Below are 57,671 nucleotides of genomic sequence, written 5' to 3'. Positions count from 1 at the left end.
TAGCGCCAAAATTAGATTATAATCATTATAAAACAATTAGTTATATACATTTGTTCTTTCTATGTTCTCTAAAATCTCGAATTGGGAACGGCATGGGAAAAAGGAAACGGCATGGGAACAGATGGGTGTTTATGGAGTTCGGAAGCAAGAACCGGAGTTGTCGCGCGACTGTAATTCTGTCCGCCAACGCCAAGAGACCCAAAAGTTGCGCAGATGTGCAACAAATGAGAACCATGCCTGGATGATTTCTTGGAGGTATGAAATGCCGTGGTCGCAACACAGCGCGAGTTGGGGTTTCACTATCGTTTTGGTCGCGGCCTTTCGTTCATCGTTGCCGGTTTCGATACCCGCCAGCCCTACGCAGGGCTTGAGCCTGCGATAAATATCTATGGCCTTGTCGGTACCGTGCGCCATCGCGGGGTTGAGGCCTCGCTTTCCGGCACCCTGGCACAAGGGTTGAATGTCGTTCTGGGCGGCGTGGTCATGAACGCCAGGCTTTTGGACAAAAGCGGTGTGATAGAACGCAGGCCGGTGGCCGTTCCCGCCTACCGCGCAGTGGCCTATGCAAACTAAAATTTGCTCGGCGTTGAAGGACTCAGCCTCGACGCGGGGCTTGAGGCAGTCGGCAAGACCTATGCCAGTTCCTACATCGCAGACGACGGGCAGCTTCAGGCACCGGCACGCATTACCATGGATGCCGGTTTACGCTATGCTGTGCCGGTCAGGGAAACAAAGGTGACCACGGCTTTCTAAAGCGTCAGGCGAAGGGCTGGGTGAAAGTTGCGCTCCGTCCTTCGCGCCCTTGCGCGGGTCACGCCTCGACAAAACAGCAAAACACCCACATGATGGGCCGCGTTGGATTAGGGAGGGCACTGTGGCCGGACTATTGATCGTTGCACTCATCACGCTCGCTGTAACCATGGTTGCGAAGCGCCTGTCTTCAACCATCATCACCGTGCCGATGATTTTCATCGGCCTTGGTGCCGGGCTTTCCTATACCGGGCTCTTCCCGCTTGACGGGGCCCGGGAGGGCCTGCACATCGTTGCCGAACTTGCCCTGATCATCCTGCTGTTTCTTGACGCCGCGAAGGTAAACCTGTCTGAACTGGTGCGCGAACGCACCGTGCCCATGCGTATGCTGTTGATCGGCTTGCCGCTGGCAATTCTTCTGGGGACCGTCGCCGCATGGGCCCTGCTGCCAGGCTGGTCTATATTTGCCATTGCGCTTGTTGCTGCCATCCTTGCCCCCACGGATGCGGCCCTTGGCCAGCCCGTCATCACCGACCCCACCGTGCCGGAAATGGAACGCCAGAGCATTTCCGTTGAAAGCGGCCTCAATGACGGCCTCGCGCTGCCCTCTGTGCTGTTGTTCGCCAGCCTTGCCGCCGCAACAGGCGATGGGGACAGCCAGAACTGGCCACTGTTCATCGCATCCCAGCTTACCCTTGGCCCCCTCATCGGGGTGGTGCTTGGCTATCTGGGCGGCAAAGCATTTGTATACGCTGACACCAGGGGTTTGAGCACAGGCACCCATGAAGGCGTTGGCGCGCTGGCGCTCGCGGGCGGCGCCTACATCGCAGCAACCCTTGTTGACGGAAACGGATTTATCGCCGCTTTTGTGGCCGGACTTGCCTTTGGCCACATCGTCAAGGGCCGCTGCGACTTTATCTATGAATTCACCGAAAGCGAGGGCCAACTCCTGAGCTGGGGCGCGTTTTTCCTGCTTGGCCTGATCCTGGTGCCGGAAGCGGTCAGCCAACTGGACGGCCCTACCCTCACGCTTATTCTCCTCAGCCTTTTTGTCATTCGTCCACTGGCTATCTGGCTATCGCTCGCGGGAACGGGGCTCGCACCGGTGACCAAGCTGTTCTTCGGCTGGTTTGGCCCGCGCGGCCTCGCCACCGCGCTGTTTGCCCTGATTATCGTTGAGCGCACCGACCCCGAATATGCCGACAAGGTGTTGATGATCGCCATCAACGCGGTGTGGATCAGTGCTCTGCTGCACGGCCTGAGCGCGGCACCGGGCGCGCGCTGGTATGGCCGCAAACACGAATAAAATCACCCTGCTGCCTCCACCGCTATTTCTTTTGGTGAAAGATCGGCGGAGACGGTACGACCGTCATGTCCGGCCATGCCAACGTCATGAGCGCCAAGCCTATCTGGTCAATATGCCACAGCCGTTTCCCGGCCGGGACACCGTCCCTGAAACCCGCTGCGATGTAACCCGCAAGGCTTTTGATCGCTTCTGCAGGTGGATGATGAAATACGGAGCGACCGGCATGAAAATTCTTCCACAAAATGGCTTGGTAATTTTCACCGTCATAGACGGGTCTATGCAGGGCGGTCGTGCCGGGCTTAATCGCGTGCAAAAGTTCTGGCTGAAAGCATGCCTCCCCATCGATATCAGACACTACAACAAACCCGTAGCGCTCAATCCAATGGGGCAGATGGAGGAATCTGGAAGCTGCAGAATACCAGGCCTCCGCAGGTCCGCGATACGGGATGGCTTCACTACTGGCATTTAGCTGCACTCCGGTCTCTTCAGCCAGTGATTTCAGCTCCGCCGCCCGGGCGCGGAACCCGACAAGATGAAGATGTACACGCGCCTGCGGTTCACACGCCGCACATGACGCCAAAAACCGCCGCGCATATTTATGATAATACCGAGCATTCGCATGCACGGTGATCACAGGCCCCCGCGGCGAGAAGGCAAAGCCTTTAAAATATACCTCGGGCGCGGGTACGTCCGTCTGCATTTCACGGAACGTCTGAAGCGAACATAATAACCGTGCGGGCTCAAGAAACGGGGCCAGCGGTAGTTGAAGTTCGCTGGCCGCAAGGGCAAGAGCTTCAGCAAATGCTGCTGGCTGGTGCGTCAACTGTTCGGCGTCATAAAGTTTGTGAGCAAACGCCAGAAGCGCAGGTGAAACCTGCCAGTAGATGAAAAGCGAAGGGCTTGACCTGCCTTCTACCCTGAGCATGGCATGGAAGATTAACCCCGCAAGCACGTCGCGGTATTGTACAGGGGGGAAGGCATCTGGCTCCGTCTCACGGCATAGCTCCAGAAACGCCTGACCTCGCAGCGAAAAGGCCGCTGCCACCAACAGCTCGAACTTCAGTTGCGGTGTGTCGGCCCCTGCCATCAGGTGAAATAAGTCACGCTTGCTTGGCTTTAACTTGAGACCAATGCGATAGGCCGCCACATATGCTCGGGCTGAAAGTTTGGCCGGCGTCAGCTTTTCCAGCCTCAGGCTTGCCTCGGCTTCGCGATATTTCCACGCCTGGAAATGAGTGTACGCCTGAAATGCACTCGCAGGCGAAAGTCTGGCAGCCATTTCCCCATACAGTTTTTCAAGATAGGTGATGTGATTGTTCATACCGCTGAAATCTGGGCCCGAAGCGTAGAACCGAGGCCCGAAGGCCCCGGCCATACATTAATATCAATCAAGCTCGTCGCAATGCCAGCAAGCTTCGCCCAACTCACTACCGATGGGGCTTCCCGGAGGCACAGTCGCAGCCGCCGGCGCGTTTATCGCTGGCGTGCGAGCACGCGCCAATGCATCGTCAATGCGGGCGGTCAGAGCTGATGCAAAAGCACCATATGAACGGCGCAATTTCTCAGCCCGGGCCTTCACATCCGCCAGCGCAACCCTGCTGTCCTGCCGGACAGCAACCGGCACATCCTCACCCAGAACAAGGCCAATAAGCCGTTCAGCGTAAAGATTTGCCACCAGCTCACGTAGGCCAGCACGGGTTTTGTTCTCATCTTTGCTGAACGCCATCACCTTGTCCGTCGCCACGCGCAGCACAGTCGCAAGCCCGGGGTATCCGTCATTCGCATCGCCCTGCGTGGCAACACGAGCAAGCCGGGCAGGATTGAGTAACGCATCAAAACTGAGGGAGGCTGCGCTAGCCGCTGCTGCCATGTGGTCAAACATTGGCCGGCTGGTATTATCAAACACTTCCCGCCCGAATTGCGGGTCACCATCCGAATACCCAAGCGGCGATAAGGTGGCGAGCACGTCGCCTTTTACATCCAGCGCCGCTGGTGACACGGTTTCCAGAAGCAGCGACAGTGCTTTTTCCTGCCGCTCCCACGGCACCACAGCGGGTGCCGGGCGGCCATCTCCCTCGTGCCGGTAGACAAAATCCATGCCGCCAAGGCTTTTGGCTGCGGCCGCGAGCTGGTAACGATGATAAAGATACAGCGGCACAAATTTGCTCTGCAGCGCTGTCACGTTTTCACCGTCCCGCAGGTTGTCCATGCCAAAGCGGTCAAGTGCGATACGCCGCACCTTCATCGTATTCGCCAGGCTGGCAAGCGGGTCAGCGCCTGTGTCCCACACGGCGCCGCGCGCATGGCCGCTACTGATGCTGCGGCTGTCGGGGTCGGAAACAAACAGATGGCCATAGTCATCCGCCTCTCGGATCAGGGCTGCCTGTGCCGCCGCTTCAGGCATGTCGCCGTAGTCGCCGTACAGGAATCTGGCCGTCCATTTGTCCCACGTGCCGATGCCAACGCCGTAGGCATGGGAGAAATCAAGCGTGCCATCCTCGTTTGCCCGCACGTCAGGGGCGGGGTAGTCCATCACACTTGCGCGGTCATCATAGGTGCTGGCGCCCATATTATGCGCGAAACCAAGAGCATGGCCCACCTCATGCGCCGCAAGCTGGCGGATCCGCGAAAGCGCAAGCTCCACCGGATCATCCGCAGCCCCCGTGCCGGTTTTCGAAGCTCCCGAAAGCGCCTCAAATATCTTGATATCCTGCCGCACGCGCAGGCTGCCGAGCAGCACAACGCCGCGCAGCACTTCGCCCGTACGCGGGTCTGCAACCGCGGCACCATAGGACCAGCCGCGGGTGGCGCGGTGCACCCAGTTCACCACATTATAGCGCGCATCAAGCGGATGCACGCCTTCGGGCAAAATCTCAGCCTTGTAGCCCCCGGGGTAGCCCGCTGCGGCAAAGGCATCCGCCCACCAGTTCGCGCCTTCCTGAAGCGCGCTTCTGATCGGCTCGGGCGCGCCATTGTCGATATAGAAGATGATCGGATTGATGACGTTGCCGCTCTCGTCCTTCTCCAGCCGGAACCGGCGCGCGAGGCGCACAACCGTGTCGCCCGCGAGCGGTGCGGACATATCCACATAGGTCATGCCGATAAGGGCCGCCCGGTCGTCATAAAGGCGGGTCTCATAACCTGCGTCCGGCAGCTTGATCAGCGTTGTGTGCGCAATAAGCGTCACCGCTTCGGGGATTGGTGTGGTCTGGCGCACTTCGCGGCCCGGCTTGTCGGACGCGAAGGTCACATAGGCATCAAACTCCCCGTTTTCGGGGAACATGAAAGCGGCCTTGGTGTCAACGAGGGAGTGGTCTTTCACCAGCGAAAAGCTACCTTCGCCCACCGCCTTCAGCCGGGCGCCCACGCCCACAGCGTCACGGGTAAGAAACGGGGAAAAATCAACAAGCAGGCGACCCGTGCCCTCATCTTCTTCCATGATATCGCCGGACCAGATGATCGACTGCGCGAAGCTGGTTTCCACCGCGCGCTTTTCGGCCGTATTATCGGTTGTCGCGCGGAAATTATGGTTCTCCACCATCGCAACCACCTTGCCCCCCATACGCCGGAAAGAGATGATCTCACCGCCGGCGGGCACGCTGCGGTCAAGCCCGACCGGGTTCGAACCAAGGCCGCCCGTCAGGTACGCCGCATAGATATAGCGGCCCGCGATGCCGTTCTCGTCCGGCTTGTCGAGCGCGAGCAGCACCCGCGCTTTAGCGTGATCCACATAGGTATCCACCAGGCCGCCCTTGAACTCCAGCCCCTTGGTGGCCTCGGCGAAGTCAGCTTGCGCGCCAAGGCTCAAAGCTACCGATGCCGCGCCGACCAAAAGCCCCCGCGAGAAAAATTTTTTGAAAGTCATACGCTGTCCCCTCTTGTCTGACTGGACGGAACTTTAGCGCATGAAATGAGAAAAGAAAGGGCGCTGATGTCGCGCCCTTGTCTCTGTCTGAATTATTTGGCCAGCGCCTCAGGCACAAACTGTTCCATCACCGCCTTGTGCATCAGGCTGGGCGGCAACAGGCCTTGCGAGAGGATGAAATCGTGGAAGTCCTTCTGCACAAACTTGTCGCGCAGCTTCAGTTCCACTTCCGCCCGCAGCGCCATAAGCCTGGAGTAACCATAATAATAGGCGGTCGCCTGCCCTGGCATGCGGTACGTGTAGCGTTCGATCTCGTCCTGTGCCCAACCTTCGTCGATCATCACGTCCTCGATGAGCAGGCGTTTCGCATCTGCAGGCGTGATGAGGCCAAGGTTGAGCATGGGATCAAGGAAGGCGCGCGCTGCCCGCACCAGCCGGTTCTGGAGCGAGATAAGCTGGCCGTCAAGCGGCATATAGGGCTTGGAGATCGCTTCGGCGTAAAGCGCCCAGCCTTCCACATTCACACTGTTGAAAGCATAAAGCTGACGCGCGAGCGACACACCCTGATCAAGCATAGCTGAGAACTGCATCTCATGCCCCGGCCGGGCTTCATGCGCGGCAAGTGTCCATGTGGAGGCCTTGTAGGTATCATCCGTCGTCTGCCACGTGCCGTCCCCGTTCTTTTTCACAAGCGGAAGGCGGAAGGTCGGGTAGATTTTCTCATCCCCGCCCACGAAACGTGGCGGCTGCACATTGGGCGCGGGGTTGGCGGCAGTCTCAGCCTCGTCCATGATGCGGATCTGCGCGTCACGCACGGGCACGCTGATGATTGCATGCTTGCGGGCGATATCCTCAAGGTCCGCGATGGTTTTCGCGTAATAGGCTTCAAGTTCGTCGCCCGGGATACCTTCTTCCTTGAGATACCTGATCACGCTTTTATAGTCTGTCTCTGCATAGCCTTTCTCGGCGGCGACGAGCGGTGCAAGCGCTTCCATCTCGAACTTGATCGACGCATAGCCAAGCGACGCCATCTGGATCAGGGTTTCGGGCGTCACACCCTCAAGCCCCCATTTGGCGAGGTCGTTTTCGTAGAGGGGGCGCGGCAGGCGAGCCTCCGACCGAGCGCGCGGTACAATCTCGCCCCGCACAAACTCACCATAGGCTGTGAGCTGGGCTTTCAATTTCTCAAGCGGCTCCTGCCAACCGGTAAGTCCGGCGCCTTCAAAAAGCGGTGCAAGCCCTTCGATAAACACAGGCAGGTGCTCGAGGTCCTGCTCCACCTCGTCCTTGAACGGGCCAGCCAGCCCCTCCACGGCAAAGCTTTCGCGGGAGCGCGCTGTCGCAAGCTCGGTGATCGGCTGATAGCCCTCCTCAAGCCCGGCGTATTTCCGCAGGCGCACCACCGCGCTTTCGTGTCGGCTGGCGTCGCTGCCCGAGCCCAGAAGCGCCTGGAAACCGCTGTAGATGTCCTGCGGCACGTTGTTGTAGGTGAGCAGGTTGGCTTTTGTGAGCGCATTGGTTTTGACATCCCGCTCGAGCGAGGCAATCATGATGTCGATATCCTGCACCAGCGCCGGGTCTTTTTCCTGCGTGCGCGCGGCCTTTAATTCCGAGATCAGTTTTTTCGCATCCGCGGTGTAGCGTTCCAGCACCTTTGGCTGCACGTCCATCACTTCAGTGTCAGCAGCGGCGACGCCGATCATGGAAGCATACTCAGGCGCGTATTTCGCCATGAGGCCCAGAAGTTTCGCCGAATAGGCGTTGGATTTCTCGATCCACGACTGGCTGGCATCAACCTCGGCATTCGCGGCATGGGCTCCTTGCGTGAGCGGCACAAGCGCAGTCCCGAGCGCGAGCGAAAGCGCGAGGCCTGTGGTCAAAAGGGGTTTTCTGATGTTCATCTTCACTGTCCTTGTTACTGTTCTTTTTAATTGCATGCCAGCTTGAGAAGCCAACACCGCAAATCTATTGCAACGGACACAAAGAAGATCAATAAAAATTATTGTAAAACAGAAATTTTTACCAAAGATAAAAGCGCAGATGGCCTGTAAGCCGGGTTCTGTCCCTGCAAGCAGGGGATGACCATTCCTCTAGGCCCTGTGTTGCCACAGGGCTCCAGCAACCTACCACGACGGAGGCGCAGAAACCCGCCCTGCCATCAAAGGCAACCGTCCATTTGGTTTTGCTCCCGGTGGGGTTTACCGTGCCATCGCTGTTACCAGCGACGCGGTGCGCTCTTACCGCACCCTTTCATCCTTACCATGCTCGCATGGCGGTTTGCTTTCTGTGGCACTTTCCCTGAGGTCGCCCTCGCCGGCCATTAACCGGCACCGTGTTTCCGTGGAGCCCGGACTTTCCTCCCCCGCCCGATCACCGAGGCGTCGGGCGGCGGCGGCCATCCGGCCATCTGCGGCGCCTTTATGCTCATGGTTGCCACCCTGCGTCAAGGCTGTTGAAACGCGATAGAAAATGGGGCACAGTCCGGCCATGCCGCGTATTGAGATATAGTCCCCGAGGAAGAAAAATGAAAAAACTGTTCGCGATTGCCGCCCTGATGTCCCTGTCCGCCTGTAGTATTTTCGAAAGCAAGGGCGACGAGATTATCTTTGATAAAACACTCGGCCCGGCAACCGAAACGCAGGTAGCCAACCTGCCGAACAACCTGAAGGGTGACAAGGATAACGCCCGCTATTCCGGCGAAGCACTGAAGGGCGAAGGCATGGAATCGCGAGACGGCACTGATTAGGGCGCAACACCCACCCAACAAAAAGCCGCCCCACCGGGCGGCTTTTTGCTTTTATCCAGAGTGGCTTAGGCCTTGTAAAGCTTGAGGAAACACGCAACCGCGTCCGCGGCCTGCTCCTTGACCTCGGCTTCGGTGACACTGTCCGCCATACCGATTTCGCGCATGAAATGCAGCTTGCCCTTGAGAAGCGTGATCAACTGCCCGCTGGCTTTTTCAAGATTATCGATCTTGAGTTCGCCCTTGTTTGCCCAGGTGCCAATGAACTCTTCCAGCTTCTCGTTCATCTCCTGCGGCCCGGCCTGCCAGAAGATCTGCGCCAGTTCCGGCCCCTTGCCTGCCGCCGCAACCAGCACCCGGTGCATAGCAATTGCCTGGTCGCTCAAAAGCAACCGGGCATAGGTTTCAGCCACAGCAACAAGGTCTGATTCGAGCGTATGAATTTCCACCATCTCCAGCGCGGCATCAGGGAAATATTTGGCGATGGTGATGTGGATGGCTTCCGAGAATAGCTGTTCCTTGCTGGAAAAATGGCTGTAGACCGTTTGCTTGGAAACACCGGCGCGTTTCGCCACCTCGTCCATGCTGGTGCCGTCAAATCCGTTTTCAAGGAACAGCACCGACGCCGCATCAATGATCGCTGAATTTTTCTCGCTATCCCTTGGTCGCCCACGTGTCGGGCGGTTTTCATCTGCCTGATCACTGGTCGGTAGCGCGGTGGCGGTTTCAGTCACGGTTTACCCTTTCCGTTACGCGGGGAGCGTCTTTTCTGGCGCTTTCCATACTCTTTTTATCTCAAAACTGCAAATCCACCGGACGCACAATTTCGTATTTTTTAGACTATAGGGTCTACAAATAACAAAGCCCGGGCCTTATATGCAAGTGTCTAAAAGTCTCTAAGTAAATTTTACCCTACGGAATCTTGTTTAAATAATTTATGGACTAGACAGTCCAGTTTAATATATAAGCAGGCTGACCAATGATAACGATGGCCAAGAAAAATTGATCCGGCCCAGGTTACGACAGCAGGAAACAAAATGGTTCAGAGAGCGAAATTGATAAAGCAGGTGGCCATTGTTGCCGCTGTTGGCATATTTGTCACTGTGTTGGCTGTGCGCCTGCCCGCGCAAACCGCTCCCGACAGCGGCCTGAGCCGCGCCCTTCCCGTCCGCACCACTGATGTGAAAATTGAAAATGGTTATCATGCGCGCCGCACCTTCACCGGCCGCGCGGTACCGGGACGTATGTCAAGTATGGCGTTTGAGCTTGGTGGTACAGTCGCTGGCATTAGTGTCGACCTTGGCACCCACGTTGAAGAAGGCGATGTTCTCGCGGAACTGGACACCGCGCGTCTGAACGCCCAACGCGCACAACTGCTTGCCGAGAGGGAAGAGGTCGCCGCGTCGCTTGACCTTGCCGAGCGCACATTGGCGCGCGCCAAGGAAACCTTCAACAAAGGGCATACCTCTGCACAGCGCCTTGACGAAGCGGAAGCCAATGCCATCAGCCTGCGCGCCCGGGCGAAACGCCTTGAGGCTACGGTGACCGCCCTAGATGTGGACATCGCCAAATCGAAAATAAAAGCGCCGTTTTCCGGTGTAATCACAGCGCGGCACCTGGATGAAGGCGCCGTGGTAGCCGCCGGCACCCGCCTACTGGAGCTGTCTGAGAATACCCGCATGGAAGCCCATATCGGCATGCCTCCCGAATATGCCTTTGCGGCCAGAAACGGCGCACCAATTGAACTTCGGGGTGGTCGGCGCAAACAAATTGACGGTGCCACCATCCGCTCGATCGTCCCCACAATCGAAGGCCAGACCCGCACCATGATGGTCACCTTCAACTTGCCCGAAGGCAGTGCAGATCGGGGTGAACTGATTACCGCCGTCGTCAGCGACTGGCAGGAAACCAGCGGCACCTGGCTGCCCATCCGGGCGCTATCATCCGACGTTCGCGGGTTGTGGCGCGTCTACAAAGTGGTGGAGGGCAAGGATGGCCCCCAAGTGCGCTTTGAAAACGTGCAGGTGCTTTATACCGACACCAACCGTGTGTATGTCACCGGCACCATTTCAAACGGCGACAAGGTGATCGCTGACGGGGTTGAACGCCTCGCCCCGGGTCAGCGCGTCACCGTGCTGGCCATTGACCCCGCCACGCGCAGTTAAGGAGGCCAGCCATGCAAGGTTCCCTCTATAACCACCCCCGTGTGGTGTGGCTTATCCTGCTGCTGATCGTCATAGCGGGCCTGAACAGCTTCATCAGCATGCCCAAGCTTGAAGACCCGCACATGGAAAGCCGCATTGTGCAGGTCACAACGCTTTACCCCGGCGCGGATGCGGAGCGGGTGGAAGCGGAGATCACCGAAAAGCTTGAGCGCAAGATACGCGAAGTACCTGAAGTCAAGACGGTCAGGAGTGTCTCAAACCCCGGTGTTTCGCTGATCACCATCGAGCTTGAAGACAGGGTCGACAATGCCAAACCGATCACCGCACGCCTGCGCGATAAGGTCTCCGAGGTAACGGACCTGCCCACGGGCTCCACCGCGCCTGATTTTTCCGATACCCGCATCTACGCGCACTCCGCCATTTTTTCACTGACGTGGCACGCCGACAGCCCGATCAACTATGCCATCCTCGGCCGTCACGCGCGCGAGATAGAAAGCAAAATCCGCAACTTGGGTGGCACGGATTTTGTCGATGTGATTGGCCTGCCAGAAGAAGAAATCCGCATCACCGTTGATGATGGTGAACTGGCAGCCTACGGCATGACGATGGCGGATGTCGCACAGCGTATCCGCGGCTCTGACGCGCGCGGCGCCGCCGGCGTCGTCTCTGACGGCAACAACCGCATGGTTGTCCAGGTGGCCGGCGCGCTCGACGGCCTTGCCCGTATCCGGCGCATTCCCCTTGGCCTGGATGAAAATGGCGCCAGCCTGAGGCTCGGCGATGTTGCCACCGTGGAACGCGGGTTCGAGGACCCGCCCAGTAAACTGGCTTACCTTGATGGCCATTACGGTGTCGCCATCGCCGCACGCATGTTTGAAGACAGCCGCATCGACGCCTGGTCGGAGCAACTTGGCCGCATGATGGAAGAAATGCGTGCCACCCTGCCTTCCTCTGTACATCTGGAGCGCATCTTCGACCAGCGTGATTATGCCGACGAGCGCCTGCATGGCCTGATGGGCAATCTGGCGGAAGGCGCGCTTGTCGTACTGGTCGTGCTTCTGGTTTCCCTTGGCTGGCGGGCATCGCTCGTGTCTGCGTCTATCCTGCCGCTGACGATCCTTGCCGCCCTTGCCATGACCCACATGATGGGCCTGCGTATCCAGCAGGTTCTGGTAACCGGCCTTATTGTCGCGCTCGGCATCATGGTCGACAATGCCATCGTGATCACGGATGAAATCCAGCACCTCCGGCTCCAGGGGGAACGCCGATCTGTAGCCGTAGCCAAAACGGTCAAAAAACTCTGGCTGCCGCTGATGGGGTCCACGCTGACAACTATCATCGCCTTCATGCCGCTTGTGCTGATGCCCGGCAATGCCGGTGATTTCCTGTTGGGTGTGCCCGCCGCGGTGATCGCATCCCTGATCGCGTCCTATGTCATTGCCTTTACCATTATTTCTGCCGTTGCCGGTCGGGTGGTTGAAGGCCGTAAACCTGGTGAAAATGCCGATACACCGCTTAAGCGCGTATGGTGGCGAGACGGGGCTGACGCCAAATGGCTTTCAGGCCCTTTCAAGCGCAGCCTTGAATGGTCGGTCCGTTATCCGGTGCGTTCCATGATTGCGGCAACGGCCATCCCGATCCTTGGCTTTGTGCTGGCGGGGCAATTGACCGAGCAGTTTTTCCCCACCAGTGACCGCAACCAGTTCCGGATTGAGGTTTACATGCCGGGACAGACCGCGATTGAAGAAACCCGACAGGCCGTGGAAGCAGTACAAAAGCGGCTTGAAGCCGATGAGGCCGTGCAAAGTTCGCACTGGTTTATCGGTACCCGCCCGGCAAAGTTTTATTATGCCATGGTTGCCCAGACCGATGGCCTCGTTAACGCAGGTGTCGGCGTCGTAACCGTTGATCATTTCGACCAGATCCCGCAGATGATCCCGCAGCTTCAGGAGGAGCTGACGGAAATGCTGCCGGAAGCCATCGTGCTGGTGCGCGAGTTTGGCACAGGCCCGCCGATCACTGCCCCTATTGAAGTGCGCGTGCTGGGCCCAGACCTTGCCATGCTTGAGCGCATCGGCGATGACATCCGCGCGATCCTGAGCCGCTTGCCCAATGTAACCATCACGCGCACAACACTGAAGGCGGGTCGCCCGATGGTAACGGTGGAGGCACGTGAGGATGACGTATCGGTCACCGGCTTGACGCTCAGCCAGGTTGAAAGCCAGCTTCAGGCGCTGACAACCGGTATCACTGCCACCTATCTGATTGAAGAAACGCAGCAGGTACCGGTCAAGTTGATCGCCAACAGGGCTAACTGGCAGGATCTCAATTCCATCGCCAACATGAGCCTGATAGGCACCAACACACGACTGGAGGAGGATCGCTCGTTTGCAGACGTCCCGGTCTCTGCCGTTGCGGATGTCAAACTTTCCACCAAGGTTGGAACTATCGAGCATTATAACAGCGTGCGCATGAACAAGGTGATGGCGTATCTGGAGTTTGACGTGCTGCCGGAAGTCGCCTTCCAGGCCATGCTGCGCGAACTGGATAAAGCAAACCTTGAAATCCCGCCCGGCTACAGCGTGGAATTTGGCGGCGAAAGCGAAGAACGCAATGAAGCGCTAGGCCAGCTGTTTGGCACCGTTGGCCTGCTACTGGTACTGATGCTGCTGGCAATAGTGCTGACCTTCAACAGCTTCCGCATGGCCTTCGTCACCTTTGCAGCAGCCATGCAGGCCGCAGGCCTTGGCCTCTTCTCACTGTGGTTCTTTGGCTTCCCGCTCAGCTTCGTGGTGATCTTCGGCCTGATGGGCCTTGTGGGGCTTGCCATCAACGCCGCCATCGTCATCCTGTCTGAACTCAGGGGCATGCCGGACGCTCGGGCCGGTGATCCGGACGCCGTCGTGCGCGGTGTGATGAAAACCGGGCGGCATATCCTCTCGACCACCATCACCACAGTGGGTGGCTTCACACCGCTTATCCTTGCAGGCGGTGCCTTCTGGCCCCCCTTTGCCGTAGCAATCGCGGGGGGCGCGTTCCTCTCAATGGTGGTGAGTTTCTATTATGCCCCGGCAGCCTTCCTTTGGCTGACGCGGAGAAGGCCGGTCACGGCACCCGGTGAGGGCAGTGCTAAAACCGCGCGGGACGAAGCCCTTCAAAATCAATAAAAAAGAGCCGGGGGAAACCCAGCTCTTTTTGGCGCAACACAAGGGCCGCCTAGTTCAACAGTGGTGCCATCAGGGCAAGCGCCAATGCCTGGTTGTCATCGTCTTCCATGGACTTTACGATGCGGCTGGCAAGGTCGATATTCGCGTTATCAAGTGCACCTTCAAGCAGCTTCAGGCGCACAATGTCGCGCTCGTACGCGCCTTGCAGCTGGGCTACCTCACCCAGCACTTCGCGCATTTTCGCAGCGATCTTTTCCTCGCCCTGCCCGGTACGCAACGAGGCGAGATAAGCTGCTTTTGAATCGACCTGCTTGAAATTTTCAAGGCGCTCCAGCGCAGCATCCAGATAACCAATGCCTGCCTCCACGGGGCCAACCTGAACCGCAAAATCCAGCATCTGGGCCTCGTTCCGGCCAAGGCGTCCGCCGTGCAACAGCGCCAGGTCATAACTGGCCCGGACAAGCGCCGGGTTCATGCCCGCATCATACATGGCACGAACGCGCTGTGCGACGACATCGGCACGTGTGCCAAGCCCCACAACACCGGTGAAAAGCTCATCCGCTTCGGTCAGATATCCATTGCGTTCTGCCATATCGCCCATACGGTCGGCAATGACGGCGAGGTGGATAATACCGCGATAACGCTGGTCCGTGCGGTCAAGTACCCGCACTTCCTTGTCCAGGTCCGGCAGTTTCACCGTCGTCAGCGTTTCTTTCGGCGCGCGCGCAAGAAGGCTGAGTTCCCGCCAGAAAGCCTTGGTGCGGTTCTGCATCTGACCAAGCGCCACACGCGCATCGGCAAGCTGCCCTGCTGCGATGGCTTCTTCCGCGACTTCAGTCAGCACCGTGTCCTTTATGCCTTCATTTTGCAACTCACCAACAAGTGCCAACGCGCCGGACACATCGCCGGCCCGCGCCAGCAGCGGAGCAATCTCTGTGATCTTTTCCTGCGTGACAAAGGTGATCTTGACCGTGCGTGCTTCATCAAGCGCCAGCATAAGGGTCTGGATGGCCTGGTCTGTCTGACCGGTCTCGATCATTGACCTGGCGACGCCTATAAGCACCTTGGCGCGTTCAATTCCCAGTTCTTCGCTGATCACCGTCTGCAGGGCAGAGGTAAAGGCGCAGTCCCGCGTGGGTGCCTCCAGGCACGCCAGGGTCTGTTCATTGGGCTTATGCTCGTTCGTGACGGTGGGGCTTTGTGCAAAGGCAGGGCTCGCCATCATGCCCAGCATGGAAGAAAGAAGCAGTGTTTTCATATACCTTCCCCTATTGGCCTAGCTGGCCCGCGATATCTTCCAGAATGGAAGCGGTCCCAATATCGATCACGCCAGAGACGGTTTCGGGTCGCCAATGTGCCTGGAAGGCACGAACTGCACACTCGGTTGTGGCGTCGAAACTTTGAATGTCATCTATAGAGTATCCAATGATACCTAATTGTTTGTTAAACTTGACGACATTGACATTTTTTTGGCCACGTTTTGCGATAACCGTGACATCCGCCCCGCCAACCTGGGGCCATAAACCGAAGCCGTGTCTGGCAAGGCGTTGCCACGGGAACAAATCACCGGGGTCCTGTTTGCGATCCGGCGCGATATCGCTGTGGCCAACATAACCATGTCTGTTGATATGGTGACGCGTGTTGATGCCTTCAAGAAGCGACAACAGGCTTGTGACCTGGGCTTCGGGGAACGCCCGATAGCCAAAGTCATGCCCCGGGTTCACAAGCTCGATGCCGATAGAGGTATGATTGAGGTTGTCCACCCCGCGCCACCGCGAAACGCCGGCATGCCACGCGCGTTTTTCTTCCGGCACCAGCGCAAACACACGGCCATCCTCTTCTATGAGATAATGGGCGGAAACCTGGGCTACCTTGTCGCACAATCGCTCAAGCGCCACCTGACCCGTCGCCATGCCCGTATAATGCAGCACAACGGTGTCAATAACCGCACCCGCAGGGCGTTCATTCCAGTTGGGGGACGGATGCAAAATAATATCAGGCATTATCTAAACCGCCGCCCTGTCCTCTGCGACCTCAGCGAGACGGGCAGAACGCGCATTGTTCCTTAGCGTCACCACCAGCACACCCGCAAGCGTCAGGGCGCCACCAAGCGCCATCCGCCAGGTGAAGGCCTCATTCAGCATGATAACCCCAGCGAGAACCCCCACCACCGGGGTCAAGAGGAAATAGGGCGAAACAACAGATACCTCATATTTTCTGAGCAGATAGTTTGCCCCACCATGGCCAATGACGGAAGAGCCGATGCCACTATAGAGCACAGCCAGCCAGGCGCTTGTTGGCGCGGCCTCAACCATCTCCAGTTGCCCGCTTTCAAACGCGAAAGACAGCAGCAACGACCCGATAACCCCGGCCACACCCACCCAGGCCTGTGTAGTCACCGCCCGCACGTCCTTCAGCCGCCGCATCAGGATCGCGGACACCGAATACATCAGCGCCGCGAACGTCATGACAAGCAGACCTTCCCAATAGGTAAAAACGGTTGGGTCAAGGCCAAGCGCCAAGACGCCGACAAAACTGAGCGCTATGCCAGCCGCCCGTTTCCACCCCACCGTTTCGCCCAGCAGGAAAATGGCCAGAAGTGTCGAGAACGGGACATTAAGCTGAGAGGCAATCGCCACTGAGCCAACACCATCCGACAATTTCACTGCCCAGAAGACAGCGCCAAAATGGATGACACCCAACGCAACGGCGGCGATTGCGAGGTCGGCCATGCGCCCCGGGATGATGCGCAGGAAAGGCCACAGCATTATCACCACCGCCGCAAACCGAAGGCCATTGGCAAAAATCGGTGAAAAACCTTCCAGTGCCCATTTTGCCGCAACAAAGTTCACGCCCCAGGCGATTGTCACCAGAATTACCAGCAGAATATCAAGAAACTTCATCGCGTTACTTCTTCCTGCGGTCGGTTATGATCTGGTCATAGGCCGCATTGATTTCTGCTGCGCGGCGGGTTGCCACGGCGATAAAGTCGTTGGGGACACCTTCGGCGATCAGGCGATCGGGGTGGGTTTCCCGTACCAGCTTGCGGTAGTGTGCCTTCAGGTCTGCATCGCTGATGGAAGGCTTCACGCCCAGCACGCCATAAGGGCAGCTTGGGTCCGCGCCCACATGACGATGCACCAGGTCCGCAATCTCGTCTTTGCTGTAGCCAAAAATCTGCGCGACCGCGCGGATATAATCCAGCTCGTTGGGGTGCACTTCGCCGTCAGCTTTCGCGATGAAAAACAGCGCTTCAAGAAGGTCATTCAATACCGCGCGATTGCTGCCGATCAGGTCGGCTATCTGACGTGCATAGGCGTCAAAGCCCGCCGTATGCTGGCGGGCCATGTCGAACACGCGGCCAACATTGTGCATTTCCTCGGGCGGCACGCGGAACACCTGTTTGAAAGCATCCACCTCCTCGCGCGTTACCCGGCCATCGGCCTTCGCCATCTTGGCGGCAAGGGCAATCACTCCGATGGTAAAGGTCACGTGACGGGTGGCATCATTTGGTCGCATGCCCGCGTCAACGCCGGCGTCAACTGCGGCACCGGCCAGGATTCCGATTAATGCGCCAATAGGCCCGCCAATGGCGAGCCCGGCCGTTCCACCAATAATTTTTCCCCAGATCGACATGATATGACAGGTAGCACAGCGAATTGTGCCATCCTACAGAAAACTAAGCCATTTTTTGCATGGCAGATATTCCACGAATGTTTGGTTGGCGTATGGCAAAAAAGGCAGTATATCTGGGCGTCCTTGTAACAGCCCTGTCACAAAAGGGCTGACTGTCAGTTAAGGAATTAAGGAAAAGTTTGGCATGGTTGATGTAGTTATTTCGGGTACGGGTCTTTATGTGCCACCTCACCGGATCACCAACGAGGAACTCGTAAAAACCTTCAACGAATATGTTGACCAGTATAATGCCCACCACAAGGCAGACATTGATGCGGGCCTTGTCGCGCCCAAACAGCATTCCAGCGCCGAATTCATCGAAAAGGCATCCGGCATCAAGGCCCGCCACATGGTGGACGTTGAAGGCGTGATGGACCTTAACCGCATGATGTCCAAAATGCCTGAGGGGGGCCACGGCGACCAGGAACATGCCTGCTTCCAGGCCCATATGGCGATCGAAGCCGCAAAAGAAGCACTCGCGCAAGCGGACCTGAAGGCCGAGGAGATCGACCAGATCATCTGCTCCGCCGCCGCGCTGCAGCGTTACTTCCCGGCTATCGGCATCGAGGTCCAGCATCATCTGGGCACCAGCGGTTCCGCCCTTGATATGGTCATGGGCTGTTCAAGCGCCACCTATGGCCTGATCGCAGGCGTGAACGCCATCAAAGCCGGCACCGCTGACCGCATCCTGATGGTCAACCCGGAGATTTTCTCCACCATGGTCAACTTCCGTGACCGCGACAGCCACTTCATCTTTGGCGATATTGCCACAGCTGTGGTGCTGGAACGCGCAGACATCGCCCGCGGCAAGGACCAGTGGAAGGTAACAGGCACCAAAGCCAGCACCCAGTTCTCCAGCAATATCCGCTCACACTACGGCCCGATGACCCGCCTTGACGATGACAGCATGCTACGCCGCGACATGTTCTTCATGCAGGAAGGCCGCAAGGTGTTCAAGGAACTGCTGCCGCTGGTGACCGAATTTATCTCAAGCCAGATCGAGGCCGACGGCCTGAAGGTTGAAGACCTCAGCCGCATGTGGTTGCACCAGGCCAACATCAACATGAACATGTATGCCGCAAAGAAGCTTCTGGGCCGCGAGCCCGAGGCGACCGAAGCGCCAACCGTGCTGGACGAATACGGCAACACCGCGGGCGCGGGTTCCGTTGTTGCCTTCCACAAACACCGCGACGACCTGAAGGCTGGTGCCAAGGGCATCATCTGCTCCTTCGGCGCGGGCTATTCAATCGGCAGCCTGATGGTGGAAAAGCTTTAGGCATACGGCCCTGTCCAGTTGAAAAGGCGCATCATGTAAATGCGCCTTTTTCTTTATCCATAGCCCTTCCCCACTACCCCATACCTATTCGTATCTCAGGGCGTCAATCGGGTTCAGTTGTGACGCCCGCCGCGCCGGGTAAAAGCCGAAGAACAGCCCCACGGTCGCTGAGCCCGCCAGCGCAAGGATCACATACAGCGGGTCCATGAGCACCGGCCAACCGGCATAATGTGCCACAAGGCCCGAACATCCGGCCCCGACGGCAAGGCCGATCATGCCCCCCACGAGGCAAAGTGTGATGGCTTCCACGAGGAACTGCACAAGGATATCGCGACCGCGCGCACCCACCGCCATGCGCAAGCCAATCTCGCGCGTGCGTTCGGTTACCGACACCAACATGATATTCATGATGCCGATGCCGCCCACCACCAGCGAAATAGCGGCTGACGTGGCCAAAAGCATGCCCATGGTATTCTGGGTTGCCGTGCGGGCCTCGATAAACTCGGACATGTTGCGCACATCAAAATTAGCCTGCGCACCGGGTTTGATATTGCGGCGTTCCATCAGGAGGGTTTCGATATCATCCTGTACGCGGCTCATGTCGGCGCCGTCGCGCACAGAGATGAACATCATCTGCACCGGTTCGGCGACCGAGCCCTCCCGCCCGACAAGGCGGGTGCGTGCGGTTGAAATGGGCACAAGAATGGTGTCATCCTGGTCCCGCCCCATGCCTGACTGGCCCTTCTCGGCCAGCACCCCGACCACTTCAAACGGAATGTTCTTGATGCGGATACGTTCACCAAGCGGTGACTGGCTGCCGAACAGCTCTTCTGCCACTGTCTGGCCAATCACGGCGACCTTGGATTTGCGGCGGATGTCCTCATCTGTCAGCGGTGAACCACTGGCCACGCCCCACGCGCGGGCGATGTGGAAATCGGCGTGCACACCCTGCACCCCTGTTTGCCAGTTGGTGTTGCCATATACCACCGCCCCGGACGCGTTGACCACGCCGGATATGGCCGCAATGTCGTAAACACCGGTTTTGATGGCGGCCACGTCCTTTTCGCTGAAGCTTTCGCTTGTGCCCGCGCCACCCCGCCGGCCACCCATCCGGTTTGAGCCCGGACGCGCGATCAGCAAATTGGTGCCCAGACTGGAGATATGCTCTTCAACGCGCTTTGCCGCCCCGGTGGAGATGGATGCCATGGTAATGACAGCGGCCACACCGATGATGATGCCCAACATGGCCAGCGCTGTGCGCAGGGCATTCAACCTCAGTGCCTCAAGCGCCACAAGGAAGGCTGCAAACAAGGTCATGACGCTGCCCTCCGCTCTGTCGCGGTGTCGCGAACAATGTGGCCATCCATGAAGTGCAACGTGCGTCCGGCATAAGCCGCCACGTCGGCGTCATGGGTCACCATCACAATGGTCATGCCGTCCGCATTCAGCTTTTGAAACAATTTCAGCACCTCAACCGACGTGGCGCTGTCGAGCGCGCCGGTTGGCTCATCGGCAAAAATAAGCTGGGGGCCTGTTACCAGCGCACGCGCAATTGCCACCCGTTGCTGTTGCCCGCCCGACAGCTCATTGGGATGGTGATCCATGCGCGAAGCGAGGTCCACCTGGGCCAACGCGCGTGTACAGCGACTGATCGCCTCAGCCCCACCAATGCCGGCATACCGTAGCGGCAGCATGGCGTTTTGCAGCGCACTGGTTCGCGGCAACAAGTTAAACTGCTGAAATACAAAGCCGATAACCTCATTCCTCAGGTCCGCAAGAGCGTCACGCGACAGGGTAGAAAGGTCTCGCCCGGCCACCTTCACCGTACCGCCTGTCGGCTGGTCAAGTGCACCGCAAATATTCATGAAGGTGGACTTGCCAGACCCCGAAGGCCCCATGACAGCCACAAACTCGCCTGGCATGATGGTCACATCAACGCCGTCCAGCGCTTTCACCGCCTGGCTACCCTGCTGGTAGTGGCGGCATAGTCCCCAGGCTTCGATCACCGGTATGGCGCGGCTCATCCTTTTGGCCTTTCTTCCCGCACAACAATCTGTGCACCACCTTCAAGCCCCCGGATAACTTCGGTGTTGTCGTCATCCGAAAGGCCGAGAAACACGTTGGCCCGTTCAAGTTTCCCATTTGTCCCCAGCACCCATAGCTGGGCACGGCGTACGCTTGCGCGCGCACTTTTACCGACCTCGTAGCTGGCCCATTGTTCATTCGTCAGGATATCTTTCATCACTTTATCCAGCATGGCTTCCATGCGCTGGCGCGCCTGCAAGCGGTCATTGGTGCCATTGTTGGGAGGGGGGCCCAAGGTCAGGCCACCAGTGCGACCGCCCCCCGCTTGCGGGCGCAACTTGGCAAATTCAGTGCGCAGTGCCTCCGTCTGCTCATCACTCAATGCAAGTTCAGACCGGAAGCGTTCGATAAACTGGCCACCGCCACGGCGCGGTTCTGTTTCCGCCACTGTTTCGGGTGGGTTCGTCGGTCGATATCTGAGCGCCTCATTGGCAACACGCACCACATCATGTTTCTCGCCAGTGAAAATTTCCACATTCGCAGTCATGCCCGGCAACAGCATACGATCCGCATTGCTGGCAGAGATCACCACGGTGTAGGTCACCACGTTCGATTCCTCCAGCGGCGCCAGACGCACCTGTTTGACAACACCGTCAAAGCTGCGTTCCGGGAAGGCGTCCACGCCGAAGGATACCCGGTTGCCCGATTGCACGGTGCCGATGTCCGCTTCGTCCACATTGGCCTCAACCTGAATTTCAGACAGATCCTGCGCCAGTTGGAACAGCGTAGGCGCCTGCAGGCTTGCTGCCACGGTTTGTCCCACGTCCACGCTGCGGGATATGACAGTGCCCTTGATGGGGGAGCGGATTTCCGTACGCGCAAGGTCAATGCGAGCCTGGTCAAGCGCCGCTTCCCGCTGCGCGACAGTGGCCCTGGCGTTTTCAAGCTGGGCTTCGGCGCTGATGAGGTCCGCCTGCGCCGTGGCGTACGATGTCTCCGCCCCGTCAAGCGCGCTGACCGACACGTTACCCCGTTTCTCCAGGTCTTTCTGCCGCGCAAGGGTGCGCTCAGCTTCCCTGAGCTGCGCCTTGGCGCGGGTGATTGATGCCTGCTGCACAGTAACTGTCGCCCGAGCGACAGCCAGTTCCGCCTCTGTCTGCTTAACGCGGGTTGCGAATGTTTGCGGATCGATCCGGGCAAGAAGCTGCCCCTCTTCCACCTCATCGTTATAATCCGCCAGCATTTCGGCCACCTGGCCTGAAAGCTGCGAGCCTATGTCAACAGTGATAAGCGGACGCACCGAACCACTGGCGGACACGCTGCGCTGGATGGTGCCAATATCGGCAGGTTTGGTGATGTATTGGCCGGTCGCCGCCATGCTGGCGTCTTCATCGCCGGCAACATACCAGATGCCTGCCCCAACGATGGTGGCCACAAGGGCAAATTTAAAAATTCGTGGTCTGGTATGACGTTTCATTTCAGTCTCGCTCACAAAGTTATTGCTTTGAGACTATTACGCACGCCAGCGGTGCCACCCTCCGCATGACGCGCGATAAAACAGGATATTGGGAAAACTAATCGGCGGGCGGTACAGGCGGCATCGAACCGGCGGATGCGATATGGCCAGGCCCCATTTTCTGGGCTTCTTTCATAGCCTTATAGGCCGCGTCCAGCATGCCGTCCGACAGCAGATCATCGCCGCGGGCCGTCATCACACCGGTACTGAGGGTAAGGGACACTTCCTTTTCCTGCACGGTGAACGGCACGTCACAGACAGCCGCGCGAACGCGATTTGCAACAAGGGCCGCCCCTTCTTCATCCGTGCCCGGCAGCAACAGCACAAATTCCTCACCGCCAAAACGGCAGAAAACATCTTGTGCCCGGCGACCTTCCATTACACGCTCGCCAAAATGGCTCAGCACCGTGTCCCCCACCAGATGCCCAAAGCGCAGATTGATGCGCTTGAAGCGGTCGATGTCGATCATGATCAGCGACACCGGCTCAGACAACCGTTTGGAGCGCGCAACAACGGTCTTGATCACGGTGATGAACGCCCGCCGGCTCAGCGCCTGCGTCAGCGGGTCCATCATCGCCTGGATTTTCAGCTCGTTCTGCAACCGCTCGGTGGTCATGATGATCACCGTCAGTGCCAGCATCAGCACAAAAATCATCGATTCCACCTGCGTCCAGACGGCAAGGTTCAGTTCATCGAAGTGCATGACATCCACCGGCAGTTGACGCCATTCATAGGACCGATAAACGTGGAAAAGCGTGTGGCCTAGGAACAGCATGGCGGCAATGGCTGCGCCGACAGATGTACGCTTGACAATACCCCGATAAAACGCCCGCCGGCCGCCAAGTGCCCGCACAAGCGTCAACACCGTTGCAAAGGAGAACATGGCCACAAAAGCCGACAGCAACGCCCCACGCAAGGCACCGTTATAGCCGCCGACAACATGGGTCGAAAGAGAGACAGCGGCAGCCGCCATAAGGACAAAGGCCAAATAGCTGAGCGCGCGTGACCCCACCCCCCAGAATGTCGCAATAGAAAGCCAGACAACCATGTGACTGAAAAGGATCAGCAGGTCGCCTGACAGCATGGCAAACATGCCTGGACCGTCGGCTGTCGGAATGAGCAGATAGCTGCCGACCGTCGCCGCGATCACACCGAACGCGGCACCACGCAGCCCCATGGTGCCCAGATTGGCAAGCCAGTGCGCCGTCAGCGCAAGTGAAGATAAAACCAGCAGCAATGTTGTTGCCGCGATTAAGGTTGGCACATCCAACGTCACAGAGCTCCCCCGCCCGTGTTGATAAAGTCCATCCGCCCCAGTCGCGGAACACTGTATGGATTCTGCTGCAGAATGCAAATCTAACTTGATGTGGCCTGATCCACGGACAGGAGACGTTTCTCCCTCCCGGCAAAATGCCGCCCGATGATGACTTCGATCGGCCAAATCAGCCAGTACACAAAGCCGGCGGCAGGCAACTGCCAGGCGGGCGGGCACACAATGACCAGAAAGGTGCTGATCAACGCGACAGCGACCACGACACCATAAGCCCATATGTGCCCCGTGACCGCAAGACGCTCTGACGCATCCAGATCCAGCGCATCCGCATTATGTCGCGCCAGCACATAAAACAACGTCAGACAGAAAAAGATTGCTCCAAACCCAAGGGAATAAATGATGTGAAGCGCGGGCGCATCCGCCAAGGAAATCGAAATATAAAACTCGATCGGAATCCCCAGCGCTTTATGCATGACAAGAAAGCTGATCAACACCGTGGACAGGTATTTTAGCGGATAAACAAACAGAAGGATGAGGAACAGCATAACCCCGTTCAACCACATGGTGCCATTTGTCTCCAGCCCGAACTGCCTGAAAAAGCGATAATGGCAATGCCAGATAAAGCCAAAAGCCAACAGTGAACATGCAAATGCAGGCGCGTGCATCATGGCGTTCTGGAGGTCCGCAAAACTTTGAGGTATCTCAAGTGAGACCACAAGCAGGGTCAAAGCAAAACCAAACACCGCATCTGAGAGGAATTCTACCCTGTTCATCTCCCTGCCGCGCACACGGATGCCGTTAAGATAATCCGCTTTCATCATTCCCTCCCCATTTTTTCCCCACAGGCTGACAGGCCTGTTTTCCCCTGCCAAGAAAAAAAGAGTTTGACGCCCTACTACAGCTGTAGTAACTAACTTCTACACATGTAGTAGAAAAGGTTTTGACGATGGCAGGCAATATCAAACTCAGCGACCAGCAGTATCAGATCGTTCAGGTTCTGTGGCAGCTTGGCGAAGGCTCCGCAAAGGACGTGCAGCAGGCGCTTGATGACCTGTCGCTTGCCCATACAACCGTTGGCACGGTCTTGTCCCGGCTTGAGAAAAAAGGCGTGCTGTCATCCGAGCCCCGTGGACGGGAGCGCATCTACCGTGCCGAGATTGACGAGCGCGACGTAAAACGTTCCATGGTCACGTCGCTGGTGTCCACCCTGTTCAAAGGGGACAGCAAGGCGCTTCTGGCCCATCTGGTACGCGAGGGCGACTTTGACGAAGGTGACCTCAGCGACGTACAGGCGCTGCTTGAAAAGGATAAAAGCTGATGTTTGATTTTATCGCTGACATGCCACTCGTGGAGCTTTTCATCAAATTCATCATTGCCAGCACCGTGCTGATGGGGGCTGTGTGGTTGGCCGAGAAGATCAGGCTGATCAACACGCCTGACCTTGCGGAACTTGCCTGGAAGCTCGCCATCGCGGGCTCCTTTGTCGCGCTTTTGCCTGTTGGAAACTGGCTCTCGGGCCCGATTACCATTGAGCACACCGGCGCCGCACAGATTGTGCAGCAGCTTGAAGAAGGACGCCCGCTCTCCACCATGGGAGCGCACCGCAATATCAGGCAACACACGATTCCCGATAACGACATCCCGGTGCACGAGTTTGAAAACACGGCCGGTATAGGCGTCGGTACACCGCCCTCTGTCACCATCACCGCCCCGACAGAGATACGGACTGGAGAAGTAGAGATACTAACATCCGCAACGCCGCGTGAGACAAGCACGCGAGATAACACCACGACCAAAAAGGTCACCGGCACCGAGCCATTCATGCCCGAGGCCGACAGCGAGGAAACAACAAGCACAAGCTTGCTCGCCGGTGTTGCGGACCTGAGCACCAAACAGATCACAGCGCTTTTGTGGGGGCTTGTCGCCCTCATGGCCACCGGCGCGCTTGCCTTTGCCTACCGTCTTGCGGTCAAGGATCTCGGCAGCCGCACCCGTGTGGATGCTGAACACAAAGCCAACCAGACCTTAAGGGAAATCTGCACCCAGGTGGATATCCGCCATGTGCCCTACCTCAGCCGTTCAAGCGATATCAAAAGCCCGATCTGCCTGCCACGGCGCGAGATCTGCCTGCCAGACTGGGCCTTCGATGACCTGCCGCATGAGGAGCTTAAAAGCCTTCTGGCACATGAGATCGGCCATATGGTTCGCCGCGATCCGCTTATGCTGATGGCGCTGCAGATGTTATCCCGACTGTTCTTCTTTCAGCCGATGTTCATACTGGCGCGCAAGCGGCTGACAGATATCGCGGAACTTGCCGCGGACGAGTGGGCAGCAAAGCAACTGGCGGACGCAAGAGCCGTCGCTACTGCTCTTTTTACCTGTGCGACCAGAATACAAGAAAATCGACAGATACAATGGGGATTAGCAATGGCTGGAAATAAATCCATGCTGAAAACACGCGTGGAGCGCCTTATCGGTGCCGAACGCCTACCGTTTAAAAATGCGGGCATTGCCGCCAAGGGTGGCCTGACGGCTGGCATGGTGGTGTTGGCCCTTGGCCTGCCCTCGATCCAGTTTGCCGAAGCCATGACCGCTGAACGCGCCCTGGGTGGTGACTGGACCGTGGAATCCGTGGACGCCGATTCCAACTGGGCGCTGGATAGCGATCACAGTGAAGAACCCAAGAAACTGCAACGAGAAATGCGCATTGCAGAACGCGAGAGAAAAAACGCGGAGAGGCGTGCCCGTAAAGCAGAAATCAAGGCCGCCTTGGCGGGCGAGGCCGAGCAGGACCTCGACCGCATCGAGGAACAGCTCCGCCACCACGAAGGCGGTGTGAACGGTAAAACACTGCGCGCCATGGGCATCAGCAACGTTCGCGGCACGCTTAAGGTAACCGACAACAGCTTCAGCTTTACCAGCGAAGACGGTAAAGAGCGCGCGCACAGCGACGGTGACCGCCGCAGTATCAGCATCACACATGATGACGACGGTGACGTCTCCGGCAACATGGTCTGGGTGAACAATGATCGTGTCATCAAGGCTGAATGGGACGGTGAATTTGAGCTGACAGACGACGAACGCAGCATCAAACGCGTTGACGACGGCGGCGAGCTTGAACTTCAAACCAAGGGCGACGGCCCGCGCCGCCGTATCAGGTTTGAAAGTGAGGATGGCCGTATTGAGACCACCTACTGGCTTGACGGCGACAAAACGGCGCTTGACCGCGACGGTGAGGAATGGGTTGCCAACACCCTGCTGACCCTGATCCGCGAAACGGGCCTGAATGCCGACAAACGTGTCGCCCGCATACTTAAGGACGACGGTGTCAAAGGCGTGCTGCGCGAGATGGACCGCATCAATAGCGACTATGTCACCCGCATCTACAGCTCCAACCTTGTTGAACAGGCAAACCTGAGCGAACGCGAGGCCATGCAGCTCGTTGACCGCCTCACCAAGCTTGAGAGCGACTACGAGATGCGTCTCGCACTCACCACGCTGATGGTGGAGGAAAAACTGAGCGACAAGGTAATGCCAAAAATCCTCGAGGCGGCGGAGAATATCGAAAGCGACTATGAACTGCGCCTGCTGCTGTCGCCGTATCTCGACAAGTTCGGTGTCAACAAGAAGACCATGAAGACGCTGATCGCCCTGGCAAAGCGTATGGACAGCGATTATGAAATCCGGCTGCTACTGTCGCCCTACTTCGGCAAAACAGATCTCGACAATGACATGATGAATGAGCTTCTTGACGTGGCTTATCAGATCGACAGCGACTATGAGATGCGCCTTCTCCTCAGCGAGGCCGTGACCGGCAAGACGCTGAGCACCAAGAACATCGAGAAGCTGGCCCGCATTGCAAGCGAACAGCTGGACAGCGACTATGAGACACGGCTTTTCGTGGGTGCCTTTGTCGAGCAGATAACGCAGTCCGAGGACGCAACTGAAACCCTGATCGATAAGGTGGCGCACAAGATCGACAGCGATTATGAACGCCGCCTGACGATCTCAATGCTCATTTCACATGGCAAGATGACGGAAAAGGCGTGGCTCAGTGCCATCGATGCTGCCAAGGATATTGATAGCGACTACGAAAAAGCGCTGACCCTTAGCGAAGTGGGCCACATGATGCCAAAGGGCAGTGAGAAGATCACCAACGCCTACAACGATGCCGTTCAAAGCATTGATAGCGACTATGAGCGGGAGCGTGTGGCATCGGTCAAGCGTGCCCGGCCTGTACCCGAGCCACGCCCGGCACCAACACCGCGTCCGCAAAAAGCCGTGGAGCCAACAGGAATTTAATCAGACTGCGTTTCACAACTGTCCTTGAGGGGTGCTTTCCGGCACCCCTTTTTTTTTTAAATCTGGCTTTTACTGGACAATACCGATTTCACGCCCACTATCACTATCAGGGATGGGGAAGAGATGGGGAGACGATCATGAAAAGCCGGTTGATCAAAATATTGGGCGGCATTGCCCTTCTTGCTGTTATTCTGCTTATCGTGGCCTTCACCGCCGGACCCGGCATGCTGGAACGCAGCCTGAACCGCGTCATCGACCACCGCCCCCACCAGATCAGCGCGGAAGCACAGGAATTTCATGACAGCCTGCTCGTCGCCGACTGGCATGCTGATACCATGCTGTGGAAACGCAACCTTCTCGAACGCGCCAAGCGCGGTCATGTTGACCTGCCCCGCTTGCGCGACGGCGGTATCGGCCTGCAGATGTTCACGACCGTGACCAAAACGCCGCGTGACATGAACGTGCATGAAAATGACAGCGCCAGCGACAACATCACCGCCGTGAGCTACCTGCAACTCTGGCCCGGCGCGACCCACAACAGTCTACTCGCCCGTGCGCTCTATCAGGCGGAAAAGCTGGACGGCTTCATCAAAAAATCAGCCGGTGGATTGATGTGGGTGCGCTCCAAAACAGAACTCGCGGCGTTTCTGGCCGCCCGTGAGGGCAGCGCTGCAACCGCCCCCATTGGGGCTATGCTTGGCTCGGAAGGTGGCCACCCGCTTGAAGGCCGGATCGAGAACCTTGACAAGATGTATGCCGCGGGCTTCCGCATGATTGGCCTGACGCATTTTTTTGACAATGAACTTGGCGGCTCCCTGCATGGCACCTCCAAAGCAGGCCTTACGGAGTTTGGCCGCAGTGTGGTCACCCGCATGGACGACCTTGGCATGATCATCGACCTGGCTCATTCGTCTGTGCAAACCGCGCGCGACACCCTTGCGCTGACAAAGCGGCCTGTTGTGGTGTCCCATACCGGATTTCGCGGCGCCTGCGACAGCGAGCGCAATTTCCCGGACCGCCTGATGAAAGCCATCGCGGCAAAAGGCGGCGTGATTGCCGTCGGCCTCTGGCATCAGGCGATTTGCGGCACCACGCCCGAGGCCGTGGCCAACTCGCTGGCCTATGGGATTGCACTGGTTGGCGCGGACCATGTTGCCTTGGGATCTGACTGGGACGGCGCTGTCGCCGCCATGCCGTCGGACCATACACCTGCGATCACCGCCGCCCTCCTCAAACGCGGCATCAGCGAAGACGACATCCGAAAAGTCATGGGCGGCAGCAGTATCGCCTTCCTGCAAAAATGGTTGCCTGACTGAGATAAACCCTCCCCCGCGCCGTGACCGCGAGAGCTTGCCGCTTACTTCACCAGCGCGTCAATAAGCAGTGCCCAGTCTTCTCCCCCACCAGACGTGGGCGGAGTAAAGGTCTGCGTCTTCCCTGTCCAGCCGGTGGAAAAGCGCCCATGTGGTGTCGCCCGTACCGAGAAATGGCTGCCCATCTTCATATTGCAGGTAGTGTCCCTTCGCTGACACGGCATGGCAACAATGCCGGAATGACACCGTATCATTGGCAATTTTCAGCGACAATGGCAATCCCCGCACGCAGGATGCTAGGGGGAAACAGGCAGCCGTAGCCGGGGGCGCGCTACTATCGAAGCCGCAAAGGGGCAGCTTAATTTCCCTACAATTTTAACCGTCTCTTCCCCTTTGCCCATAGGTCTGGCATGTAAACGGCAACATATAAAACCTTCACCGGCGAACAGGTCAGAAAACCATGATCGAGAGCATTTCCTCCCCGTCCCCGCTGCACATCGCACCGTCACGCATTTCGACAAAAGCGCCAGAATCAAAGATCAAGATTGATCTTGATGATGTCCCGCGCAGCAAGGTGAAAATTGAAGCCCTCCACACCGACCGTGGCAAGGGCTTGAAGATCGATATCAAGGCTTGAGGGAGCCTTCAGCGCTTGAAGGACTGCTGCACAGCAGCTTCAAGCGCTGATAAAAACCGCGACCGGTCTTTCGCGGCAAATGACGCGTTGAAGCCCCGGTCCTCGCCCATGTCCCGAAGCTGTGATTTCAGCTCCCGCATTGCCAGCGCCATGCCGATATTTTCCGTGGTGAACGGCTTGCCGCTGTGCCCAAGGACGGTGGCGCCTGCCTCGATACAGCGCGCGGCCAGGGGAATGTCCCCCGTGACACATATGTCGCCCTCGCGTACATGCTCGGCGATCCAGTCGTCCGCCGCGTCGAAACCATCACTGACGACAACCTTGTTGATACGCTCCCCGACCTCAAGCCGCAGCCACTGGTTGCTGACCAGGTGCAATACGAGGTCATGCCGGTAGGCCACCTTCAGCGCCTCGTCTTTTACCGGGCAGGCATCTGCATCAATATATATCTCGGGTGTCATGGCGGGTATCTCCGTTGCGACTGGTATGCAAATGGCCCATTAGCATAGTGCATCCGGTGTAAACAATGCTATGTAACGCTAGTGAAATATAAAAACGGTCAGAAAAAAATGTTTCGATTCAAGTCAGTTATCGCCAGCGTTGCGCTTTTGCTCTCCGCCGGCATGAGTGCCACTGCGCGGGACGCAGAACAAGAAAACGCCCCCGACGCCCGCACGCAGCAAGAACAAAAGCTCGAAGGTTTGCGCTTCATGCTGCGCCGCGCCGAATTTGTCCGCCTGCTGGCGGCAGAGCATTTGCAGTATCTGAACGCCAACCGGGACAAGGCTGCTTTCCATATGCTTGAAGAGGCGTCGCAGGTGATGTCCTATAACCTGATCTGCGACGACGAAGCCATGGACGGCCGCACCCTCAATAATATCGCCGCGCAAACCACATTGCAGATATCGACACTGATCGACGAATCACCCGCCGGCGAGACGATGGCAGAAGCCATGAAAACCCTGGGAGTTGGCGACCGGCTGGTGCTGCTTGCCGATGTCTCGACCGCTGTTTTCATGTTCAAGATTGGCAGGCGGCGCGGCTTGTTTGACGCATTGCTGACTGACTTTGGCCCCAAGCGGTTCTGCTCCGGCATGGGCAGCGATATGCGGCGGCGGTACAATGGCCTTGTCGCCGGCCTGCCGGGTGATGAATAGTTGGTGGACAATTAAACAAATTTGGGGAGCCTGATGTTTGAATTCTGGATCGACCGGGGCGGCACTTTCACGGACATCGTGGCCCGCCACCCGGACGGGTCGCTGACAAGCCACAAATACCTGTCGGAAGCGCCGGGCCAGTATGACGACGCGGCGGTGCACGCCATGCGTGACATCATGAATGTACCATTAGACGCCCCCTTCCCGGCTGACAAGGTGGCCGCCATCAAGATGGGCACAACAGTCGCCACCAACGCGCTGCTGGAGCGCGACGGCGAAGCAACCCTGCTGATGATCACCAAAGGATTCCGGGACGCGCTGCTGATTGGTCAGCAACACCGGGCTGATCTGTTTGCGCTGAAACCCACCCGCCCCGAACCGCTGTATTCAGACATCGTAGAAGCGACCGAGCGCCTTCAGGCGGACGGAACGGTGCTTACCCCGCTTGATGAAGATGCCTGCCGCACGGCCCTTGAGGCTGCCTATCGAAAAGGCCTGCGGTCTGTCGCCATTACTTTTGTGCACGGCTATCGCCACACGGCCCACGAAGCCCGCGCAGGTGAGATCGCGGCAGATATCGGCTTCACGCAGATTTCCATGAGTCACAAGGTCAGCCCGCTGATGAAACTGGTGCCGCGTGGTGATACCACGGTGGCGGATGCCTATCTGTCGCCCATCCTGCGCCGCTATGTAAATCAGGTACAAAGTGCTGTGGGCGACACACCCCTTTATTTCATGCAGTCAAACGGTGGCTTGGCGGCGGCAAACGCTTTCGAGGGCAAGGATGCTGTGCTCTCCGGCCCCGCAGGCGGCATTGTCGGCGCGGCCAAAAGCGGCGCGCGCGCTGACGTCACCCACCTTATTGGCTTTGACATGGGCGGCACATCCACCGATGTCAGCCACTATGCCGGGGAATATGAGCGTGTCTTCGACACGGTTGTCGCCGGTGTACGCATGACTGTCCCGATGATGGATATCCACACCGTCGCCGCCGGTGGAGGCTCCATCTGCTCAGTCCGTGATGGCCGCTTTCAAGTGGGCCCGGCATCCGCCGGCGCCTATCCCGGTCCCGCTGCCTATGGACGCGGCGGGCCGGTCACGGTCACGGACTGCAACGTGCTGTTGGGTAAGCTTCAGCCTGACCTTTTCCCGGCTGTGTTTGGCGAAAAGGGCGATGCCGCGCTTGATTTTGACGCCGCCACAGCGGGGTTCAAGAAATTGCAATCCCAGCTTGAAGCCGACAGCGGCATCACCATGAGCATCTATGAGATGGCGGAGGGTTTCCTGCGGGTCGCGGTTGAGCATATGGCGCGCGCCATCAAGAAGGTTTCGGTCATGCGCGGGCATGACATCAAAAAATATGGCCTGCTGACCTTTGGCGGGGCGGGCGGGCAGCACGCCTGCCTTGTCGCCGATGCGCTTGGCATTACAAAAGTTGTCGTACCACCTTTCTCCGGCGTTTTGTCCGCGCTTGGCATGGGGCTGGCCGACCAGCGGGTGATTGAGGAGCAGGCACTGGAATGCCCGCTTGAAGATGCCGGCACGATAAACCGGGCGGCGGGCCATGTGGCAACGCGGGCGGCGGATGCCCTCACCGCACAGGGAGTGGAAAAACGGAGGCAGCATATGCACACCTCCGTCCGGCTCAAGTATCAGGGCACAGACACAACCCTCAGCGTGCCACTGGCCCAAGCATCAGAAATGCGCGCCGCTTTTGAAGCCGCCCACCAGCAAAGCTTTGGCTTTACCGAAAAAGACCAGACCATCATCGCGGAAGCCGTTGAAGCCGAGGCCGTTGGCGGTGCCGCAACCACCGCACTCAATATCACCGCCCCCGGCAAGGACAGAAAGGCTGCGCACACCCGCCGCTTTTTTGCAAATGGCGCGATGCAGGATGCCGGTGTTTATGACCGCGCGGCCCTGCAGCCCGGGCACAGTATCACCGGCCCCGCCATCGTGCTTGAAAATGGCGGCACCACGCTTGTGGAACCGGGCTGGAGCGCGGAACTGTCCCCCGATGACACCTTGATGCTGTCGCGGACACAGGAAAAGACCCAAGCCGCCATTGATACCGACAGCGTCGACCCCATCATGCTGGAAATTTTCAATAATCTCTTCATGTCGGTCGCCGAAGAAATGGGTGGTGTGCTGGCTAAAACCGCACATAGTGTGAATGTGAAGGAACGGCTGGATTTCTCCTGCGCGGTATTCGATACAGATGGCCAGCTCATTGCCAACGCACCCCACATGCCAGTGCACCTTGGCAGCATGGGCGAAAGTGTAAGCGCGATCATGGATGCCCGCAAAGGCACCATGAAACCGGGCGATGTTTTCATGCTCAATGATCCGATGGCAGGCGGCACACATCTGCCGGACATCACCGTCGTCACGCCTGTATTCTTAAAGCAGGACAAAGCCCCCGGCTTTTATGTTGCCTCGCGCGGGCACCATGCCGATGTCGGGGGACTGAGCCCGGGCTCCATGCCTCCACACTCCAGAACACTTCAAGAAGAAGGCATCCGCTTCGCCAATTTCCATCTGGTGAAGGAAGGCCACTTCATGGAAAGGGACGTGAAAGCCGCACTGGCGTCAGGCCCCTATCCTGCCCGCAACATCAGCCAGAATTTAGCGGATCTCAAGGCACAGATCGCGGCCAATGAACGCGGTGCGGCACAGGTGGCACGCCTTGTGGGCGAATTTGGCGCCGATGTGGTCACCGCCTACATGGGGCATGTGCAGGACAACGCCGAAGAAGCCGTCCGCCGGGTGATCGCCAAGCTTGAGGACGGCGAAGCGCGTTACAAAATGGATTGCGGTGCTGAGGTCTCTGTGCGGCTGACTGTGCACCAGCACACCCGTGAAGTCAGCGTTGATTTCACCGGCACCAGCACTACCCAGGCAAATAATTTCAATGCCCCGCTGGCTGTGACCAAGGCGGCGGTGCTTTATGTGTTCCGCACATTGACGGGCGAGGATATCCCCTTGAATGCGGGCTGCCTGAAACCGATCCGCCTTACCGTACCGGACGGCTGTATGTTGAACCCGAAGGCTGGGGCCGCCGTGGTGGCTGGCAACGTGGAAACCAGCCAGATTGTCACAAACGCCCTGTTCCTTGCCACCCGCACCATGGCTGGCGCGCAGGGCACCATGAACAACCTGACCTTCGGCAACGACAGATACCAATATTATGAAACCATCGCGGGCGGCACCGGCGCTGGCAACGGTTTTGACGGCACCGACGCGATCCAGAGCCACATGACCAACAGCCGGCTGACCGACGCTGAGGTCATGGAGTGGCGCTACCCGGTACTGATCGAGGAATTTGGTGTGCGTGAGGGCAGCGGCGGCGAAGGCCGCTGGCATGGCGGCAATGGTGCCCGCCGCACAATCCGCTTCCTTGAAGACATGGAACTTGCCATCCTCTCCGGCCACCGCGCCGAAGGGCCGCCAGGTCTTGGGGGCGGTGCGCGCGGCATGCCGGGCGTCACCACCGTCTGGCACAAGGACGGCACAAAACACGTGCTCGCGGCGGCGGATCAGGTCACTCTGGAGGCGGGCGGCAAGGTCATGGTCGAGACCCCCGGCGGCGGCGGCTTTGGTGAAAGCTGAAAGCGCCCCGGTTGCGTTTGTTCCACATTGGGACTATGCTGCGCAACGCACGGTCGCACAGGGCCGTCGCCAACTTTGGGGCAAACAAGGCTGAGTGGGAGCAGCCGACACATTTGGGGAACTTACGTCACGACAGTGGAGCATGAACACATTTCTCTCAAGAGGAAGGGATCACCATGCAATCCACAGTATCGAAGCTCAAGCGTACCGTGGCTGGTGGCTGCATTGTCGGCCATGTGGCAGCCACACTGTTAACATTTGGCGCAGTGGTGGGGGTATCCGCTGCATTACCAGCAGCATCCGCAAGCGCGGAAGATGAGCCGGCAAACGGCTATTGGCTGGCGTCACGATGTAAGGGCGCACGCCTCGCCTATGAAGCCAGGCGGGACAATATCTCGGGGCGTGTATCCGTCCTTTATGATGTGCTGCCCAATGGCCGGGTGGACAATATTCGTATAACGGAAAGTGTACCCGAAGGCGTGATGGACAGAAATGTCAAAAGCGCGATGCGCGGCTGGCGCTACTTCGCCTATATGAAGGACGGCGTCGAGATGGGGCGCAAGGACGTCGCCCTGACCTTCACCTTTGGTCCGAATGAGGCCGAAAAGGGTAAGGAGTGCACGCATACACCGCTGCCAGAAAGCACCACGGCAGCGCTGAATAACTAGCGTCACCTCCTAAACAACATCGGCGGTGCCTGAGCGCCGCCGATGTTGATAATCCTATCGCCTGCTGCATCAGCGCAGTTCGCAACGCTCACCCTGCTTGACATAGGGACGGGTGCATTCCCAGGCCTGCCCGGAATAATCCAGATGGGCATTCTCCGGCATCGTCACAGCGTTGCAAGCATCCCCTTTCCGGCGGTAGCCACGGTCGCACTTCCAACCGTCGCCATCAGCATTCAGGTAGCCGTCAGCCGGCACTTTGACCTGCACACAGCTAGCGCCGGAAACCGCATACCCGCGGTCACACTTCCAGCCCGGCCCATAGGCCGTGTCTGAAAGGTATCCATGCGCCGGTATATTGACAGCAACACACGTATCATTTTGTTTGTTGAACCCACGCTCGCACTGCCAGCCTGCGCCGAAGGCGGTATCGGTCAAAAATGCATGTGCGGGTATTTTCACCGCGATGCATTCTTCTGCCACCTGGCGATAGCCGCGGTCACAGCGCCAGTGATCACCAGACGCACTCAGATAGCCGTTCGCGGGAACTGGAATGGCAATACAGCTTTCATCCTTCGCGACAAAACCGCGGTGACAATCCCAGATGCGGCCATAGTCGCTGTCGGTTGCGTAACCATTGTCGGGCACAACAACCCTGTTACAGACGTTGCCGTCCTGCCGGAAACCCCGGTCGCATTGCCAGCCGCTGCCATAGCTTCTCGCCACTGCATTGGCCGGGATGTCATCCGACGTCTGCTGCGCGGAAACGGGGGCAGTCAAGGACAGGGAGAAAAAAGACAGGGCAAAAAGGGAAAGGGCCAGTAGCGCGCGGGCGCCACTGGCAAAAGGTGTGATATTTTTCATTGCATGGCCTTTCAGGCTGCAGGAACTGGGTGCCCGCGCCGGAGTCCGGCACAGGTTTATTCTTTAATGGTTCCGCAGCCCCGAAGGGGCCTTGTGTCAGGCGTTTTCCTGACCGCGGACCTTGCTTTGCGAGCGTTCGATATTACCCAGCATGCGAGCCAGGCCCGCGCTGGAGGTATCGCCTTCACCCTTGCGTGGTGGTCGGTTTTCACCGTTGCCACGAGCATTTTCGCCTGTCCGCTTCGCCCGGCGTGGCCGATTGGATTTGGCCTCCTGGCGGTCGGGACGGGCATCTGGCCGGTTTTGGCGCTCCTGGCGTTCAGGACGGGCCTGACGCTCAGGGCGTTTCTGGCCGTCCTGACGTTCCTGGCGTTCACCACCTGCGGTGTTTTCTGTCCGCGCGCCCTTTGCTTCAGACCGGCGACCATTGTCCCGGCCTGTGCCGCGTCCGCCAGCCCGTTCGCCGCCCCCGCGTGCCTGGCGCGCCTCGCCACCACCATTGCGGTTGCGGCTACGACCTGACCTTTGTGCCTGCCCGCCACGACCGGCGTTACCGCCGCGTGCACCCCGGGGTTCCGGTGCCTGATCCGGGCCTTGTGGGCCATCACCATCAACCGGTACGGTTAGGCCGATCAGCCTTTCAATGTCCCGCAGGTAAGCGCGCTCTGTCTCGTCACACAGAGAGATCGCGATCCCGCTGTTGCCTGCGCGTGCCGTGCGGCCAATACGGTGTACATACACCTCAGGCACGTTCGGCAGTTCAAAGTTCACCACGTGGGAGACCCCGTCCACATCAATGCCGCGAGCGGCAATATCGGTGGCAACGAGGATCGGCACGCTGCCCTTGCGGAAATCCGCCAGAGTGCGTTCACGCTGGTTCTGGCTTTTGTTGCCATGGATCGCGCCCGCAGGGATGCCGAACTTTTCAAGATGCTGGGCAACCTTGTTGGCGCCGTGTTTGGTACGGGTAAACACAATGGCGCGTTCCACCGTATCGCCCTTGAGGATCTTCACCAGCGCGTCGCGTTTGTCCCCTTTGGACATATGACGCACGCTTTGTTCGATCCGTTCAATCGGCTTTGAGACCGGCGTCACGGAGATTTCACGCGGGTTATTGAGGAAATCCTGCGCCAGCGCACGGATCTGCTTTGGCATGGTGGCCGACAAAAGCGCCGTCTGGCGCGCCTTTGGCAAGGCCGCCATGATACGGCGGATCGCGGGCATGAAGCCAAGGTCAAGCATCTGGTCGGCTTCGTCGAGGATCACCGTTGTTGTCTCGTCAAGGCGAATGGCGCCAGAGCGCATATGGTCTTCCAGACGGCCCGGTGTCGCCACGAGAATATCCAGGCCACGGGCCATCGCTTTCACCTGCGGGCCGGGGCGGGCGCCGCCAACCACAACAGTTGCGTGATGTTTGACGTGTTTGCCATAGCGGGAAATACCGTCCGCGATCTGCGCCGACAGCTCACGCGTCGGGGTCAGGATCAGCGCACCACAGCTTTTCGGCCGAGGGATACGTTTGTTGGCCGCTACTTTATTGAGGAGAGGCAGCACAAATGACGCGGTTTTACCGGTCCCTGTCTGTGCGATACCAATGATATCTTTCCCCTCCAGCATGGCGGGAATAACCTCAGCCTGAATTGGGGTGGGGGTGGAGTAACCTTCCGCCGATACGGCGCGAAGGATTGGCTCGGCGAGGCCAAGCTCATTAAATTGCTTCAAAATCAAGCTTTCATCTGTCGTTGCAAGCGGCGTACCCGGCCAATGCCAGGCAACGATATTATTTTTTTATGGGAAGCTCGCGGAGATCAGCTGCCGGGTCCATGGTGCAAAAGGCACCGAATTCTTATGGCAACGGTCTCACTATATACGGACGATTGCTCTTGCAAGTCACCGCCAACGGCTTATTGATGCCGTCATCTTCGCGCAGTGCTTGGGCCAGCTTAAAACACGAATCACGTGGAATAGCAAGGAAATAGCGGCCACCGGGAAAATGGCGACTTTTACGCACTCCATATCCAAACCGGGAGAGACTGCGTTCTTGAAATGGTGCACCGTGTTTCTATACTGCGCCTGTTATAAAGACACACCGTGGGGAATAAAATGAAACTCAGGCATCTTGGGCACGCGGCCCTTGTCCTCGTCATCGGGAGTGGGGTCGCCAGTGCGCAGGCACGGGATGATACCGCCCCCCGGAACGCCCTATGGCAAATGTCGTCATGCACCAACCCTGGTATGTCTTACGCCGTGAAACGCCAGCGCCTGAAAGGCAGCGTTGATGCGGTCTTCGACATCACCGCTGACGGCGAGGTGGAAAACATTCGCATCCTGCCCGGTGATCATGAAAGCACGATGGATGACTATGTTGTGCGGGCGCTCAGGCGCTGGCGCTATTTCGGCTATGTCAAAGACGGGGAGCTGGCGCCCCGCATGGACGTGACTGTCACCTTCACCTACGGCCCGGCACCCAGCCGGAAATGCACACATACCAGCCTGCCGGAACTGCCCTCGACGCTCGGAGACCCGGCAGATCCATACCAAAGCCTCAAGCAGTGCATGGAATTGATCATGCCGAAAAAGGCGGCGCGCTGGAAAACCGAAGGGCATGTCCGCATGGGTTATGACATTACGCCCGACGGCACCGTAGAAAATATCCAGGTGCTGGCGGCTGAACCCGAAGGCCGCTTCGACGCTGACGCCACCGACATGCTGGATGACTGGAAGTATTCGGCGTTCATCGTTGCGGGTGAAGCCATTGCCCGACCGGCTATGACGATTGATTTTTACTATGGCGACCTGCCCGAAGGCGCGAGCAATGAACGCTGCTCGTATGCCCCTTGGGATGCCACGCACAAACTGATGAAGGTTAATCACTGACCCCTGGTGCCAGCTATCATGGCGTGCGGCGGGGGAATTTGACAGTACTGCTCATCAGTTTGTCAATCATGACACCGCTGATATCATCAGGGACTTTGAAGCGTTCATGCATATCGTCCTTGGTGTTAACCCGTCTTTGAAATTTGTGCTCACGGTCTCACCCGTGCCGCTGGTGGCAACCGCAACGCCCGAGCACATTATCAACGCGGCATAGACCGTGCCATGGAGGTGTTTTTTGGTGAGCTCCTGCCCGGTGGCGCCATAGAACGCGCCCCGTCCACTGACATAGAGCCCGATGCGGAAAAAGCGCAGCGATGGCTTTGAGTGCCAGTCAGGAAAAGATTTGCGACGAGATGAAGAAGTTGCAAAGGCCAGCTTTGAGCTTCCTGGCCTGACTTGGAAACTAAACCGGCCTCAGGCAATCGGTCTCACAGCTTCAGCTTGCATCGATTGCCCGTTTGACTCGCGCCCGGTCTGCCTTATAGTTATTTCTGGACTAGCTAGTTCCGTTTTTACACATCAACTGTTGGGGGACATATATGTCAGCGGTTGCTGAAGGTGGCACGAACGGGAAGCGTGCCAAACTCAAAGACATCCCAGGTGAAATGGGCTGGCCGATCCTTGGCCAAACCCTGAGAGTTATCAACGACCCGGTTGGTTTCGGGCGCTACATGCGCGAAACCTACGGTGACATATACCGTTCAAACAGTTTCTTCCGTGACACCGTGAACCTGATGGGTCCAGACGCAAACGAATTTGTCCTGATGGACAAGGGGCGCAATTTCTCAAGCGAAAAAGGCTGGAATGCCTTTCTCGGCCGCTTGTTTCCGCGCGGCCTGATGCTGATGGACTTTGACGAGCATAAGGCGCACCGGCATATCATGGCCGCAGCCTTTAAAAGCGGTCCGATGAAAGGTTATCTGGAGCGGCTGAACGACGATATGCCTGCCCGCATCAAGGTGTGGGGCGAGGCAAAGAGTTTCGAATTTTATCCCGCGATCAAACAACTGTCGCTGGATATGGCCACCACCGTTTTCCTTGGCCTTGAACCGGGGGAAGACAGCGAACGGGTTAATGCTGCGCTAACCCACATGGTCGCCGCTTCCGTTGGTGTGGTTCGCATTCCCCTGCCCGGCAGCCTGATGGCCAAGGGGGTAAAGTGCCGCGCCTTCATGGTGGAATTTCTGCGCAAAATGATTCCCGAGCGCCGCACCAGCAGCGCGACTGATATCTTCACCCAACTTTGCCAGGCAAAAGATGACGACGGCAATACCTTTACCGACCAGGAAATCATCGACCACATGATCTTCCTGTGGATGGCGGCCCATGACACCATCACCAGTTCGGTTACCACCCTGGTCTATGAACTGGGTCGCCACCGCGAATGGCAGGAAAAGCTGCGGGCGGAGGTGAAGGCGCTCGGGCTGAACGACGACCGCCTACCATACGACAAAATGAACCAGCTTACGCTGACGGAATATGCCTTTAAGGAAGCCCTCAGACTGAACCCGCCCGTGCCCGCGGTTGCGCGCGAAACGGTGCGAGACGTTGAGTTTGGTGGCCATGTGATCCCGAAGGGCACCATGATCGGTATCAGCATGGTGGCTACCCACCGTGACGCCACGGTATGGGACGATCCCATGGCCTTTGACCCCATGCGCTTTTCGCCCGAAGGCGGCGCGCGGGACCGCCACCGGTTTGCATGGGTGCCGTTTGGCGGCGGGGCGCATATGTGCCTGGGGCTGCATTTTGCCTATATGCAGGCCAAGGTTATCATGACGCACCTGTTGCCGCACTACGACATTCGTGTGCCTGAGGGCTATAAAACGAAATTCCAGATCATGCCGCTGATCAAGCCGGTGGACGGCCTGCCCGTCACACTTGAACCGCTGGACGCCTGAAGGACCGTGAATGAGCGAAAAAACCTTTGACTATATCGTCGTCGGTGCCGGTTCCGCGGGATGCACGATGGCTGCGCGACTGAGCGAAGACAGCCGGCTTTCCGTGCTATTGATCGAGGCGGGCAAAAAAGACGGCCAGATGGCTGTCGACGCGCCCGGTATGATCATCAAGGTGGTGCCGCCCAACAAACTGAACTGGAACTATTGGACGGAACCGCAGAAAAACCTGAACGGTCGCAAGCTATTCTGGCCACGCGGCAAGGTACTGGGTGGGTCGTCGTCCATCAACGGGCTTTTGTATGTGCGCGGGCACGCGCGCGACTATGATGAATGGGCGCAGATGGGCTGCACCGGCTGGAGCTTTGACCATGTGTTGCCCTACTTCAAAAAAGCGGAAGGCAGCGACCGGGCAGAAGACGCATTCCACAGCACGGACGGGCCGCTCAAGACCACACAGCATACCTCCACCAACCCGATCAATATCGCCTTCCTCAACGCAGCAAACGAAATGGGCCTGCCCTTCACCGATGATTTTAACGGCCCTGCTCAGGAAGGCGTGGGCTGGTACGACCAGACCATCAGGAACGGCCGCCGCCAAAGTGCGTCGCGCGCATACCTTGGTGACGCCAGGAAACGCCCCAACCTGACTATTCTGACAGAGGCACAAGTGCGCCGGGTTATCCTGAAGGGACGGCGCGCTACCGGCATTGAACTCAGCCGCAGGGGAAAGCTCGAGACATGGAACGCCGGACGGGAGGTCATCCTGTGCGGCGGCGCCATCAACAGCCCACAGCTTCTGCAACTGTCCGGCATCGGCGATCCAGATGATATTCAGCGTGTTGGCCTACCGGTCATGCACGAGCTGAAGGGCGTGGGCAAAAACATGCAGGACCATCTGGACCTGACGGTTTATGCGCACCTGATTGACCCAATTTCGGTATACCGCTATCAGGCGCCGCACCGCGGCGTGCCGGAGCTTGTGAAATGGCTGATGAAAAAGCCCGGTGTGCTGTCGGACTGCGTGACACCTGTCGGGGCTTTTCTCAAGACCGACGAGGCGCTTGAACGGCCAGACATCCAGTTTCATATCATGCTGGCGATGGCCGACAAGCCGCACGGCTTTGAAGACGCGCATGAGCACGGCTACGGCATTCATGTCTGCCAGCTCAGACCGCAAAGCCGGGGAACCATCAGCCTTTCATCCAGCGACCCACTGACCGCGGCAAAAATTGACCCCAATTATCTCTCTGCGCCTGAGGATATGCGTGTGATGCGCGAAGGTGTCAAAATGGTGCGCCGCCTGATGCATCAACCTGCGCTTCTGGACCTCACCGAAAGGGAGAAAGACCCGTGGTATGGCGTGGATATCGACGACGACACGGCGACGGAAGCCATCATCCGCGACAAGGCAGAGTCGATTTATCACCCCGTTGGCACCTGCGCCATGGGCCCAAGCGACAATGCGTCAAGCGTTGTAGACCCGGCGCTGAAGGTGATCGGCATCGAATGTCTGCGGGTTGTGGACGCCTCCGTGATGCCGCGCCTGATTGGCGGCAACACCAACGCGCCCACCATTATGATCGCAGAAAAATGCGCCGACATGATCAAGGCGTCGCTCAGGCTTGAGGTTACTTAACCCCACCGCCGCGTTTGATGCAAATCAAAGACTGTCCACTTCCCCTTCGGTATAAAGGCCCTGTAATGGCCAACCGAAGGAGTTTTTCATGACAAAGAGAAAAGAGCTGTATCTCGTTGCTGTCGATGGCAGCGAATGGGGAAACCGCGCCGCGGATCATGCTGTGTCACTTGCAGCAAAAACCGGGGCGAAGGTATGTCTGGTCACCGTCATTCCCTGGTCGGGTTATCAACCCATGAGCGTTGAGCAAATCGCCGTGCGTCCGCTTGAAAAACAGGAGGAGGAACGGACTGCGCACGACGAGATTCTCCAGCCATTGCTTGAACGCCATAAAGACAAGGGTGTCACCTTGACGTCCGAATTTCACTGGGGCCACCCGGTCAAGGTGATCCGTGACCGGGTGAAGGCCGATCATGCCTCCCATGTTTTTATTGGTCGCCGGGGTCGGTCCCGCGTTGCAGACCTGATTCTGGGGAGCGTGGCCAATTCACTTGCACATTCTCTTGGGGTTCCGATCGTCCTGGCACCTTGAAAGCCTCACCCTTGCTGGCCTTGTCGCGGGCCTGAATGGTGCGCGCCATGGTCTCAAACAGCTTGCGCGCGTCCACGGGTTTACTGTGGTAACCGTCCATGCCTGCTTCCAGGAAAATTTCTCGGTCCCCCTCCAGCGCGTGTGCCGTCAGGGCGATGATGGGCGTCATGCCCCGACCACCCACCAGCGAGCGGATCAGCGCCGTGGCTTCGAGCCCGTCCATCACCGGCATGGAAATATCCATAAGGATAATATCAAACTTGCCGCTCACCTGCATGGCCCGCACGGCTTCCTGTCCGTTAGGCACAATCACCGCCTCATGGCCGTGGGCTTCAAGCAATTTTTCGATCAGAGTCTGGTTTACCGGATTGTCTTCGGCCACCAGCACCCGCCATGGCCCGGCGTCTTCAAGACGACGGTCCGGCGCGGTTTTTTCCGCGGCAAGCCCCGTACGTTCATCGGCAACTTCGACCGGGAGTGAAACCGTGAAAGTTGTTCCCTTGCCAACGGCACTTTCCACCCGGATACTGCCGTCAAACAGGTCCACAAGTTCCTGACAAATGAAAAGACCAAGGCCGGTTTTATTGAAAAGCCGGGTCACGCCCGTATTATCGACGCGCAGTTTTTCAAACAAACCGGTCAAGCGCCCGGCCGGGATGCCGACGCCCGTGTCCGTCACGTCAATCTCGATATCACCGCTTTCTTCATTGCCTTCATATTTGACTGTCAGCGACACGGTGCCCCGGTCCGTAAATTTGAAGGCGTTTGATAGCAGGTTCACAAGAACCTGACGCAGTTTCTGCATATCGGTGCGCACAAAAGTAGGCAGGTTGGGCGACAGGTCGACCACCGCCTTCACCCCCTTGAACGACCCGGATGAGGCGAACAAATCCATCACATCCTGCATCAGTCGCGGCAGGTTGAACGATTCCTTATCAAGGCTGACATGCCCGGCTTCCAGCAGCGAAAGCTCTGTCATCTCGTTGACAAAATCGAGGAGCGACTGGCCTGAGCGCACCAGCAGGTCGACATATTTACGCTGCTCATGGTTCAGCTTCGTGCCACCCAGCAGTTCAGCAACCCCCAGCACGCCATTCACCGGCGTCCTGATCTGGTGGCCAATGGTGGCGAGGAACTCAAGCCGAGCCCCCTCCGTCGCAGATGTCTGTTCCGCGGTGTTGTGGGCCGGCTGCTGTGACGGTGCCAGCGAGCGTTCGCCCGGCACGCTGAACTGTATCAGGCACAACGGGTCTGCGCGGTCCTCGTTCACGGGTTTCAGCGAATGCATATACCGACGGGTTTTGAGCGGTTGAATAAGGATATTCATCGACCCAAGCTCTGACAGCTTGCCTCGCTCGGACGGCGGCAACCGTACGGAAACACCGTCGTTCAGCGCGGCTTCGATCTTTTCAAGGAGAGCAGAATGGCGGATGGAAGGCAAAACATCCAGCAAGGTCCGGCAGCACGCCACCTCGCTTTCCACCCCTGTCACCTGCACCATCCATCGGTTCCAGAGGCGAATGTCAAACTGCGGGCCGACAACAACAAAACCCATGTTGGCGGTATTGATAATCTCCTGAAGCACTGCGGTCTCCTTTACTCATGACCCAGATGCCAGCTGGCAACCGGGAGCACGACGCTGTCGCGCCGATTAAATACACGCTCCCCAACCACTGCTCATTTACCGCATGTTCCTAACAACATTTAATTGCCACCGGTATCATTGCCGCTGGCTATGCTGTTATCAACTCGACCCCAATCGCGCGATATCAGTTCAGCTCTCTCAAGGCATTTTTTGATCAACGTCTCAAAATACCCGCACACCGTGCCAAATACAATTATTACTGTAATAACAGTAGCACAAAATCCTGCGTTGCCAAGCCCTGCTTTCATCGAACGATGAAGTCAGGAAACTGTTCTGCAGCAACAGGAAAGTGCGCAATCCTATTCCGCAACCATGCCACTTCATGGCCGCTTGATATCCTGGCCGCACCCGGTATGCTCTGCTACCGATACGGTATATTTCTCTCTAAAATATTAACAGAAAGGGGCATTTTCATGGAGATGCGGTTTATTGTGCTGCTTGCAGCGATCCACGGCCTGATTGCAACGGGCGCATCGGCGCTTGGGTCCCACTTCCTTGCACCCTATCTTGCCGCTGGCGGTGCCGGGCTTTTTTCCCAGGCCGCCACCTATCAGTTTTTTCACGCCCTCGCAATGCTGGGCACCGCCTTTGTCGCCTTCCGTACAGAGGGTGAAATGCCCGGTCGCGCAGCGTTCGCCTTTTTCATCGGTACCGTGCTGTTCTCTGGCACGCTCTATATGCGGGCGTTGATGGGGCCAGGCAGCCTTGGACCATTTCACTGGCTTACGCCCATTGGCGGGCTGTGCCTGATGGCGGGCTGGGTGATGCTGGCCATGGCGGCCCTTGAAATGCGGGAAAAATAGCGGCTATTTGGCGGGCAGGCGCATGACGACGGCCAGGCCGCCAAGCTTGGCTTCATCCAGATAGGCCGTGCCGCCATAAAGTTCAACAATATCACGCACAATGGCTAGGCCAAGCCCTGTGCCCGGCACATGTTCGTCAAGGCGCTTGCCGCGCTCAAAGAGGGTTTCCCGTTCCTCCGCTGGCACGCCGGGGCCGTCATCCTCAACCCGAATATCCATATAGGGGCGGCGCAGGTTTTCCTCTGTGCGCTGAGCGGTCATCGTCACCACCGATGACGCCCACTTGCCTGCGTTGTCGACGATATTGCCAAGGATCTCGTCAAAATCTTCTTTTTCGCCGTCAAACTTCAGGTCCTCCGGGCAACTGACCGTGACCTCAAGGTCCTTGTCACGGTTGAGCCGGGCAATGGCCCGTGCCACCTTTTCCATGCGTTCCCTGATTGGCAGGCCGGGGCCGGAGCCGCCCCCCGCGATACGGGCGCGCTTGAGGTGATGGTCAACATGCTCGCGGATATTCTTGGCCTGCAGGGCAATCGCCTGACCTTTTTTCGAGGTGTCATTCTCAACCTCGTTCATGATCACGCTCAGCGGGGTCTTGAGCGCATGCGCCAGGTTGCCCACATGCGTGCGTGCCCGGTCCACCAGCTTTTCGTTCTGGTCGATCAGGGCGTTTATTTCCTGGGCGAGCGGACGCAAATCCTCGGGCCAGTCGCCATCGATCCGTTCCTTATGGCCGCTCCTGACCGCAGTCAGGCTACGCCGCAGGTTACGAAGCGGCCGCAAACCATAGGCCACCTGAATGACAAGCGCGAGCGACACGGTAAACATGATGAAAGCAAGCGCCCCCATCAACAACCAGTTAAAACGGGCGATCGCGTCGCGCACTTCGCCTGTATCGGTTGCCACCTGATAGCGAAAAATGCGGTCGGCTTCCGGCAGGATAATATCCCGTTCCGCCACACGCAGGTCCTGCCCGTCCGGCCCGGGCACCTCTGACAGCTTCAATGAAAAGGCACGATGATCAAGGTCGGGTGCGAGTTCAAAGTCCCACAAGCTGCGGGAACGGAAGGGCTGGCTGTCCAGTTCGGAAATTTGCCAGTACCAGCCAGAGTATGGCGCAGCGAAGCGCTGGTCGAGAAGCGGCTGGTTAAACCGCAGCACGCCCTCGGGTGAAATCTCGCTGATGCCGACCATGGTGTCGATCATCATCTCAAGCTTGCGGTCAATGTCGGTCAGCACATAGGTGCGGAAGGCGAAAGACAACAACATGCCCCCCACGGCCAGCGCGGCGGCAGACCACAGGATCGCAGAGAGTAAAAGCCGCCCTGTCAGCGAGCGGAAGAAACGGCCAGTGGCCTCGATCACGCCTTGTCCTCTTGCCATTCAAGCCGGTAGCCGAGCCCCCGCACCGTGGCGATAATCGGCACATCCAGCTTTTTCCGAATCCGGTTCACAAACACCTCGATGGTGTTGCTGTCGCGGTCAAAATCCTGATCGTAAATATGCTCTGTCAGTTCGGTGCGCGACACCACCTTGCCCTCATGATGCATCAGGTAGGACAGAAGCTTGAATTCCTGCGCTGTCAGTTTGATGGCGCGGCCATGCACACTGACCCGGCCGTTGCGGGTATCCAGCATCACCGGACCGCATGAAAACTGCGGGCTTGATTGCCCGACCGAACGCCGGATAAGCGCCCTCAGGCGCGCCAGCAGCTCTTCCATCACAAAAGGCTTGGTAAGATAATCGTCCGCACCAGCATCCAGACCTTCCACCTTGTCGGTCCAGCCATCGCGCGCGGTCAGAATCAGGACCGGCATTTCCTTGCCGTCGGTGCGCCAGCGCTTGAGGATGCTGGCGCCATCCATCACCGGCAGGCCAAGATCAAGGATCACGGCATCATAAGGCTCGGTATCGCCGAGAAAGTGGCCGTCCTCACCGTCGGTGGCATGGTCTACCGAATAGCCCGTGTCAATGAGGCTTTGCTTCATCTGGCCTGCCAGCGCTGCATCATCTTCAACAATAAGAACCCGCATTATCTTCTCCTCGCATCACGCGGCCGTAACCTTGGCAGCCCCTGGGTATCCATGGGGCTTCAGGTCACAGCCTTATCTGGTCCTGACAATCTCACCCGTTTGGGCATTCACGGTCGCCATCAAAACCCGGCCATCTTTTCGCCGCACGCGCAGATCATACTGCCAGCCGCGGTTGGTCCGCCTAAGCTGCTGGCCTACAACGACGCCATCCAGTTTCGATTCCACGATGCGTTTTATTTTTGAGTATGGCATCACGTCGCCGCGCTTGATGGCTTCCAGCACGTCATCCTGTTCATCCATGGCGTGAACTGGCGGCGAGAATAAGGCAGGGCTCGCGGCAGGTTGCAGCGAGACCAAGGATAACAAAAGCAAAATACAAATACGTCGTGTCATAGGGTATACTCATAGTGCCGCAGCAGTGAACGCATGATGAACCGTTTTTGACCCTGATCAAGGACCAAAGGTGGCCACCCGTTACTATACATTTCATACCGCCTATCAATAGGGCCGAAACCAGACGGAGGCAAATTTGATGAAATCCATTCTGCTCCCCCTCACCAATTCCATCGACGCGGGCAATATCACCCGTATCGCAGCGGAGCTTGCAACGCGCCACCAGGGTTCGCTGACCGGCATGTTCATCCGCCTCGACCCGCGCATGGCGATCCCCTTCATGGGCGAGGGCCTGACTGCGGACATGATACAGCAGCTTTGCGACACTGCGGAAAAGGAAGGCAAAGCCAATGCCGCCAAGGCGGAAAGCGCCTTCCGTGAGACCGTGGGCAAGATGGGCCTTAAGCTGTTGAGCGAAGGCCAGAAGGCGGAGGGGGCCCGCGCGCGCTGGCGCGAGGTTATCGGGCAAGTTAACGACCATGCGGGCCGCGCAGCGCGCACGTCTGACCTCACGGTTTGTGTAAAGCCGGACGCTGAAATGCCGGACAGCGACGATATCTTTCACGACCTGATCTTCCGCTCCGGTCGCTCGGTGCTGATGGTACCGGCGGCCTATTCGGGCGCCGTGGGGCGGCACGTCATGATCGCATGGAATGGCCGGGCGGAAGGCGCGCGCGCCGTTGGCGGGGCGATCCCGCTTCTTCTCGTCGCCGAAAAGGTAACCATTGTGCAGATCGGAGATATCGACCCCGTACGTCCCGACTTTGAAGACGTTGAAGATTACCTCGAGGAATACGGCATCAAGGCCACCACCCGCAACGACAAGGAAAAGGGCGACAGCATCGGTAACCAGTTGCTAGGCACAGCGGGCCAGATCGGCGCCGACTGTATTGTGCTCGGGGCCTATTCGCACTCGCGCTGGCGTGAGATGGTTCTGGGTGGTGCCACCCGCCATATCGTGTCGAAAAGCACCCTGCCCATTTTCATGAGCCATTAGGCGTGGACGGACAAAAACCTGCAAGGTAACCGCGGGACAACCGGCACGGGTACCGGTTTCCTGCTTGATTAGCGTCTCCCCCTCAAGGTAAGAGTGAGGAAACCTCACCTTATGGGGAGCACGCTTTGCCATCACGACCGTTAATTCTGCATGTTTTCCCAAGCTTTGAGGTCGGCGGGGCCCAACGCAGACTGGTAAGCCTGATCAACCGGCGCCAGGGCCTGTATACCCATTCGGTCTACGCCATGAATGGTTGTTATGACGCACTTGGTCTCGTGCGGGACATCACCGTGCCAAAGGATGACCTGCCCAGTTTTCCCAGGAAAAGTGGTTTTGCCGCCATGCGCGAGTGTGCGTCGCTGCTGGATGCATACAAGCCCGATATTCTGATCACCTATAACTGGGGCAGCGTGGAATGGGACCTCTCGAGCCTTGTAGGCAAGCGCTGCCCGATTATCCACATTCAGGACGGCTTCGGCCCGGACGAACAGGCGGGGGAAAAACTGCACCGCCGTATTACCCGCGGCATCGCTTACTGCCGCGCGGACGCTGTTGTGGTTCCGTCACGCACGCTTGAAACAATCGCCCGCGGGAGCTGGCGGATACGACAGGACCGGCTGCATTATATCCCGAACGGCATCGATGTTGAGCGCTTCATCTGCCCACCTGACAAGGACCTCATGGCCAAGCTGGGGCTGATGAGAGAACACCGTGTCATCGGCACGGTGGCCGCGCTGAGGCCGGAAAAAAATGTCGGGCGTCTGATCGAAGCCTTTGCCCAGATCGCCGAACTGCACAAAAACGCACGGCTGGTTATCGTGGGGGACGGTGTGGGCATGCGCCCGCTCAAAATGCTGGCCGAGCGTATCGGACTTTTTGACAAGGTCATTTTCACCGGCACTCTGGAAAAACCCGAAAACCTGCTGCCCGCCGTCGAGATTTTTGCCCTGTCATCCGATACCGAACAAATGCCGCTGTCGGTGATCGAAGCCATGTCCTGTGGCCTGCCCGTGGTGTCCACCGATGTCGGGGATGTCGCGCAAATGGTCAGTCGCCAGAACACACCCTATGTGAAGGGCATCAGCGCGGGCGCACTTGCCAACAGCCTTTCCGCTCTGCTTGACCGGCCGGAGACCGCCAAACGCATCGGGGCCGCCAATCAGGAAAAGGCGAAACGGGAATTCACGCTTGAGGGCATGATTGACCGTTACGATGCTCTGTTCAGCAAGATACTGGGACGTTAGCGCCTAAAACGTCACATCCGGAAAGCCCGGCAGCATGGCGTGCACACTTGCCCGCACGCGCGCAAGTTGTGGCGCCTGCAGGCAGCCATCGATATAAGCCGCCACCCGCGGGATGTGCTTCAGGTACACATGTTTGTGGTCGCGGCGGCTGAGACGCACAAAAATGCCCGCAATCTTGGCGCTGCGCTGCGCACCCAGAAGTTTCATGTCCGCGATGAAGGCCTCGCGGTCCACCTCTGGCCGGGCCTTGAAATAGCGCGCAAGCACCGCATCGCGCACCGCCTGCGGCACATCACAGCGGGCATCTTCAATCAATGAAATCAGATCATACGCCGGGGAACCAATGAGCGCGTCCTGATAATCCAGAAGTGCACAATTGGCCATGTCATGCTGGCCGCCTACAATCATCAGATTATCGACATGATAGTCCCTGAGCACCAGCGCGCGCCTGTCATTGGCCACATGCGAGAGCGCTTCCTCAAACGCCCCCATGAAGGTGTCACGCTCGTCAGGGCTTACCGCCGCGCCGCGTACGGCGGGCACATACCAGTCCACAAACAGCGCGGCCTCCCGCGAGAGGTTCGGCAGGTCATAGGCTGGCAGGTCAATATCCGTCGCGCCCTCGGCACCGTGCAGGTGCACAAGAATATCGGTCGCGATCAGGTATAATGTCGCCGCGTCCACGCCTGCCGCCAGCATGCGGGTGAAGGTATCGTCGCCAAGGTCTTCAATCAGTGCAAAGCCGCGCGGGCGGTCTTCGGCGTACACCTTGGGGACGCGCAGGCCAAGGCCACACAGGTGAGCGGTGATATCGAGATAGGCGTCAAGGTTTTCATGGGCGGGCGGTGCGTCCATCAGCATGCAGTTGTCGCCATGCATCGCGAGGCGTTTGTAACTGCGGAAGGAGGCATCCGGGATAAGCGGTGTCACCTCGGCCTGTTCCCAGCCATGCTGCATGATAAAATCAAGCTGATCGTCGGTACGCGACGAAACTACTGCTTCAGCCATATAGAACCAATCCCCCAAAACCTGCGGATTCCCTTGAGCGTGGCGTAAGACCACCGGAAATTCCAACTATCATGAATTCTTCATATAACAGGCGAGGCAAAAAGCGCAAATCATCATGCGTCTTCGCGGGTGCTGCGAAATGTACCCAGTATGAGGATGGACAACACCACATCGGCCCAGAAGACCTTGGCCAGTAAGGCATTTTCGCTCCCGGCCATGAGATAAAGCACGACAAAACCCAGCATGCTTGCCAGCGCGACAAGCCGTGCCACAGGCCTGAGCCACACGCGCCAGATGGCAATGATGCTCAGCAGCCCGACGATGCCGAAAAAAAGCGCCCGGTGCTGCATCAGGAGCGACAGGTCGGCGTCGCCTCCGAAGCTGATGCCATACAGTTCCTCGATCCTCGCCGCCCTGAACAGACCCGAGAAGGGCAAGAGGTGCACAAGCCCCGTCAGCATGAAAACCAGTTTTATGTAAATTTCGCGCATAACCTATTCTCCCGCAGGCAGTTTGCCACAGAAATATCCCGGTGCAATGGCCTATAAGGTAATAGGCGTGGCCTATTCCGCGGGCACCGGGCTTGAGCGGTGCCCCACCACCACCTCATTGCCCGGCATCGGCGTGCGCGGCACATTGAGCGACAACACAAGCGACACCCCGGCCATGATGGCCCCGGCAATGAACACATAGGCAGGTGAGACCGGCCACAGGAAGGCGCCAAACACAAAGGGGATCACCACCGCCGCGATATGGTTGATGGAAAAGCTGACGCTTGACGTGGCCGCGATATCCCGCGCGTCGGCGATTTTCTGGATGTAACTTTTCTGCGCAATCGCGAAAGAGAAAAACAGATGGTCGACCACATAAAGCACCGCAGCCACCACCGGCGCTTCCACAAAGGCATAACCGGTAAAGACGGCGATCAGGCCGATATATTCAAACACCAGCGCGTTGCGTTCGCCAAAGCGGGTGATAAGACCACCCAGCAGCGGCGCAATAAAAGACGTGATCACATGGTTGATAAGATATAGCGCCGCCACCTCAGACGCCGAATAGCCAAACCTCGACACCAGCAGAAAGCCCGCGAACACGACAAAAATCTGCCGCCTGGCACCGCCCATGAAGGTGAGCGCATAATACAGCCAATAGCGTTTGCGCAGGATGATCTTTTTATGCTGCACCTCATGGCCGTCGATACGCGGAAAGACCGTCCATATATAAAGTGCGAGCGCGATGGTCACCCCGCCGCCGATTAAATATATCCAGGTAAAGCCAAGGCCCAGAAGTTCAAGACCCAGCCAGACAAAACCAAACGCCGCGATGGAGGCAACCGACTTGGCCGACATCTGCCAGCCCAACGCCTTGGGGGCAATGTCCTTGGGCAACCACTGCAACGACAGCGACATCTGTATGGTTTCAAAATAGTGGAAGCCCACCGACATCAGCACTGTGGTGAAATAGAGGCCATATTCGCTGGGGAAATAGCCGGTCAGCGCCACGCCCAGACCAAGGGCGCCCAGCGACAGCACGGCAAATATCTGCTCGCGCAGGATTAACAGCACAAAAACCGCGGTGAAGGCGAGGAAGCCGGGCACCTCGCGCAAGCTCTGTAAAATGCCGATCTCGGTACCGCCAAAACCCGCCTGATCGTGGGCGAAATTATTGAGCAGCGCCATCCAGACCGAAAAGCTGAAAGGGGCCGCCGCCGCCATCAATACAAGGCACATCTCCGGCGTGCGCCAGCCTCTCTTGGTTACGTCTGTAATATCGCTGCTCACGCCTCTGATCTCATGCGTATGGCCTCTCGCTGTTATTCGGCGAGAGCCTACCTCCACCCGCACAAAAACGCCAACCGCAATCCTGCTTACGGGCGGATCGCACATGCACCATGTCGGAAATTTTCGATATAATGTCGAAAATACCTTACATTTGGTAAAACAGTTCTTACATTAGGTCTTGACGGGATCAACAATGACAAGAGCGAGGCTAACGCAATGAGCAAATATGAAAAAGTGGCATGGGTCATGGCTTTCACCGGTGCGGTGATTGTCTATTACATCAGCAACCGGCTGTTTGGCATGATCACGATAGAGGACGGCATCCTCACCACCACCCCGGGTCTGCTGGCGCTTGCGATCAAGGTCATCCTGATGGCCGGTGCCGCCGAGTTCGCCTGCGAGATGATCCGCTACCCATGGCGCAAGGACCTGCGGGGCGAGGAGGAGATTGTCATGGATGAGCGTGACCGCGCGATCCGCCACAAAGCGGCCTATTTCAGCCTGATGGTGCTGACCCCGCTGATCTTTGGCCTTACCGGCTCGTTGCTGTTCAGCAAGATCGCCACTATCGACGCCATCGATACCGGCCTCTTGTGGGTGGGCGCGATTTATGTGGTCAATATCGCCTGGGCGGTGCGCCACGTCACCGAGGTATTCCTCTACCGCCGCGGATACTGAGCATGGTGGCGACCCGCATCACAAACCGCATTCGCTCGCTCAGGTTCATGGCGGATGAGATGACCCAGCAGGAACTGGCAAAACGCGTGGGCGTCACCCGCCAAACCATCCTTGCCATTGAAGCCGGTCGCTATTCCCCCTCGCTTGAGGTGGCGTTTAAAATCGCCCGCGTGTTTGGCAAGGGCGTGGATGAAGTCTTCCAGTACCCGAAATAAACAAGGCCGGGCCAGCGGGCCCGGCCTTTGTGGCTTGTCTTAAGGGGCTTAACCGAAGTTCGGTTCACGTTTTTGCATGAAGGCCATGATGGCTTCCAGCACCTCAGGTGAGGTGAGCTGCTCGCCGAACAGTTTGCCTTCCTGTGCCATGCGCGCTGCCACCACCGCTGTATCACCGCGCATCAGTTGTTTGGTCAGCATCAACGAACGTGGCGCCTTTTTTGCCAGTGCCGCCGCCGCCTTGACAGCCGCGGGCATCAATTCATCCGCCTTCAGCACGCGGGACACCATGCCCATATCATAGGCCTCGGCAGCGCCAACCTTTTTGCCCAGCATGAAAATCTCCGCCGCACGCGCATGGCCCACACGCTGTGGCAGCAACAGCGAAGACCCGGCTTCCGGCACCAGCGCGAGGTCCACAAACGGGGCCTGCAGCACAGCAGCCTCTGCCGCGTAAACAATATCGGCGTGCAACAGCATGGTCAGTCCCACCCCCACCGCGATCCCGTTTACTGCCATAACCAGCGGCTTTCTGGCGCTGATCAGACACTGCAGGAACTGGGTCACCGGTGCATCGTCGCCCAGCGGCGGCGTGTCACGAAAATCGGCTAGGTCATTACCGCTTGTGAACGCGTCACCGGCCCCGGTGAACAGGATGGCACGCACGCCCTCGTCATCCTCCGCTGCGCGCATTGCCTCAACAATCCTGGCGTACATGGCGTGGGTCAGGGCGTTTTTCTTGTCCGGCCTGTTGAAGGTGATGTGCAAAACGCGATCCCGCGTTTCCAGTTGGATTTGCTCAGTCATCTGTTTTGTCCTCTTCCCGAAAGTCGTCATCTGTGTCGTCAAAATTGAACGTGGAAAATTGGTCCGCGCGCTCGATAATCGTTTCAAAAAAGCGGGACATCAGCGCCCGCTCCTCCTCGGTGAAACCCTCCAGCAACCGTTCGTTGCTCATACGGATCACACTTTTGGATTTTTCAACCGTGTCGCGGCCATAGGGGCGCAGATAAAGCTCATAGGCGCGGCCGTCACTCGCGCTGGGGCGGCGCTCCACAAGGTCGTTTCTCTCCATGCGGTCGACAAGGCCGGAGACAGCTGCATTCTTCAGGCCCAGCGCAACCGCGACCTGCCCCATTGTCGCCCCCTCATGCCTGAGCAGGTAAAGCAGCATCGCATTCTGCGCCGCAGAGATGCCGTAGCGCGTCATCAACACCTTGTCAGCCGCCCGAAAGACCGCCTTGTAACTGAGGTGCAACAGCTGAAAGACCCTTGGCTCTATCGACATGGCTGTCCTGCTGATTTATTTCGCATACAAACTAATTACTTCGTATACGAAATATAACGCTGGCGCAAGAGGAATCAAAGGCACAACCTTGCAAGATATTAGCATCTGTTTTATTTAGGGCACTGATGCCGCCACGAGGAGTAACCGGCAATGAACGAAGCCCCCTGATCCCCCGGACCCCGACATGATCGGCGAATGGGTTTCGCGTTTTCCCTGTTCGACCCAAAGGCTTTGTTATGCAGAAGAATCAACCATCCGGCGCGCCCGACCCTGATACACGTTTCCCGCTCGCCCACACCGACCGTGTTGTTTTCCTTAAATCCGTTGTGACCGGACCGAACGTCAGTATCGGTGATTATAGCTATTATGACGACCCGGCGCAGGCGACCGGGTTTCAAACCAACAATATCCTCTATCATTATGACCATGTGGGTGACCGGCTTGAGATCGGCCGCTTCTGTGCACTGGCGACCGGCACCACGTTCATCATGAACGGGGCCAACCACCGCATGGACGGTCCAACCACCTTCCCCTTCCCCATCTTTGGCGGCGACTGGAGCAACCATATGGACCTGCTGTCGGGCTTGCCGTCGCGCGGGGATACCATCGTGGGGCACGATGTCTGGTTCGGGTTTCGCACCCTGATCATGCCGGGAGTAAAAATCGGCCACGGCGCTATCATCGCCTCCGGCAGCGTGGTCACGGAAGACGTACCGCCCTACGCCGTTGTCGGCGGCAACCCGGCGCAGCCTATCAAAATGCGGTTTGACGAAGCGACAGTTGCCAGACTTCTTGACATCGCCTGGTGGTACTGGCCAACGGAGCGTATTACCCGCAATATACGCGGGTTGATGAGCGGTGACCTGGCTGCCCTTGTACCATAAAAAGGCGGCGGGCGGGCTTCACAAAACCGCCCGCATCCCCATGCTATAAAGCAACAACACTTACCGGAGGCCCGACCCGCACATGGAAGTCCTGTTATTTGCCCTGACCGGCATTGCCGTTCTCAGCATCCTTCTGGTGCCCCTGTCGTCCAAGGTGCAGGCACCGATCCTGCTGTTGTTCCTTGGCTTGGGCATGGTGCTGGGCGAAGACGGCCCCGGACGAATTGACTTCAGCGATTTCAGCTTTGCCTACTCTATCGGCTCCCTGTGCCTTGCCATCATCCTGCTTTCCGGCGGCTTTGACACCAGATTGCGCGACATGAAAGTGGCGGGCACGCCCGCAGGCATACTTGCCACCCTGGGCGTTGTGTTTACCGCCCTTATTGTGGGGGTGGCCTATCACCTCATTCTTGATGCCCCCTTGGCTGAAGGCCTGCTACTGGGTGCGGTTGTCGGCTCCACCGATGCCGCCGCCACCTTTATGCTGCTCACCCACAGCGGGGTGCGCCTGAGGCCACGGCTGAAGGAAACATTGTTTATCGAATCCGGCCTCAATGACCCGATCGCCATTTTCCTGACCCTTACCTTTGTTGCCATTGTCGACAGCGGCGCGGCACTTGAGGTAGGCACCCTGTTCAAAGCGATGCCAAACTTCGTTCAGCAAATGGGCATCGGCAGCGCGGCCGGGGTCGCCGTGGGTTATCTCGCCACATGGACCAACCGCAAGATCACCCTGCCCACCGGCCTCAATTCCCCCTTCTTCCTGATGTGCGGCCTGTTCACCTATTCGGCCACCGCGCTGGCGGGTGGTTCGGGGTTTCTGGCGGCGTATCTTTTTGGGGTCACGGTCGCCAACGCGGGCGGCATCGGCGCGCGGGCGCAGGCCAGCAAGGACCGCACCGCGCATTTCCATGAAGGTTTTGCCTGGCTGGCGCAGATCGCCATGTTTGTGATGCTGGGGCTTCTGGTGACACCGAGCGAATTGCACGTCATGCTGCTACCCGGGATATTGCTGGCCATTGTGCTGATTTTCTTCGCCCGTCCCGCCGCCGTGTTCCTGTGCCTTGCCCCACTCGGCTTTACCGCGCGGGAGAAGCTTTACATCGGCTGGGTTGGCTTGCGCGGCGCGGTGCCCATTTTCCTGTCGATCATCCCGGTGATCAGCGACGGGCCGCTGACCCCGCATTTTTTCAACCTTGTGTTCATCATGGTTGTTGCCTCCCTGCTGGTGCAGGGCTGGTCTATCGGCACGGCAGGCCGCGTCTTTGGGGTTACGCTCGGGCAGGATGAACCGGCGAAAGAAACAGCGGACGCCTAAAGCCGGGCCAGATTACTGGCGACCGTGCGCCCCCGTGGGCCTTCTTCTGTTTCAAAGGAGATAGCTTCATCTTCATGAAGCACGTCAAGGCCCGCCGCCGCCACCGCCGTGACGTGTACAAACACATCAT

General features: G+C 58.1%; 53 protein-coding genes and 1 other RNA gene (1 of these 54 cut by a window edge). 26 read left to right on the top strand and 28 right to left on the bottom strand.

Going from position 1 to position 57,671, the window contains the following annotated elements; all coding sequences use genetic code 11:
- Positions 1–267 precede the first annotated feature (267 nt).
- The 3 genes from OEU85_RS08205 to OEU85_RS08195 all read left to right on the top strand — a co-directional run bounded on the left by OEU85_RS08205 (position 268) and on the right by OEU85_RS08195 (position 2,056).
- Positions 268–573: a hypothetical protein gene (locus OEU85_RS08205; protein ID WP_262690990.1), complete on the top strand. Its 306-nt coding sequence runs from the start codon at positions 268–270 to the stop codon at positions 571–573.
- Between the two features lie 3 nt (positions 574–576).
- A complete protein-coding gene (locus OEU85_RS08200; RefSeq protein WP_262690989.1) occupies positions 577–753 on the top strand; it encodes a hypothetical protein in 177 nt (58 codons plus the stop codon).
- A gap of 121 nt (positions 754–874) precedes the next feature.
- On the top strand, positions 875–2,056 hold the full coding sequence (locus OEU85_RS08195; RefSeq protein ID WP_262690988.1) for a cation:proton antiporter: 1,182 nt from the start codon (positions 875–877) through the stop codon (positions 2,054–2,056).
- A gap of 22 nt (positions 2,057–2,078) precedes the next feature.
- Here the strand turns inward: OEU85_RS08195 and OEU85_RS08190 are convergent, their stop codons facing one another.
- From OEU85_RS08190 to rnpB, 4 genes are all read right to left on the bottom strand, one after another.
- Positions 2,079–3,377, bottom strand: coding sequence for a hypothetical protein (locus tag OEU85_RS08190; RefSeq protein ID WP_262690987.1), 1,299 nt, complete (start codon positions 3,375–3,377; stop codon positions 2,079–2,081).
- Between the two features lie 63 nt (positions 3,378–3,440).
- Positions 3,441–5,921 (bottom strand): zinc-dependent metalloprotease, encoded by a 2,481-nt coding sequence (locus OEU85_RS08185; protein ID WP_262690986.1) that lies wholly within the window; start codon positions 5,919–5,921, stop codon positions 3,441–3,443.
- Positions 5,922–6,013: 92 nt separating this feature from the next.
- Positions 6,014–7,822, bottom strand: coding sequence for a DUF885 domain-containing protein (locus OEU85_RS08180; protein WP_262690985.1), 1,809 nt, complete (start codon positions 7,820–7,822; stop codon positions 6,014–6,016).
- A 131-nt stretch (positions 7,823–7,953) separates the two neighbouring features.
- An RNA gene (gene rnpB, locus OEU85_RS08175) (RNase P RNA component class A) lies at positions 7,954–8,332 on the bottom strand.
- Positions 8,333–8,445: 113 nt separating this feature from the next.
- Here rnpB and OEU85_RS08170 point away from each other — a divergent pair.
- The gene (locus OEU85_RS08170; RefSeq protein WP_262690984.1) at positions 8,446–8,667 is read left to right on the top strand and encodes a hypothetical protein; all 222 of its coding nucleotides are present in this window, start codon (positions 8,446–8,448) and stop codon (positions 8,665–8,667) included.
- 65 nt (positions 8,668–8,732) lie between these two features.
- Here OEU85_RS08170 and OEU85_RS08165 read toward each other — a convergent pair whose 3' ends face one another.
- The gene (locus OEU85_RS08165; protein ID WP_262690983.1) at positions 8,733–9,398 is read right to left on the bottom strand and encodes a TetR/AcrR family transcriptional regulator; all 666 of its coding nucleotides are present in this window, start codon (positions 9,396–9,398) and stop codon (positions 8,733–8,735) included.
- A gap of 303 nt (positions 9,399–9,701) precedes the next feature.
- Here OEU85_RS08165 and OEU85_RS08160 point away from each other — a divergent pair, with 303 nt between their 5' ends.
- Entirely contained in the window at positions 9,702–10,829 is a 1,128-nt protein-coding gene (locus OEU85_RS08160) for an efflux RND transporter periplasmic adaptor subunit (protein ID WP_262690982.1), read from the top strand.
- An 11-nt stretch (positions 10,830–10,840) separates the two neighbouring features.
- The gene (locus tag OEU85_RS08155; protein WP_262690981.1) at positions 10,841–13,996 is read left to right on the top strand and encodes an efflux RND transporter permease subunit; all 3,156 of its coding nucleotides are present in this window, start codon (positions 10,841–10,843) and stop codon (positions 13,994–13,996) included.
- 49 nt (positions 13,997–14,045) lie between these two features.
- Here the strand turns inward: OEU85_RS08155 and OEU85_RS08150 are convergent, their stop codons facing one another.
- Genes OEU85_RS08150 through OEU85_RS08135 form a run of 4 tightly spaced genes read right to left on the bottom strand, consistent with a single transcriptional unit; the run spans position 14,046 to position 17,632 of the window.
- Complete coding sequence (locus tag OEU85_RS08150) at positions 14,046–15,254, bottom strand: hypothetical protein (protein ID WP_262690980.1); 1,209 nt, start codon at positions 15,252–15,254, stop codon at positions 14,046–14,048.
- A 10-nt stretch (positions 15,255–15,264) separates the two neighbouring features.
- Positions 15,265–15,999, bottom strand: a complete 735-nt coding sequence (locus tag OEU85_RS08145; RefSeq protein WP_262690979.1) for an N-acetylmuramoyl-L-alanine amidase — start codon at positions 15,997–15,999, stop codon at positions 15,265–15,267.
- A gap of 3 nt (positions 16,000–16,002) precedes the next feature.
- Positions 16,003–16,899, bottom strand: coding sequence for a DMT family transporter (locus OEU85_RS08140; RefSeq protein WP_262690978.1), 897 nt, complete (start codon positions 16,897–16,899; stop codon positions 16,003–16,005).
- 4 nt (positions 16,900–16,903) lie between these two features.
- A complete protein-coding gene (locus OEU85_RS08135) occupies positions 16,904–17,632 on the bottom strand; it encodes a TerB family tellurite resistance protein (RefSeq protein ID WP_262690977.1) in 729 nt (242 codons plus the stop codon).
- Positions 17,633–17,816: 184 nt separating this feature from the next.
- Here OEU85_RS08135 and OEU85_RS08130 point away from each other — a divergent pair, with 184 nt between their 5' ends.
- Positions 17,817–18,947 (top strand): beta-ketoacyl-ACP synthase III, encoded by a 1,131-nt coding sequence (locus tag OEU85_RS08130; protein ID WP_262690976.1) that lies wholly within the window; start codon positions 17,817–17,819, stop codon positions 18,945–18,947.
- 84 nt (positions 18,948–19,031) lie between these two features.
- On the opposite strand, the gene OEU85_RS08125 is transcribed toward OEU85_RS08130, so the two are convergent.
- The 5 genes from OEU85_RS08125 to OEU85_RS08105 all read right to left on the bottom strand — a co-directional run bounded on the left by OEU85_RS08125 (position 19,032) and on the right by OEU85_RS08105 (position 24,582).
- On the bottom strand, positions 19,032–20,264 hold the full coding sequence (locus tag OEU85_RS08125; RefSeq protein ID WP_262690975.1) for an ABC transporter permease: 1,233 nt from the start codon (positions 20,262–20,264) through the stop codon (positions 19,032–19,034).
- Complete coding sequence (locus OEU85_RS08120) at positions 20,261–20,971, bottom strand: ABC transporter ATP-binding protein (RefSeq protein WP_262690974.1); 711 nt, start codon at positions 20,969–20,971, stop codon at positions 20,261–20,263. The genes OEU85_RS08125 and OEU85_RS08120 overlap by 4 nt, the downstream gene beginning before the upstream one ends.
- Entirely contained in the window at positions 20,968–22,449 is a 1,482-nt protein-coding gene (locus OEU85_RS08115; RefSeq protein ID WP_262690973.1) for an efflux RND transporter periplasmic adaptor subunit, read from the bottom strand. Before OEU85_RS08115 ends, OEU85_RS08120 begins: the two co-directional genes overlap by 4 nt.
- Positions 22,450–22,546: 97 nt before the next feature.
- Positions 22,547–23,764: a GGDEF domain-containing protein gene (locus OEU85_RS08110; RefSeq protein WP_262690972.1), complete on the bottom strand. Its 1,218-nt coding sequence runs from the start codon at positions 23,762–23,764 to the stop codon at positions 22,547–22,549.
- A gap of 80 nt (positions 23,765–23,844) precedes the next feature.
- Complete coding sequence (locus OEU85_RS08105; RefSeq protein WP_262690971.1) at positions 23,845–24,582, bottom strand: TMEM175 family protein; 738 nt, start codon at positions 24,580–24,582, stop codon at positions 23,845–23,847.
- Between the two features lie 125 nt (positions 24,583–24,707).
- Here OEU85_RS08105 and OEU85_RS08100 point away from each other — a divergent pair, with 125 nt between their 5' ends.
- From OEU85_RS08100 to OEU85_RS08090, 3 genes are all read left to right on the top strand, one after another.
- Complete coding sequence (locus OEU85_RS08100; protein WP_262690970.1) at positions 24,708–25,079, top strand: BlaI/MecI/CopY family transcriptional regulator; 372 nt, start codon at positions 24,708–24,710, stop codon at positions 25,077–25,079.
- The gene (locus OEU85_RS08095; RefSeq protein WP_262690969.1) at positions 25,079–28,063 is read left to right on the top strand and encodes a M56 family metallopeptidase; all 2,985 of its coding nucleotides are present in this window, start codon (positions 25,079–25,081) and stop codon (positions 28,061–28,063) included. The genes OEU85_RS08100 and OEU85_RS08095 overlap by 1 nt, the downstream gene beginning before the upstream one ends.
- 137 nt (positions 28,064–28,200) lie before the next feature.
- Positions 28,201–29,379 (top strand): dipeptidase, encoded by a 1,179-nt coding sequence (locus OEU85_RS08090; protein WP_262690968.1) that lies wholly within the window; start codon positions 28,201–28,203, stop codon positions 29,377–29,379.
- 57 nt (positions 29,380–29,436) lie between these two features.
- Here OEU85_RS08090 and OEU85_RS08085 read toward each other — a convergent pair whose 3' ends face one another.
- Positions 29,437–29,649: an apiosidase-like domain-containing protein gene (locus OEU85_RS08085; protein WP_262690967.1), complete on the bottom strand. Its 213-nt coding sequence runs from the start codon at positions 29,647–29,649 to the stop codon at positions 29,437–29,439.
- A 187-nt stretch (positions 29,650–29,836) separates the two neighbouring features.
- Here OEU85_RS08085 and OEU85_RS08080 point away from each other — a divergent pair, with 187 nt between their 5' ends.
- Entirely contained in the window at positions 29,837–30,013 is a 177-nt protein-coding gene (locus tag OEU85_RS08080; RefSeq protein WP_262690966.1) for a hypothetical protein, read from the top strand.
- 8 nt (positions 30,014–30,021) lie between these two features.
- On the opposite strand, the gene OEU85_RS08075 is transcribed toward OEU85_RS08080, so the two are convergent.
- Complete coding sequence (locus OEU85_RS08075; protein ID WP_262690965.1) at positions 30,022–30,474, bottom strand: YaiI/YqxD family protein; 453 nt, start codon at positions 30,472–30,474, stop codon at positions 30,022–30,024.
- 108 nt (positions 30,475–30,582) lie between these two features.
- Between OEU85_RS08075 and OEU85_RS08070 the strand changes: the two genes are divergently transcribed.
- The 3 genes from OEU85_RS08070 (at position 30,583) to OEU85_RS08060 (ending at position 35,447) form a co-directional block, all read left to right on the top strand.
- Positions 30,583–31,170, top strand: a complete 588-nt coding sequence (locus tag OEU85_RS08070; RefSeq protein ID WP_262690964.1) for a hypothetical protein — start codon at positions 30,583–30,585, stop codon at positions 31,168–31,170.
- A 33-nt stretch (positions 31,171–31,203) separates the two neighbouring features.
- The gene (locus tag OEU85_RS08065; protein ID WP_262690963.1) at positions 31,204–34,779 is read left to right on the top strand and encodes a hydantoinase B/oxoprolinase family protein; all 3,576 of its coding nucleotides are present in this window, start codon (positions 31,204–31,206) and stop codon (positions 34,777–34,779) included.
- 176 nt (positions 34,780–34,955) lie between these two features.
- Positions 34,956–35,447, top strand: a complete 492-nt coding sequence (locus OEU85_RS08060) for an energy transducer TonB (RefSeq protein WP_262690962.1) — start codon at positions 34,956–34,958, stop codon at positions 35,445–35,447.
- 69 nt (positions 35,448–35,516) lie between these two features.
- Here OEU85_RS08060 and OEU85_RS08055 read toward each other — a convergent pair whose 3' ends face one another.
- Both OEU85_RS08055 and OEU85_RS08050 read right to left on the bottom strand, forming a co-directional pair.
- Complete coding sequence (locus tag OEU85_RS08055) at positions 35,517–36,308, bottom strand: hypothetical protein (protein WP_262690961.1); 792 nt, start codon at positions 36,306–36,308, stop codon at positions 35,517–35,519.
- A gap of 96 nt (positions 36,309–36,404) precedes the next feature.
- Entirely contained in the window at positions 36,405–38,030 is a 1,626-nt protein-coding gene (locus OEU85_RS08050) for a DEAD/DEAH box helicase (protein WP_262690960.1), read from the bottom strand.
- Positions 38,031–38,411: 381 nt separating this feature from the next.
- Here OEU85_RS08050 and OEU85_RS08045 point away from each other — a divergent pair, with 381 nt between their 5' ends.
- The 5 genes from OEU85_RS08045 (at position 38,412) to OEU85_RS08030 (ending at position 43,254) form a co-directional block, all read left to right on the top strand.
- On the top strand, positions 38,412–39,185 hold the full coding sequence (locus OEU85_RS08045; RefSeq protein WP_262690959.1) for an energy transducer TonB: 774 nt from the start codon (positions 38,412–38,414) through the stop codon (positions 39,183–39,185).
- Positions 39,178–39,399, top strand: a complete 222-nt coding sequence (locus OEU85_RS18615; RefSeq protein WP_394805401.1) for a GSCFA domain-containing protein — start codon at positions 39,178–39,180, stop codon at positions 39,397–39,399. The genes OEU85_RS08045 and OEU85_RS18615 overlap by 8 nt, the downstream gene beginning before the upstream one ends.
- Positions 39,400–39,724: 325 nt before the next feature.
- Positions 39,725–41,086, top strand: coding sequence for a cytochrome P450 (locus tag OEU85_RS08040; RefSeq protein WP_262690958.1), 1,362 nt, complete (start codon positions 39,725–39,727; stop codon positions 41,084–41,086).
- Positions 41,087–41,096: 10 nt separating this feature from the next.
- Positions 41,097–42,722, top strand: coding sequence for a GMC family oxidoreductase (locus OEU85_RS08035; protein WP_262690957.1), 1,626 nt, complete (start codon positions 41,097–41,099; stop codon positions 42,720–42,722).
- Between the two features lie 88 nt (positions 42,723–42,810).
- A complete protein-coding gene (locus OEU85_RS08030; protein WP_262690956.1) occupies positions 42,811–43,254 on the top strand; it encodes a universal stress protein in 444 nt (147 codons plus the stop codon).
- Here OEU85_RS08030 and OEU85_RS08025 read toward each other — a convergent pair.
- On the bottom strand, positions 43,151–44,839 hold the full coding sequence (locus OEU85_RS08025) for an ATP-binding protein (protein ID WP_262690955.1): 1,689 nt from the start codon (positions 44,837–44,839) through the stop codon (positions 43,151–43,153). The two genes, OEU85_RS08030 and OEU85_RS08025, sit on opposite strands and share 104 nt — an antisense overlap.
- 473 nt (positions 44,840–45,312) lie before the next feature.
- On the opposite strand from OEU85_RS08025, the gene OEU85_RS08020 reads away from it, so the two are divergent.
- Complete coding sequence (locus OEU85_RS08020; RefSeq protein WP_262690954.1) at positions 45,313–45,702, top strand: DUF423 domain-containing protein; 390 nt, start codon at positions 45,313–45,315, stop codon at positions 45,700–45,702.
- Between the two features lie 3 nt (positions 45,703–45,705).
- Here OEU85_RS08020 and OEU85_RS08015 read toward each other — a convergent pair whose 3' ends face one another.
- The 3 genes from OEU85_RS08015 to OEU85_RS08005 form a co-directional block, all read right to left on the bottom strand.
- Positions 45,706–47,067 carry an ATP-binding protein gene (locus tag OEU85_RS08015; protein WP_262690953.1) on the bottom strand — a complete coding sequence of 454 codons (1,362 nt, stop codon included), beginning with the start codon at positions 47,065–47,067 and terminating at the stop codon, positions 45,706–45,708.
- Positions 47,064–47,735 carry a response regulator transcription factor gene (locus OEU85_RS08010; protein ID WP_262690952.1) on the bottom strand — a complete coding sequence of 224 codons (672 nt, stop codon included), beginning with the start codon at positions 47,733–47,735 and terminating at the stop codon, positions 47,064–47,066. Before OEU85_RS08010 ends, OEU85_RS08015 begins: the two co-directional genes overlap by 4 nt.
- A 72-nt stretch (positions 47,736–47,807) precedes the next feature.
- Positions 47,808–48,035, bottom strand: coding sequence for a PepSY domain-containing protein (locus OEU85_RS08005; protein WP_262690951.1), 228 nt, complete (start codon positions 48,033–48,035; stop codon positions 47,808–47,810).
- 232 nt (positions 48,036–48,267) lie between these two features.
- On the opposite strand from OEU85_RS08005, the gene OEU85_RS08000 reads away from it, so the two are divergent.
- Positions 48,268–49,125 carry a universal stress protein gene (locus OEU85_RS08000; protein ID WP_262690950.1) on the top strand — a complete coding sequence of 286 codons (858 nt, stop codon included), beginning with the start codon at positions 48,268–48,270 and terminating at the stop codon, positions 49,123–49,125.
- 125 nt (positions 49,126–49,250) lie between these two features.
- On the top strand, positions 49,251–50,369 hold the full coding sequence (locus OEU85_RS07995; protein WP_262690949.1) for a glycosyltransferase family 4 protein: 1,119 nt from the start codon (positions 49,251–49,253) through the stop codon (positions 50,367–50,369).
- Positions 50,370–50,372: 3 nt separating this feature from the next.
- On the opposite strand, the gene OEU85_RS07990 is transcribed toward OEU85_RS07995, so the two are convergent.
- From OEU85_RS07990 to OEU85_RS07980, 3 genes are all read right to left on the bottom strand, one after another.
- Positions 50,373–51,377: an aminoglycoside phosphotransferase family protein gene (locus OEU85_RS07990; protein ID WP_262690948.1), complete on the bottom strand. Its 1,005-nt coding sequence runs from the start codon at positions 51,375–51,377 to the stop codon at positions 50,373–50,375.
- 113 nt (positions 51,378–51,490) lie between these two features.
- Entirely contained in the window at positions 51,491–51,868 is a 378-nt protein-coding gene (locus tag OEU85_RS07985; protein ID WP_262690947.1) for a hypothetical protein, read from the bottom strand.
- Between the two features lie 72 nt (positions 51,869–51,940).
- Positions 51,941–53,107 carry an MFS transporter gene (locus OEU85_RS07980; protein ID WP_394805400.1) on the bottom strand — a complete coding sequence of 389 codons (1,167 nt, stop codon included), beginning with the start codon at positions 53,105–53,107 and terminating at the stop codon, positions 51,941–51,943.
- A gap of 267 nt (positions 53,108–53,374) precedes the next feature.
- Between OEU85_RS07980 and OEU85_RS07975 the strand changes: the two genes are divergently transcribed.
- Both OEU85_RS07975 and OEU85_RS07970 read left to right on the top strand, forming a co-directional pair.
- A complete protein-coding gene (locus OEU85_RS07975) occupies positions 53,375–53,836 on the top strand; it encodes a DUF2178 domain-containing protein (protein WP_262690945.1) in 462 nt (153 codons plus the stop codon).
- 2 nt (positions 53,837–53,838) lie between these two features.
- Positions 53,839–54,051 carry a helix-turn-helix transcriptional regulator gene (locus tag OEU85_RS07970; RefSeq protein WP_262690944.1) on the top strand — a complete coding sequence of 71 codons (213 nt, stop codon included), beginning with the start codon at positions 53,839–53,841 and terminating at the stop codon, positions 54,049–54,051.
- A 48-nt stretch (positions 54,052–54,099) separates the two neighbouring features.
- Here the strand turns inward: OEU85_RS07970 and OEU85_RS07965 are convergent, their stop codons facing one another.
- Together OEU85_RS07965 and OEU85_RS07960 are read right to left on the bottom strand one after the other, a co-directional pair.
- A complete protein-coding gene (locus OEU85_RS07965) occupies positions 54,100–54,858 on the bottom strand; it encodes an enoyl-CoA hydratase (RefSeq protein WP_262690943.1) in 759 nt (252 codons plus the stop codon).
- Positions 54,851–55,339 carry a MarR family winged helix-turn-helix transcriptional regulator gene (locus OEU85_RS07960; protein WP_262690942.1) on the bottom strand — a complete coding sequence of 163 codons (489 nt, stop codon included), beginning with the start codon at positions 55,337–55,339 and terminating at the stop codon, positions 54,851–54,853. Before OEU85_RS07960 ends, OEU85_RS07965 begins: the two co-directional genes overlap by 8 nt.
- A gap of 236 nt (positions 55,340–55,575) precedes the next feature.
- On the opposite strand from OEU85_RS07960, the gene OEU85_RS18575 reads away from it, so the two are divergent.
- Complete coding sequence (locus OEU85_RS18575) at positions 55,576–56,223, top strand: CatB-related O-acetyltransferase (protein WP_317277417.1); 648 nt, start codon at positions 55,576–55,578, stop codon at positions 56,221–56,223.
- Between the two features lie 82 nt (positions 56,224–56,305).
- On the top strand, positions 56,306–57,541 hold the full coding sequence (locus tag OEU85_RS07950) for a potassium/proton antiporter (RefSeq protein ID WP_262690941.1): 1,236 nt from the start codon (positions 56,306–56,308) through the stop codon (positions 57,539–57,541).
- Here OEU85_RS07950 and OEU85_RS07945 read toward each other — a convergent pair.
- A protein-coding gene (locus OEU85_RS07945; RefSeq protein WP_262690940.1) for a cold-shock protein crosses the window boundary here: on the bottom strand, positions 57,538–57,671 show its 3' portion. The gene runs 73 nt beyond the window's last position; the window shows 134 of its 207 coding nt (coding positions 74–207); its start codon lies beyond the right edge, outside the window; it ends in the stop codon at positions 57,538–57,540. The genes OEU85_RS07950 and OEU85_RS07945 overlap by 4 nt on opposite strands.

It is taken from the genome of Kordiimonas aestuarii (genome assembly GCF_025574465.1).
GTDB classification, from domain to species: Bacteria; Pseudomonadota; Alphaproteobacteria; order Sphingomonadales; family Kordiimonadaceae; genus Kordiimonas; species Kordiimonas aestuarii.
Note: the sequence above shows the minus strand (reverse complement) of the source record. Positions and strands in the feature narration are given on the sequence as shown.

Excerpts from the sequence above, each read along its gene's own strand:
- OEU85_RS08190 (WP_262690987.1), bottom strand. The coding sequence starts at position 3,377 with ATGAACAATCACATCACCTATCTTGAAAAACTGTATGGGGAAATGGCT.
- OEU85_RS08185 (WP_262690986.1), bottom strand. The coding sequence starts at position 5,921 with ATGACTTTCAAAAAATTTTTCTCGCGGGGGCTTTTGGTCGGCGCGGCA.
- OEU85_RS08180 (WP_262690985.1), bottom strand. The coding sequence starts at position 7,822 with ATGAACATCAGAAAACCCCTTTTGACCACAGGCCTCGCGCTTTCGCTC.
- OEU85_RS08170 (WP_262690984.1), top strand. The coding sequence starts at position 8,446 with ATGAAAAAACTGTTCGCGATTGCCGCCCTGATGTCCCTGTCCGCCTGT.
- OEU85_RS08160 (WP_262690982.1), top strand. The coding sequence starts at position 9,702 with ATGGTTCAGAGAGCGAAATTGATAAAGCAGGTGGCCATTGTTGCCGCT.
- OEU85_RS08155 (WP_262690981.1), top strand. The coding sequence starts at position 10,841 with ATGCAAGGTTCCCTCTATAACCACCCCCGTGTGGTGTGGCTTATCCTG.
- OEU85_RS08150 (WP_262690980.1), bottom strand. The coding sequence starts at position 15,254 with ATGAAAACACTGCTTCTTTCTTCCATGCTGGGCATGATGGCGAGCCCT.
- OEU85_RS08145 (WP_262690979.1), bottom strand. The coding sequence starts at position 15,999 with ATGCCTGATATTATTTTGCATCCGTCCCCCAACTGGAATGAACGCCCT.
- OEU85_RS08140 (WP_262690978.1), bottom strand. The coding sequence starts at position 16,899 with ATGAAGTTTCTTGATATTCTGCTGGTAATTCTGGTGACAATCGCCTGG.
- OEU85_RS08135 (WP_262690977.1), bottom strand. The coding sequence starts at position 17,632 with ATGTCGATCTGGGGAAAAATTATTGGTGGAACGGCCGGGCTCGCCATT.
- OEU85_RS08130 (WP_262690976.1), top strand. The coding sequence starts at position 17,817 with ATGGTTGATGTAGTTATTTCGGGTACGGGTCTTTATGTGCCACCTCAC.
- OEU85_RS08125 (WP_262690975.1), bottom strand. The coding sequence starts at position 20,264 with ATGACCTTGTTTGCAGCCTTCCTTGTGGCGCTTGAGGCACTGAGGTTG.
- OEU85_RS08120 (WP_262690974.1), bottom strand. The coding sequence starts at position 20,971 with ATGAGCCGCGCCATACCGGTGATCGAAGCCTGGGGACTATGCCGCCAC.
- OEU85_RS08115 (WP_262690973.1), bottom strand. The coding sequence starts at position 22,449 with ATGAAACGTCATACCAGACCACGAATTTTTAAATTTGCCCTTGTGGCC.
- OEU85_RS08105 (WP_262690971.1), bottom strand. The coding sequence starts at position 24,582 with ATGATGAAAGCGGATTATCTTAACGGCATCCGTGTGCGCGGCAGGGAG.
- OEU85_RS08100 (WP_262690970.1), top strand. The coding sequence starts at position 24,708 with ATGGCAGGCAATATCAAACTCAGCGACCAGCAGTATCAGATCGTTCAG.
- OEU85_RS08095 (WP_262690969.1), top strand. The coding sequence starts at position 25,079 with ATGTTTGATTTTATCGCTGACATGCCACTCGTGGAGCTTTTCATCAAA.
- OEU85_RS08090 (WP_262690968.1), top strand. The coding sequence starts at position 28,201 with ATGAAAAGCCGGTTGATCAAAATATTGGGCGGCATTGCCCTTCTTGCT.
- OEU85_RS08080 (WP_262690966.1), top strand. The coding sequence starts at position 29,837 with ATGATCGAGAGCATTTCCTCCCCGTCCCCGCTGCACATCGCACCGTCA.
- OEU85_RS08075 (WP_262690965.1), bottom strand. The coding sequence starts at position 30,474 with ATGACACCCGAGATATATATTGATGCAGATGCCTGCCCGGTAAAAGAC.
- OEU85_RS08070 (WP_262690964.1), top strand. The coding sequence starts at position 30,583 with ATGTTTCGATTCAAGTCAGTTATCGCCAGCGTTGCGCTTTTGCTCTCC.
- OEU85_RS08065 (WP_262690963.1), top strand. The coding sequence starts at position 31,204 with ATGTTTGAATTCTGGATCGACCGGGGCGGCACTTTCACGGACATCGTG.
- OEU85_RS08060 (WP_262690962.1), top strand. The coding sequence starts at position 34,956 with ATGCAATCCACAGTATCGAAGCTCAAGCGTACCGTGGCTGGTGGCTGC.
- OEU85_RS08055 (WP_262690961.1), bottom strand. The coding sequence starts at position 36,308 with ATGAAAAATATCACACCTTTTGCCAGTGGCGCCCGCGCGCTACTGGCC.
- OEU85_RS08045 (WP_262690959.1), top strand. The coding sequence starts at position 38,412 with ATGAAACTCAGGCATCTTGGGCACGCGGCCCTTGTCCTCGTCATCGGG.
- OEU85_RS08040 (WP_262690958.1), top strand. The coding sequence starts at position 39,725 with ATGTCAGCGGTTGCTGAAGGTGGCACGAACGGGAAGCGTGCCAAACTC.
- OEU85_RS08035 (WP_262690957.1), top strand. The coding sequence starts at position 41,097 with ATGAGCGAAAAAACCTTTGACTATATCGTCGTCGGTGCCGGTTCCGCG.
- OEU85_RS08030 (WP_262690956.1), top strand. The coding sequence starts at position 42,811 with ATGACAAAGAGAAAAGAGCTGTATCTCGTTGCTGTCGATGGCAGCGAA.
- OEU85_RS08020 (WP_262690954.1), top strand. The coding sequence starts at position 45,313 with ATGGAGATGCGGTTTATTGTGCTGCTTGCAGCGATCCACGGCCTGATT.
- OEU85_RS08010 (WP_262690952.1), bottom strand. The coding sequence starts at position 47,735 with ATGCGGGTTCTTATTGTTGAAGATGATGCAGCGCTGGCAGGCCAGATG.
- OEU85_RS08005 (WP_262690951.1), bottom strand. The coding sequence starts at position 48,035 with ATGGATGAACAGGATGACGTGCTGGAAGCCATCAAGCGCGGCGACGTG.
- OEU85_RS08000 (WP_262690950.1), top strand. The coding sequence starts at position 48,268 with ATGAAATCCATTCTGCTCCCCCTCACCAATTCCATCGACGCGGGCAAT.
- OEU85_RS07990 (WP_262690948.1), bottom strand. The coding sequence starts at position 51,377 with ATGGCTGAAGCAGTAGTTTCGTCGCGTACCGACGATCAGCTTGATTTT.
- OEU85_RS07985 (WP_262690947.1), bottom strand. The coding sequence starts at position 51,868 with ATGCGCGAAATTTACATAAAACTGGTTTTCATGCTGACGGGGCTTGTG.
- OEU85_RS07980 (WP_394805400.1), bottom strand. The coding sequence starts at position 53,107 with ATGTGCCTTGTATTGATGGCGGCGGCGGCCCCTTTCAGCTTTTCGGTC.
- OEU85_RS07975 (WP_262690945.1), top strand. The coding sequence starts at position 53,375 with ATGAGCAAATATGAAAAAGTGGCATGGGTCATGGCTTTCACCGGTGCG.
- OEU85_RS07970 (WP_262690944.1), top strand. The coding sequence starts at position 53,839 with ATGGTGGCGACCCGCATCACAAACCGCATTCGCTCGCTCAGGTTCATG.
- OEU85_RS07965 (WP_262690943.1), bottom strand. The coding sequence starts at position 54,858 with ATGACTGAGCAAATCCAACTGGAAACGCGGGATCGCGTTTTGCACATC.
- OEU85_RS07960 (WP_262690942.1), bottom strand. The coding sequence starts at position 55,339 with ATGTCGATAGAGCCAAGGGTCTTTCAGCTGTTGCACCTCAGTTACAAG.
- OEU85_RS18575 (WP_317277417.1), top strand. The coding sequence starts at position 55,576 with ATGCAGAAGAATCAACCATCCGGCGCGCCCGACCCTGATACACGTTTC.
- OEU85_RS07950 (WP_262690941.1), top strand. The coding sequence starts at position 56,306 with ATGGAAGTCCTGTTATTTGCCCTGACCGGCATTGCCGTTCTCAGCATC.